Origin of the sequence: Methylocaldum sp. RMAD-M, assembly GCF_017832375.1 — a bacterium.
Classification (GTDB): Bacteria; Pseudomonadota; Gammaproteobacteria; order Methylococcales; family Methylococcaceae; genus Methylocaldum.
Genome location: NZ_JAFIBZ010000001.1, coordinates 229,342 through 284,513 on the forward strand (window position 1 = coordinate 229,342; position 55,172 = coordinate 284,513).

The 55,172-nt window shown below is 55.8% G+C and carries 63 protein-coding genes (2 of these 63 only partly in view); 43 read left to right on the plus strand and 20 right to left on the minus strand.

The genetic code is table 11. From position 1 onward, the window contains the following. The 3 genes in view from JOD69_RS00985 to JOD69_RS00995 are tightly spaced (at most 3 nt apart) and all read right to left on the minus strand, a layout consistent with a single transcriptional unit that may run on beyond the window. Positions 1-24: the start of an efflux RND transporter permease subunit gene (locus JOD69_RS00985; RefSeq protein WP_086135125.1), read on the minus strand. Its footprint begins 3,078 nt before the window's first position; only the first 24 of its 3,102 coding nucleotides appear in the window; the start codon lies at positions 22-24; the stop codon falls past the left edge of the window. A gap of 3 nt (positions 25-27) precedes the next feature. Beyond that, a complete protein-coding gene (locus JOD69_RS00990) occupies positions 28-1,158 on the minus strand; it encodes an efflux RND transporter periplasmic adaptor subunit (RefSeq protein ID WP_077732737.1) in 1,131 nt (376 codons plus the stop codon). After that, a complete protein-coding gene (locus tag JOD69_RS00995) occupies positions 1,155-2,408 on the minus strand; it encodes a TolC family protein (protein ID WP_086135126.1) in 1,254 nt (417 codons plus the stop codon). The genes JOD69_RS00990 and JOD69_RS00995 overlap by 4 nt, the downstream gene beginning before the upstream one ends. A 252-nt stretch (positions 2,409-2,660) precedes the next feature. Between JOD69_RS00995 and JOD69_RS01000 the strand changes: the two genes are divergently transcribed. After that, on the plus strand, positions 2,661-2,840 hold the full coding sequence (locus tag JOD69_RS01000; protein ID WP_139841141.1) for a hypothetical protein: 180 nt from the start codon (positions 2,661-2,663) through the stop codon (positions 2,838-2,840). 329 nt (positions 2,841-3,169) lie between these two features. Here the strand turns inward: JOD69_RS01000 and JOD69_RS01005 are convergent, their stop codons facing one another. Next, the gene (locus JOD69_RS01005; protein ID WP_210023751.1) at positions 3,170-3,862 is read right to left on the minus strand and encodes a ComF family protein; all 693 of its coding nucleotides are present in this window, start codon (positions 3,860-3,862) and stop codon (positions 3,170-3,172) included. A gap of 74 nt (positions 3,863-3,936) precedes the next feature. On the opposite strand from JOD69_RS01005, the gene bioB reads away from it, so the two are divergent. The 10 genes from bioB (at position 3,937) to JOD69_RS01055 (ending at position 13,550) form a co-directional block, all read left to right on the plus strand. Then, positions 3,937-4,953, plus strand: coding sequence for a biotin synthase BioB (gene bioB / locus JOD69_RS01010; RefSeq protein ID WP_210023752.1), 1,017 nt, complete (start codon positions 3,937-3,939; stop codon positions 4,951-4,953). A 35-nt stretch (positions 4,954-4,988) separates the two neighbouring features. Then, a complete protein-coding gene (gene bioF, locus JOD69_RS01015; protein ID WP_210023753.1) occupies positions 4,989-6,224 on the plus strand; it encodes an 8-amino-7-oxononanoate synthase in 1,236 nt (411 codons plus the stop codon). Next, positions 6,221-7,027, plus strand: coding sequence for a pimeloyl-ACP methyl ester esterase BioH (gene bioH, locus JOD69_RS01020; protein ID WP_077732743.1), 807 nt, complete (start codon positions 6,221-6,223; stop codon positions 7,025-7,027). The genes bioF and bioH overlap by 4 nt, the downstream gene beginning before the upstream one ends. Further along, complete coding sequence (gene bioC / locus JOD69_RS01025) at positions 7,017-7,859, plus strand: malonyl-ACP O-methyltransferase BioC (RefSeq protein ID WP_210023754.1); 843 nt, start codon at positions 7,017-7,019, stop codon at positions 7,857-7,859. Before bioH ends, bioC begins: the two co-directional genes overlap by 11 nt. Then, a complete protein-coding gene (gene bioD, locus JOD69_RS01030) occupies positions 7,850-8,557 on the plus strand; it encodes a dethiobiotin synthase (RefSeq protein WP_210023755.1) in 708 nt (235 codons plus the stop codon). The genes bioC and bioD overlap by 10 nt, the downstream gene beginning before the upstream one ends. Before the next feature lie 125 nt (positions 8,558-8,682). Further along, a complete protein-coding gene (locus tag JOD69_RS01035) occupies positions 8,683-9,165 on the plus strand; it encodes a DUF2244 domain-containing protein (protein WP_210023756.1) in 483 nt (160 codons plus the stop codon). Between the two features lie 40 nt (positions 9,166-9,205). Beyond that, entirely contained in the window at positions 9,206-10,327 is a 1,122-nt protein-coding gene (gene coxB / locus JOD69_RS01040) for a cytochrome c oxidase subunit II (protein ID WP_077732746.1), read from the plus strand. A 29-nt stretch (positions 10,328-10,356) separates the two neighbouring features. Next, positions 10,357-11,943 carry a cytochrome c oxidase subunit I gene (gene ctaD, locus JOD69_RS01045; protein WP_086135132.1) on the plus strand — a complete coding sequence of 529 codons (1,587 nt, stop codon included), beginning with the start codon at positions 10,357-10,359 and terminating at the stop codon, positions 11,941-11,943. Positions 11,944-12,098: 155 nt separating this feature from the next. Beyond that, the gene (locus tag JOD69_RS01050; RefSeq protein ID WP_077728531.1) at positions 12,099-12,644 is read left to right on the plus strand and encodes a cytochrome c oxidase assembly protein; all 546 of its coding nucleotides are present in this window, start codon (positions 12,099-12,101) and stop codon (positions 12,642-12,644) included. 39 nt (positions 12,645-12,683) lie between these two features. Then, on the plus strand, positions 12,684-13,550 hold the full coding sequence (locus JOD69_RS01055) for a cytochrome c oxidase subunit 3 (protein ID WP_077728530.1): 867 nt from the start codon (positions 12,684-12,686) through the stop codon (positions 13,548-13,550). Positions 13,551-13,646: 96 nt separating this feature from the next. Here JOD69_RS01055 and hslO read toward each other — a convergent pair whose 3' ends face one another. After that, positions 13,647-14,516: an Hsp33 family molecular chaperone HslO gene (hslO, locus tag JOD69_RS01060; RefSeq protein ID WP_077728529.1), complete on the minus strand. Its 870-nt coding sequence runs from the start codon at positions 14,514-14,516 to the stop codon at positions 13,647-13,649. Between the two features lie 126 nt (positions 14,517-14,642). Here hslO and msrA point away from each other — a divergent pair, with 126 nt between their 5' ends. The 4 genes from msrA to JOD69_RS01080 all read left to right on the plus strand — a co-directional run bounded on the left by msrA (position 14,643) and on the right by JOD69_RS01080 (position 18,475). Then, a complete protein-coding gene (gene msrA / locus JOD69_RS01065; RefSeq protein WP_210023757.1) occupies positions 14,643-15,305 on the plus strand; it encodes a peptide-methionine (S)-S-oxide reductase MsrA in 663 nt (220 codons plus the stop codon). Between the two features lie 54 nt (positions 15,306-15,359). Further along, entirely contained in the window at positions 15,360-16,139 is a 780-nt protein-coding gene (locus JOD69_RS01070) for a M48 family metallopeptidase (RefSeq protein ID WP_156880836.1), read from the plus strand. A 453-nt stretch (positions 16,140-16,592) separates the two neighbouring features. After that, positions 16,593-17,909, plus strand: a complete 1,317-nt coding sequence (locus tag JOD69_RS01075) for an ATP-binding protein (RefSeq protein ID WP_077728526.1) — start codon at positions 16,593-16,595, stop codon at positions 17,907-17,909. Between the two features lie 5 nt (positions 17,910-17,914). After that, positions 17,915-18,475 (plus strand): response regulator transcription factor, encoded by a 561-nt coding sequence (locus tag JOD69_RS01080; protein ID WP_133717601.1) that lies wholly within the window; start codon positions 17,915-17,917, stop codon positions 18,473-18,475. A 247-nt stretch (positions 18,476-18,722) separates the two neighbouring features. Here the strand turns inward: JOD69_RS01080 and tfpZ are convergent, their stop codons facing one another. The 3 genes from tfpZ to JOD69_RS01095 all read right to left on the minus strand — a co-directional run bounded on the left by tfpZ (position 18,723) and on the right by JOD69_RS01095 (position 20,854). Then, complete coding sequence (gene tfpZ, locus JOD69_RS01085; protein ID WP_280858145.1) at positions 18,723-19,541, minus strand: TfpX/TfpZ family type IV pilin accessory protein; 819 nt, start codon at positions 19,539-19,541, stop codon at positions 18,723-18,725. A 140-nt stretch (positions 19,542-19,681) separates the two neighbouring features. After that, complete coding sequence (locus JOD69_RS01090; RefSeq protein ID WP_245245436.1) at positions 19,682-20,200, minus strand: pilin; 519 nt, start codon at positions 20,198-20,200, stop codon at positions 19,682-19,684. Positions 20,201-20,701: 501 nt separating this feature from the next. Beyond that, positions 20,702-20,854: a DUF86 domain-containing protein gene (locus JOD69_RS01095; RefSeq protein ID WP_347257321.1), complete on the minus strand. Its 153-nt coding sequence runs from the start codon at positions 20,852-20,854 to the stop codon at positions 20,702-20,704. Between the two features lie 580 nt (positions 20,855-21,434). On the opposite strand from JOD69_RS01095, the gene JOD69_RS01100 reads away from it, so the two are divergent. The 4 genes from JOD69_RS01100 (at position 21,435) to JOD69_RS24500 (ending at position 22,727) form a co-directional block, all read left to right on the plus strand. Beyond that, the gene (locus tag JOD69_RS01100; RefSeq protein ID WP_133717603.1) at positions 21,435-21,668 is read left to right on the plus strand and encodes an AbrB/MazE/SpoVT family DNA-binding domain-containing protein; all 234 of its coding nucleotides are present in this window, start codon (positions 21,435-21,437) and stop codon (positions 21,666-21,668) included. A gap of 2 nt (positions 21,669-21,670) precedes the next feature. Then, positions 21,671-22,081: a type II toxin-antitoxin system VapC family toxin gene (locus JOD69_RS01105; RefSeq protein WP_210023761.1), complete on the plus strand. Its 411-nt coding sequence runs from the start codon at positions 21,671-21,673 to the stop codon at positions 22,079-22,081. Between the two features lie 131 nt (positions 22,082-22,212). Continuing rightward, complete coding sequence (locus tag JOD69_RS24495; protein ID WP_245245423.1) at positions 22,213-22,479, plus strand: Uma2 family endonuclease; 267 nt, start codon at positions 22,213-22,215, stop codon at positions 22,477-22,479. A 101-nt stretch (positions 22,480-22,580) separates the two neighbouring features. Continuing rightward, a complete protein-coding gene (locus JOD69_RS24500) occupies positions 22,581-22,727 on the plus strand; it encodes a hypothetical protein (protein WP_245245437.1) in 147 nt (48 codons plus the stop codon). 236 nt (positions 22,728-22,963) lie between these two features. On the opposite strand, the gene JOD69_RS01115 is transcribed toward JOD69_RS24500, so the two are convergent. Together JOD69_RS01115 and JOD69_RS01120 are read right to left on the minus strand one after the other, a co-directional pair. Further along, positions 22,964-23,206, minus strand: a complete 243-nt coding sequence (locus tag JOD69_RS01115; RefSeq protein ID WP_348529935.1) for a HepT-like ribonuclease domain-containing protein — start codon at positions 23,204-23,206, stop codon at positions 22,964-22,966. A 101-nt stretch (positions 23,207-23,307) separates the two neighbouring features. Continuing rightward, positions 23,308-23,628 carry a nucleotidyltransferase family protein gene (locus JOD69_RS01120; protein WP_210023762.1) on the minus strand — a complete coding sequence of 107 codons (321 nt, stop codon included), beginning with the start codon at positions 23,626-23,628 and terminating at the stop codon, positions 23,308-23,310. A gap of 454 nt (positions 23,629-24,082) precedes the next feature. Between JOD69_RS01120 and hisB the strand changes: the two genes are divergently transcribed. Genes hisB through JOD69_RS01150 form a run of 6 tightly spaced genes read left to right on the plus strand, consistent with a single transcriptional unit; the run spans position 24,083 to position 27,618 of the window. Beyond that, entirely contained in the window at positions 24,083-24,676 is a 594-nt protein-coding gene (gene hisB, locus JOD69_RS01125; protein ID WP_086135138.1) for an imidazoleglycerol-phosphate dehydratase HisB, read from the plus strand. Between the two features lie 39 nt (positions 24,677-24,715). After that, a complete protein-coding gene (hisH, locus tag JOD69_RS01130; RefSeq protein WP_210023763.1) occupies positions 24,716-25,363 on the plus strand; it encodes an imidazole glycerol phosphate synthase subunit HisH in 648 nt (215 codons plus the stop codon). 41 nt (positions 25,364-25,404) lie between these two features. Beyond that, positions 25,405-26,136 carry a 1-(5-phosphoribosyl)-5-[(5-phosphoribosylamino)methylideneamino]imidazole-4-carboxamide isomerase gene (hisA, locus tag JOD69_RS01135; protein WP_077728516.1) on the plus strand — a complete coding sequence of 244 codons (732 nt, stop codon included), beginning with the start codon at positions 25,405-25,407 and terminating at the stop codon, positions 26,134-26,136. Positions 26,137-26,139: 3 nt separating this feature from the next. Beyond that, entirely contained in the window at positions 26,140-26,904 is a 765-nt protein-coding gene (gene hisF / locus JOD69_RS01140; RefSeq protein ID WP_077728515.1) for an imidazole glycerol phosphate synthase subunit HisF, read from the plus strand. Next, positions 26,901-27,293 (plus strand): phosphoribosyl-AMP cyclohydrolase, encoded by a 393-nt coding sequence (gene hisI / locus JOD69_RS01145; protein WP_210023764.1) that lies wholly within the window; start codon positions 26,901-26,903, stop codon positions 27,291-27,293. Before hisF ends, hisI begins: the two co-directional genes overlap by 4 nt. Position 27,294: 1 nt before the next feature. Further along, entirely contained in the window at positions 27,295-27,618 is a 324-nt protein-coding gene (locus tag JOD69_RS01150; RefSeq protein WP_077728513.1) for a phosphoribosyl-ATP diphosphatase, read from the plus strand. A 192-nt stretch (positions 27,619-27,810) separates the two neighbouring features. Here the strand turns inward: JOD69_RS01150 and JOD69_RS01155 are convergent, their stop codons facing one another. Further along, positions 27,811-28,755: a GIDE domain-containing protein gene (locus JOD69_RS01155; protein WP_156880282.1), complete on the minus strand. Its 945-nt coding sequence runs from the start codon at positions 28,753-28,755 to the stop codon at positions 27,811-27,813. A 10-nt stretch (positions 28,756-28,765) separates the two neighbouring features. Beyond that, positions 28,766-29,338 (minus strand): LemA family protein, encoded by a 573-nt coding sequence (locus JOD69_RS01160; RefSeq protein ID WP_210023765.1) that lies wholly within the window; start codon positions 29,336-29,338, stop codon positions 28,766-28,768. Between the two features lie 93 nt (positions 29,339-29,431). Here JOD69_RS01160 and JOD69_RS01165 point away from each other — a divergent pair, with 93 nt between their 5' ends. Beyond that, complete coding sequence (locus tag JOD69_RS01165; RefSeq protein ID WP_077728510.1) at positions 29,432-29,980, plus strand: gamma carbonic anhydrase family protein; 549 nt, start codon at positions 29,432-29,434, stop codon at positions 29,978-29,980. 2 nt (positions 29,981-29,982) lie between these two features. Here the strand turns inward: JOD69_RS01165 and aroE are convergent, their stop codons facing one another. Both aroE and hemB read right to left on the minus strand, forming a co-directional pair. Further along, positions 29,983-30,816: a shikimate dehydrogenase gene (gene aroE, locus JOD69_RS01170; RefSeq protein ID WP_077728509.1), complete on the minus strand. Its 834-nt coding sequence runs from the start codon at positions 30,814-30,816 to the stop codon at positions 29,983-29,985. Positions 30,817-30,878: 62 nt separating this feature from the next. After that, entirely contained in the window at positions 30,879-31,907 is a 1,029-nt protein-coding gene (gene hemB, locus JOD69_RS01175) for a porphobilinogen synthase (protein ID WP_077728508.1), read from the minus strand. A 99-nt stretch (positions 31,908-32,006) separates the two neighbouring features. Here hemB and JOD69_RS01180 point away from each other — a divergent pair, with 99 nt between their 5' ends. Beyond that, on the plus strand, positions 32,007-32,687 hold the full coding sequence (locus JOD69_RS01180; protein WP_077728507.1) for an ABC transporter substrate-binding protein: 681 nt from the start codon (positions 32,007-32,009) through the stop codon (positions 32,685-32,687). Here the strand turns inward: JOD69_RS01180 and hemF are convergent. Beyond that, positions 32,682-33,590 carry an oxygen-dependent coproporphyrinogen oxidase gene (hemF, locus tag JOD69_RS01185; RefSeq protein WP_086135145.1) on the minus strand — a complete coding sequence of 303 codons (909 nt, stop codon included), beginning with the start codon at positions 33,588-33,590 and terminating at the stop codon, positions 32,682-32,684. The two genes, JOD69_RS01180 and hemF, sit on opposite strands and share 6 nt — an antisense overlap. A 219-nt stretch (positions 33,591-33,809) precedes the next feature. Between hemF and cmoB the strand changes: the two genes are divergently transcribed. Both cmoB and rimO read left to right on the plus strand, forming a co-directional pair. Beyond that, on the plus strand, positions 33,810-34,799 hold the full coding sequence (cmoB, locus tag JOD69_RS01190; protein WP_086135146.1) for a tRNA 5-methoxyuridine(34)/uridine 5-oxyacetic acid(34) synthase CmoB: 990 nt from the start codon (positions 33,810-33,812) through the stop codon (positions 34,797-34,799). Between the two features lie 66 nt (positions 34,800-34,865). Continuing rightward, entirely contained in the window at positions 34,866-36,182 is a 1,317-nt protein-coding gene (gene rimO / locus JOD69_RS01195; RefSeq protein ID WP_077728504.1) for a 30S ribosomal protein S12 methylthiotransferase RimO, read from the plus strand. Positions 36,183-36,237: 55 nt separating this feature from the next. Here rimO and JOD69_RS01200 read toward each other — a convergent pair whose 3' ends face one another. Then, positions 36,238-36,723, minus strand: coding sequence for a peptidylprolyl isomerase (locus JOD69_RS01200; RefSeq protein ID WP_077728503.1), 486 nt, complete (start codon positions 36,721-36,723; stop codon positions 36,238-36,240). A gap of 82 nt (positions 36,724-36,805) precedes the next feature. Next, on the minus strand, positions 36,806-37,003 hold the full coding sequence (locus tag JOD69_RS01205; protein WP_077728502.1) for a hypothetical protein: 198 nt from the start codon (positions 37,001-37,003) through the stop codon (positions 36,806-36,808). A gap of 281 nt (positions 37,004-37,284) precedes the next feature. Here JOD69_RS01205 and pcnB point away from each other — a divergent pair, with 281 nt between their 5' ends. From pcnB to panC, 4 genes are read left to right on the plus strand one after another with little or no spacing between them, the layout of a single operon-like run. Then, positions 37,285-38,586, plus strand: a complete 1,302-nt coding sequence (gene pcnB / locus JOD69_RS01210) for a polynucleotide adenylyltransferase PcnB (RefSeq protein ID WP_346425832.1) — start codon at positions 37,285-37,287, stop codon at positions 38,584-38,586. A gap of 7 nt (positions 38,587-38,593) precedes the next feature. Beyond that, positions 38,594-39,094 carry a 2-amino-4-hydroxy-6-hydroxymethyldihydropteridine diphosphokinase gene (gene folK, locus JOD69_RS01215; protein ID WP_348529936.1) on the plus strand — a complete coding sequence of 167 codons (501 nt, stop codon included), beginning with the start codon at positions 38,594-38,596 and terminating at the stop codon, positions 39,092-39,094. Beyond that, positions 39,087-39,890 carry a 3-methyl-2-oxobutanoate hydroxymethyltransferase gene (panB, locus tag JOD69_RS01220; RefSeq protein WP_077728499.1) on the plus strand — a complete coding sequence of 268 codons (804 nt, stop codon included), beginning with the start codon at positions 39,087-39,089 and terminating at the stop codon, positions 39,888-39,890. The genes folK and panB overlap by 8 nt, the downstream gene beginning before the upstream one ends. Before the next feature lie 32 nt (positions 39,891-39,922). Further along, complete coding sequence (gene panC, locus JOD69_RS01225) at positions 39,923-40,774, plus strand: pantoate--beta-alanine ligase (protein ID WP_210023767.1); 852 nt, start codon at positions 39,923-39,925, stop codon at positions 40,772-40,774. 12 nt (positions 40,775-40,786) lie between these two features. Here panC and JOD69_RS01230 read toward each other — a convergent pair whose 3' ends face one another. After that, positions 40,787-41,722, minus strand: coding sequence for a LysR family transcriptional regulator (locus JOD69_RS01230; protein WP_077728497.1), 936 nt, complete (start codon positions 41,720-41,722; stop codon positions 40,787-40,789). Between the two features lie 355 nt (positions 41,723-42,077). On the opposite strand from JOD69_RS01230, the gene JOD69_RS01235 reads away from it, so the two are divergent. Then, positions 42,078-42,956: a phosphoribulokinase gene (locus tag JOD69_RS01235; protein WP_210023768.1), complete on the plus strand. Its 879-nt coding sequence runs from the start codon at positions 42,078-42,080 to the stop codon at positions 42,954-42,956. 31 nt (positions 42,957-42,987) lie between these two features. On the opposite strand, the gene uvrD is transcribed toward JOD69_RS01235, so the two are convergent. Then, positions 42,988-45,153 (minus strand): DNA helicase II, encoded by a 2,166-nt coding sequence (gene uvrD / locus JOD69_RS01240; RefSeq protein WP_086135149.1) that lies wholly within the window; start codon positions 45,151-45,153, stop codon positions 42,988-42,990. Between the two features lie 81 nt (positions 45,154-45,234). Between uvrD and JOD69_RS01245 the strand changes: the two genes are divergently transcribed. Beyond that, positions 45,235-45,492: a DUF2892 domain-containing protein gene (locus JOD69_RS01245; RefSeq protein WP_077728494.1), complete on the plus strand. Its 258-nt coding sequence runs from the start codon at positions 45,235-45,237 to the stop codon at positions 45,490-45,492. 1,055 nt (positions 45,493-46,547) lie between these two features. On the opposite strand, the gene JOD69_RS01255 is transcribed toward JOD69_RS01245, so the two are convergent. Continuing rightward, positions 46,548-46,844, minus strand: coding sequence for a hypothetical protein (locus JOD69_RS01255; protein WP_133717623.1), 297 nt, complete (start codon positions 46,842-46,844; stop codon positions 46,548-46,550). A 440-nt stretch (positions 46,845-47,284) separates the two neighbouring features. Here JOD69_RS01255 and mraZ point away from each other — a divergent pair, with 440 nt between their 5' ends. The 8 genes in view from mraZ to murD are tightly spaced (at most 15 nt apart) and all read left to right on the plus strand, a layout consistent with a single transcriptional unit that may run on beyond the window. Continuing rightward, positions 47,285-47,743 carry a division/cell wall cluster transcriptional repressor MraZ gene (gene mraZ / locus JOD69_RS01260; protein WP_077728492.1) on the plus strand — a complete coding sequence of 153 codons (459 nt, stop codon included), beginning with the start codon at positions 47,285-47,287 and terminating at the stop codon, positions 47,741-47,743. After that, positions 47,740-48,681: a 16S rRNA (cytosine(1402)-N(4))-methyltransferase RsmH gene (gene rsmH / locus JOD69_RS01265; protein WP_077728491.1), complete on the plus strand. Its 942-nt coding sequence runs from the start codon at positions 47,740-47,742 to the stop codon at positions 48,679-48,681. Before mraZ ends, rsmH begins: the two co-directional genes overlap by 4 nt. Then, the gene (gene ftsL / locus JOD69_RS01270) at positions 48,678-48,935 is read left to right on the plus strand and encodes a cell division protein FtsL (protein WP_077728490.1); all 258 of its coding nucleotides are present in this window, start codon (positions 48,678-48,680) and stop codon (positions 48,933-48,935) included. Before rsmH ends, ftsL begins: the two co-directional genes overlap by 4 nt. 15 nt (positions 48,936-48,950) lie before the next feature. After that, entirely contained in the window at positions 48,951-50,684 is a 1,734-nt protein-coding gene (locus JOD69_RS01275) for a penicillin-binding transpeptidase domain-containing protein (RefSeq protein WP_077728489.1), read from the plus strand. Then, the gene (locus JOD69_RS01280) at positions 50,681-52,195 is read left to right on the plus strand and encodes a UDP-N-acetylmuramoyl-L-alanyl-D-glutamate--2,6-diaminopimelate ligase (RefSeq protein ID WP_086135151.1); all 1,515 of its coding nucleotides are present in this window, start codon (positions 50,681-50,683) and stop codon (positions 52,193-52,195) included. Before JOD69_RS01275 ends, JOD69_RS01280 begins: the two co-directional genes overlap by 4 nt. Continuing rightward, a complete protein-coding gene (gene murF, locus JOD69_RS01285) occupies positions 52,192-53,565 on the plus strand; it encodes a UDP-N-acetylmuramoyl-tripeptide--D-alanyl-D-alanine ligase (protein ID WP_077728487.1) in 1,374 nt (457 codons plus the stop codon). The genes JOD69_RS01280 and murF overlap by 4 nt, the downstream gene beginning before the upstream one ends. Further along, complete coding sequence (mraY, locus tag JOD69_RS01290) at positions 53,556-54,638, plus strand: phospho-N-acetylmuramoyl-pentapeptide-transferase (RefSeq protein ID WP_077728486.1); 1,083 nt, start codon at positions 53,556-53,558, stop codon at positions 54,636-54,638. Before murF ends, mraY begins: the two co-directional genes overlap by 10 nt. Positions 54,639-54,641: 3 nt before the next feature. After that, positions 54,642-55,172 carry the start of a UDP-N-acetylmuramoyl-L-alanine--D-glutamate ligase gene (gene murD / locus JOD69_RS01295; RefSeq protein WP_210023770.1) on the plus strand. The gene runs 855 nt beyond the window's last position, so the window shows 531 of its 1,386 coding nt (coding positions 1-531); the start codon lies at positions 54,642-54,644; its stop codon lies beyond the right edge, outside the window.

Below are 55,172 nucleotides of genomic sequence, written 5' to 3' on the forward strand. Positions count from 1 at the left end.
GGCGCGGATCAAGTTTTCGATCATGGCCTACTCCAGCTCTTTGCGGATACGCTCGTTGTTCAGATGGAACGCGCCATCGACGACTATCCGCTGTCCTTCGGTCAATCCCGCGATGACCCGGCGGAGTCCGCCCAGATCCGGGCCCAAGGATACCGGTGTCAATACGAACTGGTCTTCGGTCGCATGCACGAACACATAGTCCCGGTCGCCGGTTCTCACGACGGCTTTGGCCGGGATATTGAGCGAGGTGATTCGGGGCCGATGAATGACCATGGTCGCCAGCATTTCCGGTTTGATCTTGCGTTCCGGGTTTTCAAGCTCCATGCGCACGGTCACCGTGCGAGTCGATGGATTGACGATATCCGCCACGTAGATCACCTTGCCGGTGATTTTCTGTCCGGGCAGCGCCGGAATCTGCACCTCGGCCCGGCCTCCTATTTCGACCAGATAGGCTTTCTGCTCCGGTGCTTCGGCTACGACCCAGACTTCGGACAGATCGGCGATCGTGAACAAGTCATCGGCGGGCTGGACGATTTGGCCTATGGAAATCTCCCGCTCGATGACCGTTCCCGACAGCGTAGCCGTGACCGGGATCACCGAATCGATCTGGCCGCTGTTCGACAGGCGTTGAATGGCGTTCTCGCTCATGCCCATTACCGCCAGTTGGTCCGCGCTGGCGCGGACTTCCACCTCGACTTCCGTCAATTCGCTTTCCCGCTCGGTGAGCTCCGCACGGCTGATCACGTCGGCTTTCAGCAGCCGGCGCGCCCGGTCGACCGCCAGCCGGTGCAGGTTCATTTGCGTCTTGGCTTTCAAATATGCGGCCTGAGCGATGCTCAGCTCGGTGCTGTTGATGGTCGCCAAGCGCTCACCTTGGCGCACGTTTTGTCCAATGAAGGCCATTACGTTGGTCACCCGGCCGGTGACGCTCGGCCCGACGCGAGCCACTCGGTGCTCGTTCAATGTGACCCGGCCCGGCAAATGAAGGGTTTCGCCGATTTCCGTCGATGTGACAGGTTCGATTTTGAGTCGTTCAAGTAATGATGGGGGCGCCTTGACGGCAATCTCGGCGGTCGTCTCCGCATTTTGGAGCTCCTGCTGTCCGAAGACGGGCCAGACGCCAAGTGCAAGCAACGCAAAAAATATGGGTTTTTTCATAACGGCTGATCCTGATAGTCCTGAGCCCGAAGCCGCTCGATTTCGAGCAGCGCGGCGTTCTTATCGAACAAGGCGTTGATGTAGTCGACGCGTACCGCTTGAAATGTGCGCTGGGCATCCAAATAATCGAGAATGCCTCTTTCGCCGAGGCGGTAGGCGGCTTCGGCGACTTTCAGTGCCGATTCGGCTTCGCGCAGCAGGCCGGATTCGAAGGTCTCGATTTGCTGACTGGCGATGCGGAAGGCGGTAATCGCGGTGTCCAGTTCGTATACGAGGCTCAGTTGCTGCTGATTCGCTAGGGCGTCCGCCCGCGCCCGGTCGGCGGCGGCGCGGGCGATGGGGCCTTGCCGCTGATTCCACAGAGGAAGCGGCACGATGAGGTCGACCCGCCATTGCTCCAGGTGGGGCTCACGATAGACGCCGGCTTTTATGGTGGGTTGGGGATAGCGCAGGGCCTGTTCCAGTTCGAGCTGGGACTTGGCCCGGTCGACTTCCGCGCGCGCCTGAACTAGGGCCGGGTGATTTTGCAAGACGCTATCCCGGAGTTTATCGAGGTCGGGGGGAGGAATTTCGGACGGCAGTTCGCCGGCGATTTCTATCTTGGGAGGCAATGCGCCGCCGATAAAGGCGCGCAGGGCGGTTTTTGCCTGTTCTACGCGCAAGGCGGCGCTTTCCCGGTTTTTGGTGGCCCCCAACAGTTCCGCTTCCGCCTTGACCAGTTCGTAGCGGGAGGATTCACCGACCTCGACGCGCAACCTGATCTTATCGCGTATGGATTCGAGGAGCTCCCGATTGGCTTCCGTCATACGAAGCAGCTCCTGCTGCCGCAGCACGTTATAGAACGCCTGCTTGACCCGGGTCAGCACATTGAGGCTGACAACGCGGTAGGATGCGCTGGCCGCTTCCACACCGGCTTCGCCGGCTTCCCGGCGAGGGCGGCGGACATACGGGAGTTCGATGGGTTGAGCGATATCGACGCCGCCCAGAGCTCCCCTCAAGACCCCCGCATCCCGCGCTACCGATTCTCCGGCTCCCATTTGAATCTCGGGGTTGGGATAAGCCTTGGCGGTGATCAGATCGCCTTCCGCTCCCTGGACTTGGGCGCGGGCAGCGACGAGTTCGGGATTGTTTTTGAGGGTCAGGTCAAGTATTTGGCTCAGAGTCAGTGGCTCGCTGGCCACAGCCGGACCGAGCATGGCCAAGGCCAGCGATCCCCATAGACAAAGCGATTGCCGTCGGTGCAGAAACATTCATGTCCTCAAGCTTCTAAGTTTGGAACAGGCGCGATCACACGGCGGATCGGAGCCGCTGTGCTCGCTTCGGCGGCCGATCAATGCCTGCCGCCGATCAAAACAGAAGATGATGAATCAGAGTCGGCGCGGAGGTGGGACTGTCGGTTTGGAAATCCAGCCCGTCGTTACGTTCTCGCTGGCCGCGAGAATCTTCGCAAGAGGACGCGACAACGGATAACAGTAAAAAGGGAGCAGGTAACGGTCGGGGTCATGATCGTCGTCGTCGTCGGCGCACGTCTGATGTTTGGCGGATGGTACGCGATCTTTATGAGGATCGGACTTATTGCTTTCCTGTGCGACGGATTCTGCGGCAGCGGGTGCCAAATGAGGAAAATCGACAAGGAATTGGAAGCGGGAAATCAGAATGAGCGCGCAGAAAAAGGCGATTAGTACGACTAAGCCGATACGTTCCTTGGGAAAGGATGAATCGATTGTTGTGGATACCCAAGGCTGCATTATTTCTCGAACAAAATGACAGATCGGCCAGTGCAAAAGCGGATGTTATAACTCCGGAATTCTACCCATCGTTCCCATGGTTTACAAACCAAGAGCTTTTAATAATGTGTTCCACAAAACGGTGAAGCCTTGTAAGCACCAAGAATTTGGGGAAGCGTATCGGCTCATGCCAAAACCTCAATCCAAGAGAGCGAAGCGCAGCATGTTTGTGGTGCTTCAAACTAAGGAGATTGTTTTTTAAGGAAAATTATTCAAACCTCAGGTCAAGCCCGCGCACACGCCCAAACATCGACTCTAGCAACACCTGCCCGGCGTAACGCCCCGGCAAGCTCCTTCGCCGTTGCACCGGTGGTGATGACATCATCCAAAATGGCTACGTGCCGATGCTCGATCGGCGTTTCAACCGCGAAGGCGTTGCGCAGGTTCTTGCGGCGCTGTTTGGCGGGAAGTTCTGCTTGGGCGGCGGTCGCGCAGATGCGGCGGCAGCTGTGGAGATCGAGCGGAATGTCCAAGCGGCGCGAAACCGTACGTGCGATCTCGATGGCCTGGTTGAATCCCCGTTGGCGGTACCGGCTAGGATGGAGCGGAACCGGCATGATGGCGCAGGGCGTTTCTTTCAGTGCCGCCAGTTTTTCCGCCATTAGAATGCCCAAGAGCCGCCCGCAAGGATAACGGGCGCCGAATTTCAGCGAATGAATCAGGTGGCGGACGGGCTCCTCGTAACGAAACACGGCGAATGCCGAGTGGAAAACCGGGGGCTTTTTCTGACAGCTTCCGCAGACCTGCGGCACGGGGGACTCGATGGGAATGGCGCAGCGCGGGCATGCCATGGTGTTATAAGGCAAAGATTGCCGGCAGCCCCGGCAAAGATCGATGCCATTGCCGCCCGGATCGCCGCATAACAAACAGGTGGGTGGATACAGCCAATTCTGTATAATGTTTGGCCACTTGTTCACGTTTTTCCGTTTTTGAAGTTGACAGCGTTCAGTCGCCGGTTCCGGCCATAGTTTAAGTCTTTCCCGGAGTAGCCATGAAAATAGCAGAAGAGTTCCAGTTGAATGCAGCGGCCCAAGCGTATTTTTCGGGTAGTCCGCTGCGTCACGACTGGCGATTGGATGAGGTCGAGGCATTGTTTGCTTTGCCGTTCAACGATCTCGTCTATCGGGCGCAAACCGTTCACCGGCAACATTTTAATCCGAACGAGGTTCAGGTCAGCAGTCTCCTGAGCATCAAAACCGGCGCTTGTTCGGAGGACTGCGCCTACTGTCCGCAGAGCGCCCGTTACGACACGGATTTGAAGCGCGAAGATTTGATGCCTTTGGACGAGGTGCTGAACGCGGCGCGCGTGGCCAAAGACCAGGGCGCAACCCGGTTTTGCATGGGGGCGGCCTGGCGCAGTCCGAAAGACCGCGACGTCGAGCGGGTTTGCGAGATGATCGAGGGCGTGAAAGCTTTGGGACTGGAAACCTGCGTCACTCTGGGCATGCTCACGGACGGCCAGACGCAGCGGCTGAAAGAGTCCGGGCTCGACTATTACAACCACAATCTGGACACCTCGGAAGAGTATTACTCCAAGATCATTACAACCCGCACCTATCAGGACCGTCTCGATACGCTGGAGCGCGTACGCGATGCCGGGATCAACGTGTGCTGCGGCGGAATCGTCGGAATGGGGGAGAGCGACCGGGACCGCGCAGGGCTGCTTCTCGAATTGGCGAATCTGCCGAAACATCCCGAGAGCGTGCCCATCAACATGCTGGTTCAGGTGGAGGGCACGCCCTTGGCCGGGGCGTCCAGGCTGGATTCTTTCGTTTTCGTGAGGACGGTCGCCGTGGCGCGCATCCTAATGCCGAAATCGCGGGTGCGTTTGTCCGCCGGACGTACGGATATGAGCGATGAAATCCAAGCGCTGTGTTTCCTCGCCGGCGCCAACTCCATTTTCTACGGCGAAAAGCTTTTGACGACGGAAAATCCGACCGTCGAGAACGATAAGCGGCTTTTCCGGCGCCTCGGGATTCGGATGTCCGGATGCGTCGATCACGCTTGAGCGTTTTTCCGAAAGCTCGGAATTGCTGAAAGTACATGTGGCGTAACTGGCTGCGCGGTCAGCTCGACGAGATCGAAAAGCGGGGGCTCTACCGTCGGCGCCAGGTCGTCGAAGGGCCTCAGGGCGCCGAAGTCACCGTCGACGGACGGCGTGTGGTCAACTTTTGCAGCAACGACTATCTTGGGCTCGCGAACCATCCGGCCGTCGTCGCAGCGTTCCGGCAGGGAGCCGAGCGCTATGGCGTCGGGGCCGGCGCGGCTCACCTGGTCTGTGGTCACGGTCGCGCTCATCATGCATTGGAGGAAGAACTGGCCGAATTTACCGGCAGGGAACGCGCCTTGCTGTTTTCCACCGGCTACATGGCCAATCTCGGTGTGATTTCCGCTTTAGCGGGGCGCGGCGATGAGGTTTTCGAGGATCGCCTCAATCATGCCTCGTTGCTCGACGCTGCGCTGCTTTCGGGCGCCCGGCTCAAGCGTTATCCCCATTCCGATCCTGCGGCGCTGGGGCGCGAGCTGGAGCTCTCCGCCGGAAAGCGATGTCTCATAGCGAGCGACGGAGTATTCAGCATGGATGGCGATCTCGCTCCGCTTCCCGCTTTGGCGGCGTTGGCCCGGCAACGGAGCGCTTTGCTGATGATCGACGATGCCCACGGTCTCGGGGTAACGGGAGACGGCGGGCGCGGCAGCCTGGCTCGGTTCGGTTTGACTCCGGACGATGTGCCGGTGCTCGTCGGCACTCTCGGAAAGGCATTCGGCACCTTCGGCGCATTCGTCGCCGGTAGCGCAGATCTTATCGAGTTTCTGATCCAGCGCGGCCGTACCTATATTTACACGACGGCCATGCCTCAAGCCGTGGCGGAAGCAACCCGGGCCAGCCTGCGCCTGATTCGGGAAGAATCCTGGCGGCGGGACAGAGTGAACGGTCTGGTACATCGCTTCCGCACCGGGGCTGCGCAGATAGGGCTGCGTCTCATGGAATCCGATACCCCGATTCAGCCGATCGTGGTAGGCGACAATCAAAGCGCCGTGCGAGCGAGCGAGGTCTTGCTGTCCGCCGGCTTCCTGGCCGCCGCCATTCGGCCGCCGACCGTTCCGGCGGGTACGGCGCGCTTGCGTTTCACATTTACCGCCGAGCATACCGAGGCTCAGGTGGACCGGCTTTTGGGGGCGCTGGCCGATCTGCCGCTTGAAACATTCGGCAGCAACGGGGGTGAGGATCGTAGTATGACCAACGAGGCCCTCCCGTCTCCCGCAGGTCATTCGGGATGAGAAAGCGAGATCTGTTGTACCGGGAAACTTTCGGTCAAGGGCCGGATCTCGTTATGGTGCATGGCTGGGGAATGCACAGCGGTATTTGGCGGGATTTTGCGGAGATGCTGGCCGCCAAGGCTCGGGTCACTTTGGTCGACCTTCCGGGGCATGGGCGCAGCGAAAGCATCGCCGACTTTTCCATCGATCATCTTGCCGATGCCTTGATGGAGACCGCGCCGGAGCGTGCCCACTGGCTGGGCTGGTCGCTGGGAGCTTTGCCCGTGCTGCACATTGCGGATCAATGCCCGACCCGCGCGAAAAGCATCATCGTCGTGGCCGGAAGTGCGCGTTTCGTGGCCGACTCGAAGAACCGCGGAGCGGAAAACGATTGGCCGGGCGTCGATCCCGCGCTGCTCGCGGAGTTTGCTTCAGCCTTGGAAGAGGATTATGAAGGCACGATCCGGCATTTTCTCGGGCTTCAAATCTTCGGCATGGAGAACGCGAGGCTACTGGTCAAGGAGTTGGCGGCGAAAGTGGCGGAATGCGATCCCCCCGATGGGGCGGCGCTGCACAGCGGGTTGAATTTGCTGCGGCAGGCCGATTTGCGCGAAGTCTTGCGTCGATCAATCGTTCCCAGCTTGATTATTCTGGGGGCGCGGGACCGATTGGTTCCCAAGTCCGCCGGGGCGTCGATGCAAGCGCTGAACCCTCGAAGCGAATTGCATGTGATCGATGGGGCGGCCCATCTGCCGTTTCTCACGCATCCCGCGGAGACCGCCTCGTTCATTACGGATTTCGTCGCAAGACATGATGGCTGTTGAATCTTTGCCAACCAGCGAATGCGGCTCCGACGGCCGTCCCGATAAGCGGTTGATCGGTCGTTCTTTTGGCGCAGCCGCGGAACGTTATGACGGACTCGCTGAATTGCAGCGCAGGGTAGGCGAGAAGCTGCTGTCCCGTTTGGCGGGTATGAGCCTCGCTCCGGAGAGAATCGTGGATGCTGGTTCCGGAACCGGGTATTTGGCGACACGGCTGATTGAGCTGTATCCAAAGGCGGACCTCGTGGCTTTGGATATCGCTGAAGGCATGCTGCGTTTCGCCAAGTCGCGGTATGGCGAGTCGGGGGCCGGACGGTTGGTATGCGGCGATGCCGAGGCAATGCCATTTCGGGACCGTTCGATCGACCTGGTTTTTTCCAATGTGGCGATTCAATGGTGTTCCGGCCTCGACTCCGTATTTCGCGAAATCGGGCGCGTCTTGAGGCCGGCCGGTATCGCTCTTTTCAGCACGTTTGGTGCCGAGACGCTGAAGGAACTTCGGTCCGCATGGGCATCGGTCGACGATTACTCCCACGTCAATCGGTTCGGCGATTCTGCGGCGGTGAGGTCGGCCCTGCGAGAGGCGGGATTCCAGGAAATCGATGTCGCCGCCGAGGTCCATAGGCTGGAGTACGGCTCGGTTTATGACTTGATGCGAGAATTGAAGGGCCTTGGTGCTCATAATGTAACGCTAGACAGACCGCGCCATTTAACCGGCAAGGGCGCGTTGCGGCGCATGATCGCGGCCTATGAACGGCAATCGGGCGGCAGTGGTCTGGATGCCACCTTCGAGGTCGTTTATGGGTGTGCCAGAGGTCCCGCGAAATGTCGTTGAAGGCGCGCGGTATCTTCGTGACGGGTACCGACACCGGCGTCGGCAAGACCATCATAAGCTTGGGGTTGATGCGGCTGTTACAGGACGCCGGACTGAAAGTGGCGGGCATGAAACCGGTGGCGACCGGAGCATTTTGGCAGGATGGACGGTTGGTCAACGAGGATGCCTTGACGCTTCAGGCGAATGCGTCGATTCGGCTGGACTACAATCAGGTCAATCCATTCGTTTTCGAACTCCCGGTTTCGCCCCATATCGCCGCCAAGAAGTCGGGCCGAGAAATCGACTTTCAGCGTATTCTGCAGGTCTACGAGGAATTGGCCGGGTCCGCCGACTACGTGGTGGTGGAAGGTGTCGGCGGCTGGGAGGTGCCTTTGAACGAGCGGCAGCGGGTGGCCGATCTAGTCGGGGTGCTTGGCCTCCCTGTGTTGCTTGTGGTGGGGTTGCGTCTCGGTTGTTTGAATCATGCTTTGCTGACCCAGTGTGCGATCGAAAATGCCGGCGCGAATTGTATAGGCTGGATTGCCAACCAAATCGAACCGGATTTTTTATTGTCTACCGAAAATATCGAGACCTTGGATCATTCGCTCGATTGGCCGTTGCTGGCCGTCGTGCCGTTTAATAGTGAGAAAGAGTTTGTTGCGCGGGATATTTTCCCTACTGTGGTAAAGGATAAAATCTTGCATGCGCTGTATTCATAAGTTACAGTCTCGCGGCTTAAGCTGCGCTAGCTGCAGGCCGGTTTTCTCAGGTGTTTTTGGTTCTGTTTGAGCCCGGACTCGAGTTGGTGTCCGACTCATGAATCGTGCCGAGGTCGGAAGTTCGAATGATCGAGTCAGAACGGGATGCTAGGCCTGGCAGCCAACGATTCGTACTGACGCCGAATGCGTCCCTAAACGGTCGTCAAGCATCGTTTCTGATGCTCGGAATCGCCTTGGTGATGGCGGTTATCGCAGGGAGCTTTGCATCGATGGGTGCGTGGCTCGTGTTGCCATTTTCCGGGGCGGAATGGGTTCTATTGGCCTATTGCTTCAGGCTTGGTCTGAGAAACTGTAGGATTCGCGAAGTCATTACGGTCACGGAGACCTTGGTTCAGTTGGAGCGAGGTTATGGCACACCGGAGCAGATCTACCGATTTCAGCGCGCATGGGTTGCGCTCGATTGGACTGAATCGCCGATAAAAGGGTACCCAAGCCGTTTGTCGTTTCGCTCCCATGGAAAGGAAATTGAAATCGGCCGATTTTTGGCCGAGCCCGAGCGCGCGGCGCTCGCGAGCGAATTGCGAAAGATTTTGTTTGATAGCAAATGATTAGACACAAAGCATTTCTATAGACTGAGGAGAGGGCTCCGTGAATAAGATAAGACGACTGCTTGCTGGGTTGGGGTTAGTGTTATGGGGGGAAGCGCACGCCGACTATGCACTTAACATGACGCCGGGCGTCACCGAGGTCAGCCGCGATATCCACGATTTACACATGTTGATTCTGTGGATTTGCGTAGTGATCGGCGTAGGCGTGTACGGCCTCATGATTTACTCGATCATGCATCACCGGAAATCCAAAGGAGTGGTGCCGGCGCAGTTTCACGAAAATACAAAACTCGAAATCGTTTGGACGGTTATTCCTTTCCTCATTCTTTTGGGCATGGCTATCCCGGCAACCAGCGTGATGGTCAAGGCTTATGACACCAGTGGAGCGGACATGACCGTCAAGGTCACCGGCTATCAGTGGAAGTGGCGCTATGAATATCTCGACGAAGGCATCGATTTCTTCAGTACCTTGGATGCCAAAAGCAATGAAGCCCGCCAATTGGGTGCCAATATCGATCCCGCCTCAATCCCTAATTATCTGCTGAACGTCGATAATCCTTTGGTGGTCCCGGTCAACAAAAAGATACGGTTTCTGTTCACGGGCGCCGACGTGATCCACTCCTGGTGGGTACCTGACCTCGGCTGGAAGAAAGATACCATTCCAGGCTTCGTGACCGACGCTTGGGCGAAGATCGAGAAACCGGGCATTTACCGCGGGCAGTGCGCGGAACTTTGCGGCCGCGATCATGGCTTCATGCCTATTGTCGTAATCGCCAAGACCAACGAGGAATATAAACAATGGGTTGCCGAGCAGAAGACTAAGGCTGAAGTAGTCAAGGCCGAAGCGACCAAGGCTTTCACCATGGATGAGCTGATGGCGAAAGGGAAGGAGGTTTATAACTCCAGTTGCGCGGGTTGCCATCAGGCCAATGGCGAAGGCATCCCGGGAACTTTCCCGGCGATCAAGGACAGTCCGGTTGCGACCGGCTCGATGGATGAACACCTTAACGTCGTACTGAAAGGCAAGGGAGACATGATGCCTGCATTCGACGATTCGCTCAATCCGGTGGAAGTCGCCGCCGTAGTGACTTATCAGCGGAACGCCTTCGGCAATAACAAGGGCGACATGGTTCAGCCGTCCGAAATCAAGTCGCAACATTAATCGATTAACAGTAGATGAGGTGAAGTGCTATGTCATCAGCAGTGGCAACTCATGATGAGCATCATGACCATGGCCCCGCCAAAGGGATCATGAGATGGGTGTTCACTACCAACCATAAGGACATCGGAACCCTATACATGACCACCGCCCTGATCATGTTCCTGGTCGGAGGCGCTATGGCACTGGTCATTCGTGCCGAGCTGTTCGCACCCGGCATGCAGTTCGTGGATCCGATGTTCTTTAACCAAATGACCACATTGCACGCCCTGGTCATGGTGTTTGGCGCGGTCATGCCGGCTTTTGCAGGCTTGGCAAACTGGATGATCCCGATCATGATCGGTTCGCCGGATATGGCTTTGCCCCGGTTGAATAACTGGAGTTTCTGGCTTCTGCCTTTCGCCTTGCTGCTCCTCGCGAGCACGCTGTTCATGGAGGGCGGTGCGCCGGCAGCCGGGTGGACGCTCTATCCGCCTCTGGTTCTCCAAGGCGGCGCGCATCTGCCGTTTGCCATCTTTTCGGTCCACTTGCTGGGTATCTCGTCGATCATGGCGGCGATCAACATCATCGTCACCGTGTTCAATATGCGCGCGCCCGGCATGACGCTGATGAAGATGCCATTGTTCGTGTGGACCTGGGTCATCACCGCATTCCTCTTGATCGCCGTCATGCCGGTGTTCGCAGGCGCGGTGACCATGCTCCTGACCGACAAGTTCTTCGGCACGAGCTTCTTTAATGCAGCCGGTGGCGGCGACCCAGTGCTTTATCAGCACTTGTTCTGGTTCTTCGGGCATCCCGAGGTTTACATCATGATTCTGCCCTCGTTCGGGGTGATTTCCATGATTATCCCGACGTTTGCGCGCAAGCCGCTGTTCGGTTACAGCTCGATGGTTTATGCCACGGCTTCGATCGGGCTCCTGTCTTTCGTCGTCTGGGCGCATCACCAGTATACCGTCGGCATGCCGCTTGCCGGGGAGCTGTATTTCACCTACGCCACGATGTTGATCGCCGTGCCCACCGGGGTGAAGGTGTTCAACTGGGTCTCCACGATGTGGAAAGGCGCGATGACCTTCGAAACGCCGATGCTATTCGCCATCGCTTTCGTGGTCCTGTTCACGATGGGAGGCTTCACTGGGCTGATGATGGCTATTTCGCCTGCCGACCTCCAGTACCATGACACTTACTTCATCGTCGCCCACTTCCACTATGTGTTGGTGCCCGGTGCGGTATTCGCGCTCTTCGCGGCGACCTATTACTGGCTGCCCAAGTGGACCGGCCACATGTATGACGAGCGTTTGGGCAAGCTACATTTCTGGCTGTCGACCATCTCGGTCAATCTGTTGTTCTTCCCGCAGCACTTTTTGGGACTGGCCGGCATGCCGCGCCGGATTCCGGATTACGCGACCCAGTTTGCGGAATTCAATGCTTGGTCGAGTGTCGGTGCCTTCGTTTTCGGTTTCTCGCAACTGATTTTCGTTTACGTGATCATCAAGGCCATCCGCGGCGGCGAGAAAGCGACCGACGAAGTTTGGGAAGGCGCGCACGAGCACGGTCTGGAATGGACTTTGCCGTCTCCGCCGCCCTACCACACTTGGACGACGGCACCCGAGATCAAATAGGAAACGAAGCGGTCCCCGCCTCTAGGGCGGGGACTGTGGTTTAACGCTATGGATATTCGAAAAAAGAACGTACTGTTGGCGGTCGTCATCGCGATTATCGCGCTGATGCTCTACATCGGTGCGATCCTTAAATTAATTACTACGTCATCCGGTCAGTGAACGATTCAGAAAGCAGAAAAGTCAATAAGCGATTGATTTGGTCAATCGTCTTAGTGGCTGTCGGAATGTTCGGTTTCGGCTTCGCCATGGTTCCGCTGTACAACGTGTTCTGCGAGGTTACGGGACTGAATGGAAAAGTGAAAACGGAGGCGGTCGCGGACGCCGCTTATGTAGTCGATCAATCGCGGGAACTGACGATCGAATTCATCACCTCGGTCAATGAGAACATGCCGCTCGCTTTCCGTGCGGAAAAAAACAAGATGAAGATACATCCGGGGCAGTATTACACGGTCAAGTTCTATGCCGAAAATACGACCGATAACAAAATGGTCGGGCGTGCCATTCCCAGCGTAGCTCCCGGCGTGGCCACGGAATACCTGAACAAGACCGAGTGCTTTTGTTTTTCCGAGCAAGAATTCGAACCGCACAAATTGCGCGAAATGCCGGTTCGATTCGTGATTGATCCGTCCATTCCGGAAAACGTGAAGGATATGACCCTTTCCTACACGTTCTTCGATATCACCGACAAGAACCAGAACTGACGAGAGAAAGATCAACAATTTCAAAAGCAGGGGAATGTAATGGCTACGAAAGACGCGTACTATCTACCGCACAAAGCGAACTGGCCCATCGTGGGATCGATCGGCCTGACGACTTTGCTCGTGGGATTTGCTAATTACCTTAACGGATCGAGCATCGGTGGAACCTTAATGGTGCTGGGAGCGGGCATCGTGATCTTCATGATGGCCGGATGGTTTGGCTCGGTGATAAAGGAAAGCGTCGCCGGGTTGTATAACCAGCAGGTGGACGGTTCGTTTCGAATGGGGATGATTTGGTTCATTACCTCGGAAGTATTCTTCTTTGCCGCGTTCTTCGGCGCGCTCTTTTACGCACGTATCTACTCGGTGCCGTGGTTGGGCGGAGAAGGTAATTTCTCTGCCGGAGCGACTGGAGACTTGTGGCAGGGATTTCAGGCGATGTGGCCGACCAACGGACCGGGACAGGTGGGCGGCGAGTTCGAACCCATGGGCGCATGGGGTGTTCCGGCTCTGAATACTCTGATCCTGTTGAGCAGTGGCGGAACCGTTACCTGGGCGCACTGGGGATTGCTGGCGAATAATCGCGGACAATTGATCAAAGGTCTGATCGCTACGGTTGCCCTAGGTTTTCTGTTCGTGATCCTGCAGGGGGTCGAGTACCACGAGGCCTACACCGAAATGGGGCTGACCTTGGGCTCTGGAATCTACGGCTCGACGTTCTTCATGCTGACCGGGTTCCACGGTTTGCACGTGACCATCGGTGCCATCATTCTTACGGTCGTCTTGCTCCGGAGCATACGCGGACACTTCAACCCGGAACACCATTTCGCGTTTGAAGCGGCCGCCTGGTATTGGCACTTTGTCGACGTGGTGTGGTTGGGCCTCTTCATTTTCGTCTACTGGCTGTAACCCGCCACTGCTTTTTACCAAAAGGGGCGCTACTCTCCTTGGGTAGCGCTCCTTTTGTCTATCCGCCCGGAAATTCGAATAAAGATGTCAGGCCGATCATTGTCGAGTCGAGGAAGACGGGAGTCTTATTTCATTGGTAAATAAGCCGCCGATATCGACGCGATCGAAATGATAACGGCGGTTGCAGAATTCGCAGCCAACCTCGACTGAATCCTCTTGCTCCAAAATCGATTCCACCTCGTGATTCCCCAAGGTGAGCAGGACGGATTCGATGCGCTCCCGCGAGCATCCACAGCGGAAGGAGATCGGTTCCGAGTCGAAAAGCCGTACCGATTCTTCATTAAAGAGGCGATACAACAGTTCTTGACTGGGTAAATTCAGCAACTCCCCCTCGGTAACCGTATCCGCCAAGTATTCGACGCGCGTCCAATCGTCGCGATCGCGTTGTTTGGCAGGCAGTTCCTGGATGAGCAACCCTGCTGCGCGCTGTTCGTCGGCCGCTAACCAAAGTCGGGTCGCCAGTTGTTCCGAGCGTGAAAAATACGTTTCGATAGCGCCGGCCAGATCGTCTCCCTCGAGAGCGACGATACCCTGGTACGGTTCGGAATCCTCGTTCTGGACCGTCAACACCAAGTGCCCCGGACCGTAGATGTCGGACAGCGTTTCTCCCGTCACTTCGCCGCGCCAGTGTGCGAGTCCGCGAATAGTTCTCTGGTGCGTTGCCTGCGCCACTAAAGTATTCAGCGGTCCGTGGCCTTGAGCCTGAAGAATCAAAGACCCCTTGAACTTGATGGTGGCGGATAGCAATAGCACGGCAGCAAGTGCTTGTCCCAACTGGCTCGATACGGCAGGAGGGTAAGGATGGCGTTCGAGCACGGCTTGCCAACTCGCGTCGAGCCGTACGAGTTCGCCTCGTATCCCGAGATCTTCAAACAAGAACCTTTGGAAACTGTCGAATTCACTCATCGTCTAACCAAAAAGTTTTAAGGAATGTCACTTTGCCTTTTAATAGGCAGAAACTGCTAGTCTACAAGGTTCTGCTAGCGATATTCATGCGGCTTCTGATTGACAGATCACCGAAGAGTAAATTCCATGTTTACGAAAAAGCTTTCGCTGCCTGATGACGATTCCGCTCTTCCCGGCCGAGTGGAAAAGATGCCGGTTCCGGAGTTGCATTTTGTAAATGGACATCGGATGGAGCCGCCATATCCGGAAGGATCGGAAATTGCGGTTTTCGGTCTTGGCTGCTTTTGGGGTGCGGAGCGGAAATTCTGGCAGACGCCCGGCGTTTACGTAACGGCAGTCGGCTACGCTAGCGGAGCTACGCCTAATCCCACTTACGAAGAAGTATGTAGCGGGATGACCGGTCACGCCGAGGTCGTACGCGTAGTCTACGATCCTAATAAGATCCATTACCAAGATTTGCTGAAACTATTTTGGGAGTCTCACAACCCTACACAAGGCATGCGCCAGGGCAACGACATCGGGACGCAATACCGCTCGGTCATTTTCACCTATACGCCACGCCAGAAAGAACTGGCTATCGTTGCCCGCGATGCTTATCAAGCAGCCTTGAGCCAAAAAGGATATGGGCGAATCACCACCGAAATCCGCGAGGCTCCCGAATTTTTCTATGCGGAACCCTATCACCAGCAATATCTGGCCAAGAATCCCGGCGGATACTGCGGTTTAGGCGGTACCGGAATAAATTGCCCTACTGAATTTGGCGCGAGCGTACACACCGACACCGATTGATAGCACTTAACTCCTTTGGCTATTATCGGGCGTCTCACAATATTAAGAGTTTCCATGAAAAGAATTCTGTTGATTGCATTTTTCACATTGGGCCTTTCAGCTTGTGCGACCTCACCTTTGGGGCGCACCCAGTTCATGATAATGCCAGAGGACCAAATGGCGGCCATGGGGGCACAGGCCTTTGTCAACATGAAACAAAAATTGCCCATCGATCAAAGTCCGCAAACGAATCAATACGTTGTGTGTGTAGCCGGGCCGATTGTTAAGGAGGTAGGGGGGGAATGGGAAGTCACGGTGTTTCAAGACGAATCGCCCAACGCATTTGCACTGCCCGGCGGGAAAATCGGTGTACATACCGGCATACTTCGGGTCGCCCGGAATCAGGATCAGCTCGCGACAGTCATTGCGCATGAGGTCGCGCACGTGCTTTCTCGGCATTCGAATGAGCGAGCTTCCCAGCAGGTGGCCGTGCAACAAGGGCTGAATGTCATCCAAGCGATAACCAATCCGACTACTCAGACGGGCCAAGTGATGATGGGGGTATTGGGCTTAGGCGCCCAATACGGTGTTCTTATGCCGTATAGTCGTCTACAGGAAAGCGAGGCCGATTTGCTCGGATTGGAACTGATGGCCAAAGCAGGCTTCAACCCGCAACAAAGCATCGATCTCTGGATCAATATGGAACAAGCGGGCGGTGGGCAGCCGATAGAGTTTCTTTCGACTCATCCGTCTCATGCTACTCGCATGCAAGAGCTTAAACAAAACATGCCCAAAGCCCTGGAAATGTATCGAAACGCACAGGCAATGGGTAAAAACCCTCGTTGCGGTGGTTGATCCGGCATCCCGGGCGATGCGCGTTCGCGCAAAAAGAAAAGTGCAGGGAGAAAGATCCCTGCACGTCAAGAGGAGGATTGTGAGCACTAAACGTGCGTCTGGTCTCAGCTAGGAGCAGCTCCTAACGAGTGATTAACATTCTAGCAGTGAAACTTGTACGCGAAATGTGACAAATTGTCGCGCAATCCAAGGATTCGCGTGTTGAAAGGAAACAATCCATCGGAAAATAAAAAAGGCAGAAGAGCTAGTCTTCTGCCTTAATGAGGAGGCTATAGCGCACAGCTACAGATAGCATCTGATCATCGGCCTGCTACCGTCTTGCCGGTTCCTTAGGCATCAGAAACCACGATCTAATACTAGCAGTCACATTAGTAATCAAAAATGTGACAAATTGTCGCATTCGCCCAACAAAGTCGGCCATTTACAATCCGCTCCATGAACTCAAACCCGCTCATGAACATTCCCACTCCGGCGGACACGGAAACCGACGCTCGTCAAAACCTTCGCTGGCTGTTCGTTTTGCGCAATCTCATGATTACGGGGCAAGCGCTTATCGTTCTGATCAGTGTCTACGGATTGGAGATACCGCTTAGCGAAGTGCCTCTTACAGCCATCATGACGGCGCTAGGCGCCTTCAACTGGTGGACGTGGTTGAGGCTCAGCAATCCCCGCCCGGTCGCCGAAATGGAGTTGTTCATGCAACTTTCATTCGACGTCCTGGCGATTACCGCGATTCTCTATTTCACCGGGGGCGCCACCAATCCCATGGCCTGGTTTTTCCTGCTTCCGCTGATTATCGCGGCTACCGTGCTGCCCCAGTTTTATACCTGGTATATGGTGATCTTCACTTCCGGGTGTTACACCATACTCATCGGCTTTTACCAGCCGCTTCCCGACATTCAAGCCGTAACTTTGCACGGCGACGCCCCGCCCGCCGTTCAGGCCCTGATGGAGGACCACAGCATTGAACTGCACGCGTTCGGCATGTGGTTCGGGTTCGTATTCAGCGCCGTTCTCGTGGCTTACTTCGTCGTAGAGATGGCGAAAACACTGAGAGAGCGTGAACGCCGCTTGGCTGAAGCTCGCGAGCAGGCTTTACGGAACGAGCGGGTTGTTGCGCTGGGGACGCTGGCGGCCGGTGCGGCGCACGAGATGGGCACCCCGCTGGGAACCATGGCGATCCTGATTCATGAAATAGAGAGCGAATGTGAAGGCGCCAAGCAAGACGATTTGTTGGAAAAAATGAAAATCCTGCGGGAGCAGGTGGTCCGCTGCAAAAAGGCCCTTTCGGTCATGTCGGCGTCGGCCGGTGCAATCAGAGCCGAATCGGGCCACGTAATGCCGCTGACGAACTATCTGGAGGAAACGGTGGATAGCTGGCGGAAACAGCGTCTCAACGCCGAGTTGGAATACGAAAAGGTTGGGCCTTTGCCTCCGCCGTGCATTTTGGCCGAGGATACCCTTACCCACGCTTTAGTTAATATTCTCAACAATGCCGCCGATGTTTCGCCGCGTGGGATAAAGCTGCGCGCCCGCTGGAGCTTCGAGCGCGCGACTTTGGAGATCCTCGACCAGGGACCTGGCATTGCCCCTACGCTATCCCAGCGTCTGGGAAAGGCGCCGATCACGACTAAAGAACATGGGTTGGGGGTCGGGCTATTCTTGGCATTTGCCACTATCGAGCGCTTGGGCGGTCGAATAGAGATGTTACCTCGTGTCGAAGGCGGCACTTGCACGCGCATCGAACTTCCATTGCTGCGTCCGAATTAAGATCTATGAACAGTGCAAAATCCTCATCCGATACCCCTCGTCCCAGTCTGTTATTAGTCGATGACGACCCTACGTTCTGTGGAGTTTTGAAGCAAGCCCTCGAGAAGCGCGGATTCGAGGTGCACGCCGCTCAAGACCTTGAGACCGGTACCGCGCTGGCGGAACAAATCGAGCCCGAGTATGCGGTGATCGATTTGCGGATCGGCCACGATTCCGGGCTGATTTTGGTCAAGCGGCTCCACAATCTCGACGCCAACACCCGTATCGTCGTCTTAACCGGGTACGCCAGCATCGCCACGGCCGTCGAAGCCATAAAACTGGGCGCGATCCAATATCTCACCAAGCCCGCCGATGCCGACGAGATCGTCGCGGCCCTCCACAAGGATCAAGGCGACGTCTCCGTCGAAATCAAGGAAAAGCCGCTCTCCGTCCGGCGCCTGGAATGGGAGCATCTGCAAAAAGTCTTGATCGAGCACGGCGGCAATATCTCCGCTGCCGCAAGGGCGCTGGGCATGCACCGCAGGACTTTGCAGCGGAAGCTGGATAAGAGGCCGGTGAGGGAGTGAAGCTCGGGTTCTCAGTGGAAGGGAACAGTTCGCAGGCCCGTTCTTTCTTGCTGATATTCTGCTCGGCTCTGGGCCTTTAGCAGGGAACTGACGTTTAATATGGTTATCACTTCACTGGTCGCTGGGTAACGCTGACGTTACGGGCTCGCGGAGCTTGCTTGAGCCAGCTCAGGTGGACGAGTAATCAAATCACTCATCCCAGCCTCCTTAACCTGCTGGTGTGGTAGTGGCAACGGGCGTAAGCCCGTTACCTCGAGTCGGTCGCAGTTTGCAGCCAGGGATCAATATCGACGATATCGAGAATCGCACCCGTCGCGCTGTCGAGCAACACTGTCTGGTCATTTTGCGTCGCTTGGAGCGGCAGAAACTTCAACTTGGCCTGGTCGAGTTTGTGGCCTTCCAGGTAGGTCAAAAGCTTGCTGCGGGTTGCCGCATCGCGCTGCAACAATGAGTCGAGTGGCAAGGCTTTCCGGACCGCTTCAGCGGCCATTTCGCTATAGGGCACGTAATATTGCGGGAGTTGTGGGAGGTCGATGCCTCCGGAGACTGCGGAAAATAGGATTTTGGTGCGCTCAGCGCCGTCGCTAGGGCTTTGCACAGCGACGATTTCAGGTCCGGTCAGGGGCAACGATCTGAATTCCTCGCGTTTTACTTTTTTCAATTCAGTTGTCGGGATCGCGGCTGCTGTAACTAGATCGAAGCGGTCGATCGCGAAAACCATGTAAACTGGACGGGCCCAGAACATGCTGTACAGCCCATAGCCTAAGGCCAGCATTTGCAACAGGACGATTACCGCCATGTCGAAGCGCAGGCTGGGTTTTTCCATGTTCCAGACGATCAGCGTCAGGAGAGGGCCCAGGATGATGTCGACTCCCACGAGGATGGCGATGAGGCTCTGTCCGCCCATCGCCCAGACATAGGTGGGCGGATACCAGCTCAGGGCCAGCAACGCGCTGAGAGTCGCGATAACCATAGCACTGATACCTAAATGAATGGCGGAGGCTTTCCAGCGGGATATATTCGGCAACGGTCGGCTCAGACATAATGAAAATAGTAAGGGCACCATATGTATGCGAAGTAAGGATAGCCAATACAATTAAATCGACACTTACAAAGAAAAAGCCCCTCTAATAGAGAGGGGCTTGAGTTCGATTGGCACGCTTCGTCTATAATTGAACCTTGTGTATGTGCCAAAGCTAGGCCGGTTTAGACCGCGCCGCGACAGCTAGCTGGAGCATACCTGGCCGGAACCGTACCGGCGGTGCCAACAGCGAAAGTTGAGCCAGCGGATTTGCAGTGCCAATCCATATCGCCCGCCGCCCCCGGGGCAAGCGCAACTGCATTTATCGTTGGAACCAAAACGATAGTGTTTGTGCCAGCAAGTTGTGGGATAGCGTTTGCACCAGTACCGTAAGTAATAGCGACTTCCCCATTCGCTGCTGTAATTGCGATCGACGTCACGTTCTTGGAGGGAGTAAAGCAATATGTGGTCGTGGCGACGCATGCCGGAGCTATAGCTTGGGTTAAATTGGCGAGACTGCCGTCCGTCTGCCACATCTCTGTCACAACTGATTTGGCGCCTTCTGCCAGACTCAAACCTTCTGTGACTTTAGAGCGCACTGTGTAATCTTGATAAGCCGGCAGTGCGACTGCCGCCAAAATGCCAACGATGGCCACGACGATCATTAACTCGATCAAGGTGAAACCTTGTTGTGCTTTTTTCATAACGTTCATGACAATGAACTCCTTATGTTTATGGGTGGAAACAAGCTGTAAAGCTGCGAGTTCAAAATAAGCAGCTTGCGTGCCATCGACGAAAGCCCGCCCTGGGCGCTGGTTCGTTCGGTTGGGCAGGATTTTTCCTGGCGAGGGTTGTCTTCGGATGGTCGGAAAGTGACGCAAATGGTCACTCCTTCTTTTCTGGCTCTGTTCGTGGCTCCGCGTCCGCGATGGGTGGGCCGGCAGCCCGCGTAGGGCGCAATAGGGTACTCCCGTATTGCGCCGCATGAATGAGGCTTCCTATGCGGCGCAATACGCTAAGGCTATTGCGCCCTACATGTTTGCTCCGTAGTGCGAACAAGCCTGGTTTGGTAATTTTGCTGAACGCTAGACCGCTCACTGTACCGGAAACCGCTCGACGTATCGGTCCCCCATCCCATAGATTACGTGCGACTTGCTGAAGCAACGATGATGGAGTGCTTAACTTTGGCCTGCGAAGAATTATCCTCACTTCTTCTCCAACTGCCGACTCAAGTCCAGCAATTGTTGCTCGAACTTTGGCAGAGACTCACGGATGGTGTTCCATACGACTTCCACGTTGATCTCGAAATAGCCGTGGACGATTCTGTTTCGCATACCTCGCATCGGTTTCCAGGGTATTTCGGGGTGCTAGGCAGCAAAATCCGGATACTCGTTGACTAATTTGGTGGCTGCCTCGCCGATGACCAAAAGATTCAGCCCGCGTAGAGCGCAATAGTTTCAGTGTATTGCGCCGTATGGGAAGTCTTATTCATGCGGCGCAATACGGGAGTACCCAATTGCGCGCTACATGTTCTGGAACACTGTTAAGAAGGTGTTGTCCGACTTTATGGGGAAGGTCAAAGATATTCAGCACGAACTGTAACAGTCCGAGTTGGGCGCTTTAATGTTCGCGCAAGAAGAATCACTGATTAGTCAGCTTCTAGTCCATAGTTCTACGCTTTCGATAGAATCAGCATTCTCAAAAAATTGCAAATCTTCAGTTCTAAAGAGGGCATGCGAGCTCTCATGACCTGATGAGCAACGTTATCATCCTGTCCAGGTGATAGGTATGTACTTAACGCTGACCACTGAAGCTGGACGGCACAAAAATTCATCAATGGACAAAACCCATCCAATCCTGTCCGTGAGAGTTGCCCCCTTAGGATCAATTTGCTAGCCTATGCCTAGCATAGGCCAATTATCCGATAGGAGGGCTGTCATGTATATTGAACGCCATGTCCGTTTGTTCAAGAACGGTCGCAATCAAGCGCTGCGGATTCCCCGCGAATTCGAGCTTCCGGGTAATGAAGCCATCATCCGCAAGGAAGGGGATCGACTGATTGTCGAACCTGTCCAGCGTCGCTCGTTGCTGGCGCTTCTCGCCACCTGGGAGCCGCTGGACGAGGAATTTCCGGAAATCGAGGATTTTCCCCCGGAGCCCGTGGATCTTTGAGCATGGCCGATCATTGCTATCTGCTCGATACCAATATCCTGTCCAGCATTGTTAAGCACCCGGCCGGCGCGGTGGTGAATCGCATCTCAGCGGTAGGGGAAATCGCCGTCTGCACCAGCATTGTCGTCGCTTGCGAACTACGCTATGGCGCTGCTAAGAAAGGCTCGCCAACCTTGTCGCACAAGATTGAACAGCTGCTTGCGGCGCTTGACGTACTCCCGCTGGAAGATGGAGTTGATCGGAGCTATGCCGACTTGCGAGCGACATTGGAGAAAGCCGGCACACCGATTGGAGCGAATGATTGCCTGATTGCGGCACATGCGCTATCGCTGGGTCTCGTACTGGTAACCGACAACATGAATGAGTTCCGCAGAGTACCCGGCCTCAAAGTGGAAAACTGGCTGACCCCATGACCGTCCGCCTTACCTGGATATGGGGGCGAGATAAAGGCGATTGCACTGCGGCTTTGGCGTCCGCATGTTTGCCCTGGGATGCGGTAATATCAGCCTGAGATTTTGAATGTTCCCAACGAAGGAGGCCGCCCATGGGGCTTGCACTTCGCGATTCCGAACGTCATACCTACGGCGATTATCTATCCTGGCCGGAAGGTGTCCGCTATGAACTGATCGACGGCAGGGCCTATCTCATGGCGCCCGCCCCGAATCTGGAGCATCAGGATATAGCCGGGGAGATTTACCGGCAATTGAGCAATGCCCTGGAAGGCAAGCCTTGTCGCGCCTTCATTGCTCTGGTCGCTGTCCGTTTGTCCAAGGCTGGCGAATCGGACGAAGCTATCGATACCGTGGTGTAGCCAGACGTTATGGTTGTGTGTGATGAATCCAAGCTGGACCGACGCGGAGTGAGAGGCGCGCCGGTGTGCGGGAATATTGGCTGGTGCATCCAACGGACCGGATGGTTACCGTATATCGGCTGCTAAATGGCGAATATGGTAAGCCGGACGTTCAGGAGCTTTCGCGCGAAACCCGCGTTGGCGTGTGGCCGGATGTTGCGGTGGCTTGGGATGACCTGGTTCGCCGCTTGCCGCGACCGGAATTTTGACGAGAACAATAAAGCCCCGGTGCGCTCCATGCACACGGGGTTATCGCCCGCTTGGTTGGCTATCAAGACAGATCGTGGTGGTTATCACGCGGGGTGCGGCAGGCTTTCGTAATTTTGCGGAACGCCGGACCAATCAGGGTGCCGGGAACCGTTCGGCAAGTCGATCCTCACTCCAAGGTAATGCGTCGTCAACCAAAGCGCCGATGGCGGGGTGTTTGTCCTAGGTTCGGGAAACATTATCCAGGCTTTTTCTTCAACTGCCGATTCAAGTCCAGCAGTTGTTGCTCAAGCTTTGGCAGAGACTCACGAATGGTATCCCATGCGACTTCCAGATCGATCTCGAAATAGCCGTGGGCCATTCTGTTTCGCATACCTCGCATCGGTTTCCAGGGTATTTCGGAATGCTTGGCAGCGAGGTCCGGATATTCGTTGACCAATTTAGTGGCCGCCGCGCCAATGACCAGAATATTCAGTATCACCGCCTGCTGCGTCTTACGGATCAGCGAAAAAGTTCTCCTTTGTCATTCCGTTGGTGTATTCGCGTGCCAGCCGGATGGCTTCAAGCATATGACCCAGGTAATCAGCCGCACGAAGTCGGTGTTTGTCGTCGCTCACAGCGGGGCGCCTCCTGGAGAACCTTGCTCCGGATTTCCGCAGGGAGGTCTCCGGGCGAAAGCAGGTCGACCGGCACGCCGAGTAACTCTTCAAGCGCGATCTGCAGTCCACCGAGATCAAGCAGCGTCGTTCCGGGAAGGGGATCGATCAGGATGTCGAGATCGCTCCGATCGGTATCCTCGCCGTACAGAACAGAGCCGAATACGCGGGCATTTCGGGCACGGCTTCGGTCGACCAACCGACGGATATCTTCACGATGCGCTTGCAGAGCCTCGGAGGGTTTCATGTGAATAGGCTAGACGCTTGTAATTTGTGGAGCGTTTAACCCGTAGCGCAGGCGTTGTTCATCCAACTGACGCCCTTTGACTGGGCTTAAGAGGTCATCTATATATTATGTATATTTTGCCACCTTTGAGCTCCTTGATCCGAATTCTCTGTGAGCGAAAAACAAAAACCCCGGATGCGCTCCATGCACCCGGGGTTATCGCCTGCTTGGTTGGCTATCAAGTCACGTCCTGGTGGTTATCCCTAGAGGATAGCTGTCCTTACCTCCTTGTCGGCGACTGAATGAGTGTGGCAGAAAATTCGTTTCAGACTAAGTCGGAAAATGCTGAAAATTGTGTAAGCTTTGGCTTACATGCGGAGCGGGGCGTCCATTGTCGTGAATCGGGCTTAGCAAGACCGCGTGGCCGTTATATCATTAAGGGCCGATTTATTATTCAGAAGATCTCTTGCCGTTCATGATTAGCCGTATCGCCGATGTTGACCGCAATACACTGGAAACCCAAGTGCGGGTTTGTCTGAACCTGGATGGAGTCGGCACGGGTGTTTTCGAAACCGGTGTTCCTTTCCTCGACCATATGTTGGATCAGGTGGCACGGCACGGATTGATCGACCTTGAGGTACGTGCGAAAGGCGATCTGCACATTGATGCCCACCACACGGTGGAAGACATCGGCATTACGCTGGGCCAGGCGGTGGAAAAAGCTTTGGGGAGCAAAAAGGGGATACGGCGTTACGGTCATGCCTATATTCCCCTGGACGAAGCTTTGTCGCGCGTCGTGATTGATTTTTCCGGGCGGCCAGGTTTATCTTACGACGTAACTTTTACGCGTGCCCGGATAGGCGAATTCGATGTCGATTTGTTTCTCGAGTTTTTTCGGGGATTCGTCAATCACGCAAAAGTCACCTTACATATCGATAATCTGAAGGGACAAAATGCCCACCATATTGCCGAAACCGTGTTCAAGGCTTTCGGTCGTGCCATGAGAATGGCCATAGAACCGGATACCAGGATGCAGGATGTCGTCCCTTCGACTAAAGGAATGATTTAGAAAACTTATACGGGACTCTCGTTCGATTCGCTTTTATCCATGTCTTCCGTTGCAGTCATCGATTATGGGATGGGAAATCTGCATTCCATAGCCAAGGCGCTTCAACACGCCCACTCCAAAACCGCCGTGATCGTCACGGACAATCCCGAAACAATTCTCAAAGCCGACCGGGTCGTATTCCCAGGGGTCGGGGCGATCCGCGATTGCATGAATGCATTGGCTGATCGGGACCTCGTAACCATCATCGAACGGGCGGCGGCCTCGAAACCGCTCTTAGGTATTTGCCTGGGGATGCAGGCCCTGCTCGAGGAAAGCGAGGAAAACGGCGGAACAGCTTGCCTGGGTTTGATTCCCGGCCGGGTCGTACGCTTCGCCGATGGAGTGGCAGACGCTGCCGGTCAGCCCTTGAAAATTCCACATATGGGATGGAACCGCGTCAGCCAGCAGGAGGCCGATCATCCGTTATGGCGAGGCATCGCTTCCGACAGTTGGTTTTATTTCGTTCACAGCTACTTCGCGCGACCGACTGATTCCCGAAACGTTGCGGCGACCACCGACTATTCGGAACCCTTCGCTTCGGCGCTGGCGCGCGAAAACATCTTTGCCGTTCAGTTTCATCCTGAAAAGAGCCAGGAAGCCGGATTGCGATTGCTGGCTAATTTTCTAAACTGGGACCCGGGGCGATAAGGCACCGATCATTCACTCTATCCGTTACTGAGGATTTTTTTATGCTTTTGATACCTGCTATCGATCTGAAAGATGGCAAGTGTGTCCGTTTGCGGCAGGGCCGCATGGAAGACGATACGGTTTTTTCCGACGACCCGGTGGCGATGGCGGGGAAATGGGTGTCGGAAGGGGCGAAGCGCCTTCATTTGGTGGATTTGGACGGTGCCTTTGCGGGGATTCCGCGCAATGCGGAGGTTATCCACGCCATACGCGAAGCTTATCCGGATGTACAAATCCAGGTGGGCGGTGGAATCCGGGATGAAGAGACGATTCAGGGTTACCTGAACGCCGGCGTCGATTACGTCATCATTGGTACCAAGGCAGTCAGTGCGCCTCATTTCGTGCGGGAGGTCGCGGCGGAGTTTCCGAACCATATTATCGTCGGTCTGGACGCGAAGGACGGCAAAGTAGCGATAGACGGCTGGTCGAAGTTGTCGCATCACGATGTGATCGATTTGGCTCAAAAATTCGAGGACGATGGCGTTGAAGCCATCGTTTACACCGACATCAGCCGGGACGGCATGATGGAGGGCGTCAATGTCGAGGCAACCGCAAGGCTGGCTCGCTCCATACGCATTCCGGTGATTGCGTCGGGCGGCATCCGGAGTATTCAGGATATTCACGCCCTGGGCAGTGTGGTTGGCGACGGCGTCATGGGCGCCATAACCGGCCGCGCTATTTATGAGGGCACCCTTAACTTTGCCGAAGCCCGTAAAGTAGCGGAAGAATACTGATCCATGCTTGCCAAGCGCATTATCCCCTGCCTGGACGTCGACAATGGACGCGTGGTCAAGGGCGTCCGCTTCGTCGATATCAAAGATGCGGGAGATCCCGTCGAGATTGCTAGGCGTTACGACCGGGAGGGCGCGGACGAACTGACTTTTCTCGACATTACCGCCAGTTCGGACAATCGCGACACGATGGTGCACGTGGTGGAGCAAGTGGCGGGCGAAGTGTTTATCCCCCTTACGGTAGGAGGCGGCATCCGAACGCTCGAAGATATCCGCCGCATGCTGAATGCCGGCGCCGATAAGGTCAGTATCAATACCGCCGCAGTCGCCCGGCCGGAGTTCGTGCGCGAAGCGGCGGAGCGTTTCGGCTCTCAGTGTATCGTCGTCGCTCTCGATGCCAAGCAGGTGTCCGAAGACCCAAAGCGGTGGGAGATCTTTACTCACGGCGGGCGCAAGCCGACCGGCCTTGATGCCATCGAGTGGGCGCGTCGCATGGTGGCTTACGGAGCCGGCGAAATCCTCTTGACCAGCATGGATCGGGACGGCACCAAACAAGGGTTCGATCTGGAACTGACTCGCGCAATCAGCGAGGCCGTATCCGTTCCGGTGATCGCCTCGGGCGGTGTCGGCAATTTGCAGCATTTGGCCGACGGGATCTTGCAGGGCAAAGCCGATGCGGTGCTGGCAGCCAGCATTTTCCATTTCGCCGAATACACCATTCGGCAGGCCAAGGAATACTTGGCGGCTCAAGGCATCGAGGTGCGGCTGTGACGGAACTGGCGTGGCTCGACGAAATCCGCTGGACGTCCGAAGGGCTGGTTCCCGTCATTACGCAGGAGGCGGCCACGGGGCAGGTCCTCATGTTCGCCTGGATGAACCGGGAAGCTTTGTGGCTTACCGCCGAGGAAGGCTACGCGGTCTACTGGTCGCGCTCGCGGAATCGGCTTTGGCGGAAGGGCGAGGAATCCGGGAATCGGCAGAAAGTTCTGGAAATTCGCCTGGATTGCGACGAGGATGTGATTTTGCTCGCGGTCGAACAGGCCGGCGGAATCGCCTGTCATACCGGACGGCATCACTGCTTTTTTCGGGTGCTGCGGGATGGCTGCTGGGAGACGGTGGAACCTGTCCTGAAATCTCCGGAAACGATGTATAAGCGCTGATATGGACGTGTTGAAGGAGTTGGCTAGGGTGCTCGAGGAACGGAAATCTCAGGATCCGCAAAAATCCTATGTGGCGAGTCTTTATGCCAAAGGGCTCGACGCTATCTTGAAAAAGATCGGCGAGGAGGCCACCGAAACCGTAATGGCCGCCAAGGACGGAAACCTCGACAAGATTGTCTACGAAGTTGCGGATTTGTGGTTTCACAGCCTGGTATTGCTCGCTCATCAAGGGTTGAGTCCGGATCAGGTATTGGCCGAATTGCAGAGGCGGTTCGGTCTCTCGGGGCTCGAAGAAAAAGCAGGACGCGACGACAAGTCCGGTTAGAGCGTTTTTCACCGAAGTTCAGTGGTAAGGATAGGGAAATTCGTAGGTCGTTGAGGAGCTTTGTCGGCAAGGGATTGCCGACCTACGAAATCTAAAGCGTTTTTCATCGCGGTATAGCGGCGGGCATTGGAAAACCGCCCCGTACCCAGTCGAAGTAGGTCGGCAATCCCTTGCCGACGCTCCACCGGACGTTCATGGAATCGAGCCGAAACGCAGATGCAACGCCCAGGTCGTTGAGCTGCCCGCGATCAGGAAGCCAAGCACCGCGATCCAGGCCTTGCGGCGATATCGGTTGGTCAATGTGCCCTGTGGAACGACCGATAGCAGATAAGGACGGCCATAACCGGGCTTTTTCATCAGGTGGAACTCGGTTTGCTTCGTTCTTTTGCGCCAGGATGCCATGACTTCACGCTCGGCGTGCTGCCGCGCGATTTCCCACTCCTCCGCATCGATCTCGCCGTCGCCGTTCTTGTCGAAGCGCTTGAGAAGCTCGGAACGGTTTCTCTTCCAGCGGATTAACAGATCGCCTACCTCGTTATGGAAACTGGTGCCTTCGGAACTTCCGAGAGACACGAACTGGCCGATCGCATAAAGCGGATCGTTTGCCTCGATGCGGTATTCCGTGTAGCGATACGGTCCGGACGAGAACAGTGAATCCCAAAATCCGGTTTGCAGCGGTGCGTATCCTGGTCGCGCGAGCTGCCCGCGCCATTTGAGTCGAATGGACGGCATGACCTCCGCGCCTTCGGGATCGACAATGCACCGTCCGGTGTCGTCTTCCAGGTGGAAGATGGCCTCGCTAACGCCGCTCTCAATGGTTTGCCATCGTGTCGTGCGGTGGCCGTCTTCATAGTCGGTCACTTGCTTTTCAACTTTGTAACTGTACCAAACGCAGCGTGCGCCGCTAAGCGGGGCATGGATCGGCTCGCCATCCATCAATTGGGCTCGACCGTCGAGTTCGACGTAACCCTGGGCTGCCGACCGGACCTTGGCTGTGGGCGTGTCGGCGATCAGGCGAGCGCGATGCAGCCAGCGGAATGCGAGAAAGAAGAAGGCTACCCCGGTCAGGGCGACAAGCCCTGTCGCCAGCCAGAAGTGCTGTGGAGAGGATTCGAGGATGAGGTCGCGAAATAGCACGGCTTTCGCCTCAGCCGAACAGCGCCTTTAGATCCACATCGCGTTTTTCTTCTTCCGTGAATTCCAGCAATTCGAAGGGTCTGAAGTTGAATAACCGGGCAATGATCACATCCGGAAATTCTTCCAGCCGGACATTGTTGTTATTGACGCTCTCGTTGTAGAACTCGCGCCGGTCGGCAATCGCGTTTTCCAGTCCGGTTATCCGGGACTCCAGTGCCCGGAAGGAAACGTCCGCCTTCAGTTCGGGGTAACTCTCCGCTACCGCGAAGAGCTGCATCAATCCTTGCCGCAGCTGGCTTTCCGCCGCCCCGAGGGCATGCAGATTGGCGGACTCTCGGGCCGCAGAGATCCCGGCACGGGCCTGCATTACTTTTTCCAGCGTGTCCCGCTCGTGTTGCATGTACTGCTTGCAGGTTTCGACGAGTTTTGGCAATTCGTCGTGACGCTGTTTGAGCAGCACGTCGATGTTGGACCACGCTTTTGCGGTATCATGCTTCAAATTGACCAGCCGGTTGTAGATCAAGATGGCGTACACGATCACGAACAAGATCGTGCCGACCAGAATGAAATCGCCTACGCTCATAATCTCTCCTCGCGTTCTTGAAGTTGAATCAGGGCTTGGAGAAGTATAGACGGCGGGCCCGGCGCATCATTTGATCAATCGGAGTGTCGTAAGGTGACGATTCAGATTTATAACGGTGTCGAGCCGAAATTGGGAACAGGAACTTACATTGCCGACAGTGCGCTGGTGATCGGTGACGTGACATTGGGCAACGACGTCTCCATTTGGCCGATGGTGGTCGCGAGAGGCGATGTGCACCGAATCGAGATTGGCGACGAAACCAATATTCAGGACGGCTGCGTGCTGCACGTCACCCAACGAAGCCGCTACAACGAAGAGGGCAATGCCTTGATCGTCGGGCGGGGTGTCACCGTGGGGCACCGGGCGGTACTGCATGGGTGCACCATCGGTGATCTATGTCTGATCGGCATCGGTGCGGTGATCATGGACGGTGCCGTCGTGGAGGACCGGGTAATGATCGGTGCGGGGGCTTTGGTGCCGCCCGGCAAGCGTTTGGAAGGCGGTTTTCTTTACGTGGGATCGCCGGCGAAACAGGCACGCCCGCTCAAGGAGGCCGAGCTGGAATATTTAAGTTTTTCCAAGGACGGTTACGTGCGTTTGAAGAATCAATATCTGAGTGATGCCAGATTGCTTGGCGCTTAGCACTAGCGACCACGCTCCCGATTGAGAATGTCGATCACGGGATGCGTTTCCGGCCGTATGCCCCGCCAGATAAAAAACGCCTCGGCCGCTTGTTCGACCAACATGCCGATGCCGTCAACGCTGACATCGGCCCCCACATCTTTTCCCCATCGGACGAACGGTGTGGGCTCCGTCCCATAGGCGAGATCGTAGCAACATCCGCCGGCTCGGAGAATATTCTTCGGCAGATCCGGCAGTTCGCCAATCAGGCTGGCGGCGGTGGCGTTCAGAACGAGATCGAAGGATTCCGTGCCCAAGTCTGAAAAGCCGCATCCGGCGATCGGGCCGAGATCCCCAAGCTCCTCTGCCAGCCGGACCGCTTTGTCGGGTGTGCGGTTGGCGATCACCAGGCAAGACGGACCTCGCTCCAACAGTGGACCAATAATGCCGCGGCTTGCGCCGCCCGCGCCCAAAAGAAGGACTCGGCGGTTTTCCAAGGAAAGTCCGAGATTGACCGTAAGGTCTCGCATCAAGCCGACGCCGTCGGTGTTGTCCCCGTAAATCGTTCCATCCGGACGTAAGGCCAAGGTATTGACGGCTTTGCTGCGTTCCGCGCGCTCACTTTTGGAATCGGCAATTTTCCAGGCGAGTTCCTTGAGGGGAACGGTGCAATTCAAGCCTTTCCCGCCACCGGCGAAAAAGTCTCGCACGCGGATTTCGAACGTTTCCGGCAGAACGTCTTGCGCGGTATAGGTCAGGCGCTCTCCGGTCTGTTCTGCAAAAAGCGCGTGAATACGGGGCGATTTGCTGTGGCCGATGGGGTGACCGAAGACGGCATAACGATCTGCTGGCAGCATGACTAGGTGAATCCGGCGGAAATCTTGATGAAGACAGTTTTAGGTTTCAGCCTTTGCGCAGTTTAGGTGCTCTGTCTCATGGCGTCTTCGCGAAGCCATTCGGCAACGGTCCTGGCGTAATAGGTCAGAATGGCGTCCGATCCGGCGCGCTTGAGCGCCAGCAAAGATTCGAGCACGGTCTTGCGCTCGTCGAGCCAGCCGTTTTGTGACGCGCCTTTGAGCATGGCGTATTCCCCGCTGACTTGATAGGCGAACGTAGGGACGCCGAAGCGGTCTTTGACGCGGCGGATGATGTCCAGATAAGGCAATCCCGGTTTGACCATGACCATGTCCGCGCCTTCCGCCAAATCGAGCTCGACTTCCCGCAGGGCCTCATCGGAATTGGCGGGATCCATCTGGTAAGTGTATTTGTCGCCGCTCCCCAGGTTGGCCGCCGAGCCCACGGCATCTCGGAAAGGTCCGTAGAAGGCGGAGGCGTACTTGGCGGAATAGGCGAGAATACGCGTGTGTACGAATCCTTTCTTTTCCAATGCGTCCCGGATTGCGCCGATGCGCCCGTCCATCATGTCCGAAGGCGCCACGATGTCGGCGCCGGCTTCCGCATGGGACAGCGCCTGTTTCACGAGTACTTCGACGGTTTCGTCGTTGACCACGTAGCCGTTTTGATCTACGAGCCCGTCTTGGCCGTGAGTCGTGAAAGGGTCTAGAGCGACATCGGTGATGACACCCAGTTCCGGCAGCTGTCGTTTCAGTAGGCGTACCGCTCGTTGCACCAAACCCTCAGCATTGTAAGCCTCGCGTGCGTCATCCGTTTTTTTGTCGGGTGACGTTACGGGAAAGAGTGCGATGGCGGGAATGCCAAGCCGAAAAGCCTTTTCGCTTTCGCGTAACAGCAAGTCGATGCTTAGTCGCTCGACGCCGGGCATAGAAGCGACCGGTTCCCGCCGATTTTCGCCTTCCAAGATGAAAAGAGGGTAAATCAAATCATTGGTGGAAAGCTGTGTTTCCCGCACTAAGCGCCGGCTGAATTCATTCCGTCTCATTCGGCGCAAGCGAACATTGGGGTAAGAAATGCTATTATTTAACGACATGGTGGCCGGTTTATTGCGTGGGACACAGAGGAACTCGGTAGTTTAGTGCATGCCGCCGAGTTATGATAAGAATATTAAAAAGTCAGCAGGAGTTTTTAAATGAAATTTACTAAGTCTTCCTTCGGCCTGGCAAGTTGGGCCGTTGCATTGTCGTTGCTGTTAAGCTTCTGGGGAGCGGCAGCGTGGGCGGAGGAAGGATTACTCCCTCCACAGCAGGTTATCCAGCACAGTGCCGACGAGCTGCAAACCACGCTGCAAAAGCCGGAATACAAGGGCGATTTCAGGAAAGCTACTCAGTTCGTTGATGGCATCATCGAACCGCATGTGGATTTCGATCGTGTGTCGATGTTGATTTTAGGAAAGTATTGGAAGACGGCGACGCCCGAGCAAAAAGAACGTTTTAAAAAGGAATTCCGGATGCTGCTTGTGCGTACGTATACCACCGCCTTTACCGAATACGCCAACTGGAAAATCCGTTATCTGCCGCTGCAGATGAAGCCGGAGGACAAGAAGGTTATGGTCCGTACCGAAATTCTCCAGGCGGGCGCTCAACCCGTGGCGGTCAACTATCGAATGGTGTTCACCAAAAACGATTGGAAAGTGTACGACGTATTGATCGAGGGCATCAGTTTGCTACAGAACTATCGTGCCAGCTTTACCGATGAGGTTGCCCGTACCGGCTCCCTCGATCAATTGATTTCACACCTGGCAGAGCGCAACGCTACCGCCATGAAAGAGCCGCTCGGGGCAGCGGGCGGCGGCGATAAAAGAGGCTCATAGCCAGTCTCTAGGTTTCAGGTAATTCTTGTACAGATTATCTTCGGCGCTACCTTCCTGCGGCTTCCAGTTATAGCGCCAATGCGCGATCGGCGGCAGAGACATTAGAATGGATTCTGTCCTGCCGCCCGATTGCAATCCAAACAAAGTTCCTCGGTCATAAACCAGGTTGAATTCGACGTATCGTCCGCGGCGATAGAGCTGAAATTCGCGCTCCCGTTCGCCGTAGGGCATATCCTTCCGTTTTTGGACGATCGGAACATAAGCCTTGATGTAATGATCTCCGACGCTGCGCAAAAAATCGAAGCAGCGATCGAACCCCCATTCATTGAGATCGTCGAAAAATAATCCTCCGATGCCCCGGGTTTCATTGCGGTGTTTGAGAAAAAAGTATTCATCGCACCAGCGCTTGAACTTGGGGTAAATATCTTCGCCAAAGGGAAGACAGGCATCCCGGGCTACAGTGTGCCAATAAATCGCATCTTCTTCGAAGGGATAATAGGGTGTGAGATCGAAGCCGCCGCCAAACCACCATACCGGCGTTTCGTTTTCCTTCTCCGCGAGGAAAAAACGGATATTGGCATGAGAGGTCGGGACATATGGATTCAGAGGGTGAATGACCAGGGATACGCCTACGGCTTGAAATGTCCGGCCTGCGAGTTCTGGCCGATGCGCAGTGGCGGAGGGTGGCAGATTTCTGCCGAACACGTGGGAGAAATTGACGCCGCCTTGCTCGAACGTTTTTCCGCCGGTCAATACGCGGGTTCTTCCTCCGCCGCCGCCATTGTATTGCCAAAGGTCCTCCAAAAATCGTGCGTCTGGTTCCTCGTTTTCCAGGGCGAGACAGATTTTGTCTTGGAGGTCTTGAAGATAAGCTTTAACTTGTAAGATATCGGGTGTGTTCATTCGGCGATCTTCCCGTAAAAGTCGAGTGTGGATGGGAGTCTCCGGGATGTTGTTCGGCTCGAGCGCTTTGCGGCTTTCTTCTTCTAAATGGACGACGAGATTGTAGCACGGTGGAATAGGGATGTTGTTGCCTCGAAAACATTATGAGTCCCGAAGGGGAAACGGAAACCAACAAGGTAAGCGGCGCCCCAAAGAATGGCGGCAACCCATTGAACGAGAATGTCCAATTGTAATTTGAGCCTGAAGGTTTATTCGGATCTGTTTTCGGTGCTTGGCCGGCCGTACTTGCGTACTTGGCTGGACGGGTTGCCGACTCGGTTGGACGCGGTTTTTAGCTCCGCGCGGCATGGCGATTGGCCGGCTTGGCAGGCCGCACTCGATGGCCTGCCAAAAATCGATGCGTCCGTGGTCGATTTGAATGCCGATAGCATCCTTGTCGATGGGGGATGCAACGAAGAACAGCGGGACCGCATCGAGAGTCTGCTGCTCAGGTTTCATCCGTGGCGCAAGGGTCCATATGCCATTCATGGCATTCATATCGATACGGAATGGCGCTCCGATCTTAAATGGCGCAGGCTGAAAGATCATATTCAGCCGCTTGAAGGCCGAACCGTGTTGGATGTCGGCTGTGGAAATGGTTACCACGCCTGGCGCATGATTGGATGCGGGGCCGAGTTGGTGATCGGAGTTGATCCGACACTCTTAAGTGTCGCGCAATTTCTGGCGATCAAGCATTTTGCCGGCGATTTTCCGGTTCATGTGCTTCCCTTGGGTATAGAGGATGTTCCGCTCAATCTTCGTGCCTTCGACACCGTTTTTTCGATGGGGGTGCTTTACCATCGCCGTTCGCCTTTCGATCATCTTTTGGAGCTCAAGGGCTGTCTCAGATCCGGCGGTGAATTGGTCTTGGAGACTTTGGTCGTCGACGGTGGGCTGGGTCAGGTTTTGGTGCCCGAGGATCGCTATGCGCAGATGCGCAATGTGTGGTTCATTCCGTCCTGCGCTACCTTGTTATCGTGGCTAAGGCGATGCGGTTACCGAAACGGCCGGGTCGTCGATGTGACGAGGACCACAGCCGACGAGCAACGCTCCACGGACTGGATGCGCTTTCAGTCTCTGTCCGATTTCCTGGACCCGGCCAACCCGGAACTGACGATCGAGGGCTTGCCCGCGCCGGTGCGCGCGGTGTTCATCGCCGAGAGCCCTTAGAATCGGAAACCACCGCTGGCGTAAAATTATCCCTCTATCCTTTGTTCCTCCCTCGCATATTTCTTCATGAAAACACCCTGTATCGGTTTTGTCAGCCTTGGCTGTCCCAAGGCGTTGGTAGATAGTGAACGCATTCTGACCAAGTTGCGTGCCGAAGGTTACAGCCTCGTTCCGACATATAAGGACGCTGATCTTGTCGTTGTGAATACCTGCGGATTCATCGATGCCGCGGTCGAGGAGTCCCTGGACGCCATAGGCGAGGCTTTGAAAGAGAACGGTAAGGTCATCGTTACGGGATGTCTGGGCGTTCGCGAGAGCGAGATTCGATCCCGCCATCCTCAAGTGCTGAAGGTTACCGGCGCCCATGCCTATGAAGAGGTTGTCGAGGCGGTGCATGAGCATTTGCCGCCTCTTCACGATCCTTTTGTCGATCTGGTGCCGCCGGAAGGAGTCAAACTAACGCCTCGCCATTATGCTTACCTGAAGATCTCCGAGGGCTGCAATCATCGCTGCACGTTTTGCATTATTCCGAGCTTGCGCGGTGATCTGGTCAGCCGCCCCATCGGCGACGTGATGGCGGAAGCGGAGCGCCTAGTTTCGGCTGGAGTGAAGGAACTGCTCGTCGTATCGCAAGATACCAGCGCCTACGGCATCGATTTGAAGTATCGAACCGGCTTCTGGGGCGGGCGTCCGCTCAAGACCCGCTTCTATGATTTGGCCAAGGCTCTGGGGGAGTTCGGGGTTTGGGTGCGGATGCATTATGTTTATCCCTATCCCCATGTGGATGAAGTTATCCCGCTCATGGCGGAGGGAAAAATCCTGCCCTATCTGGACATTCCGTTCCAGCACGCCAGCGCCCGAATTCTGAAGCTGATGAAGCGTCCGGCAGCCGCAGAGGATGTCTTGGCCCGGATCGCCGAGTGGCGGAACATCTGCCCGGAAATCACGCTTCGCAGTACGTTCATCGTCGGCTTTCCGGGGGAAACCGAGGCGGATTTTGAGCAGCTGTTGGCGTTTCTTCAAGAAGCCCAGCTCGACCGGGTCGGGTGCTTTACCTATTCGCCCGTCAAGGGCGCGGTTGCCAACGAGTTATCCGATGTTGTGCCGGAAGCCGTGAAAGAAGAACGCCTCGCGCGGTTTATGGAGGTTCAGGCTCAAATCAGCGCTGATAGGCTGCAGTCGAAGATCGGGTTGCAGGAAATCGTTTTGGTCGACGAGGTTGTGGAGGAGGGAGCGGTCGCTCGCAGCCGGGCCGATGCTCCTGAAATCGATGGCCAAGTATTTATCGATGGCGCGACCCATTTGAAGGTCGGCGACTGGGTCGAGGTGGTTCTTGAGGATGCCGACGACCACGATTCGTGGGCGCGTCTCGCAAACCGTTAGATTTGTAGGCGGCTATCCGGCGAAGAAAGATAGCCGCCTCGTTCTGCGAATCGAATCAGCCGTGGTGATGTCCGCCCGGACCATGTACGTGGCCGTGATCCAGCTCATCGGGCGTAGCATCGCGAACGTCCGTGATTTCAACCTCGAAATTCAAAGTAAGGCCGGCCATCGGATGATTGCCGTCCAGGACTACCTCGTCATCGTCTACGCCGATTACCGTAAGCAGCTGAAGACCTTCCGGAGACTGCGCTTGAAATTGCATGCCAGGCAGTATCTCTTGTCCCTCTTCAAAGGCCGTTTTCGGTACCGACTGAATAAGGTCGTCGTCTCGCAAGCCATACGCTTCTTCCGGCGGAATGCTGACCTTGAGCTTGTCGCCCACGGCGCGACCGGTTAACGCATTCTCCAGTCCGGGAATGATGTTGCCCATGCCGTGAATATAGGCCAATGGACCTTGATCCTTGGAACTGTCGAGGATGTCGCCGTCATCGCTGGTGAGGGTGTAGTGGATATGGACCACTTTGCGGGGTGATACTTGCATGAGATACCCTTGCTGTCGCGGTGGTTGAAATTCCCATCATAACGAGTTTTCACTATGATAGACAGCGTTTTTCCGATTTAGATCAAGCGACAAAGCGATAAGGAGATTTTTTGGGTTTCCCGGCGGGTTTGCTTTGTTCCTTGTAGATGAGATACACGAAAATCCCCATCAATGCTGTCAAAATCCCGCATTTCACCCGCAGCAGAAAATCCAGTTTCGCGATCCAGTGCGGATGAGAGAGGATGAACTCGTTCATCTGGCTGAACCAGTTCTCAAACATAAGCACGACTCCTCGAAATACTCTGGATGAGTGAACTTTCTTCTTAGAACCGATCTTACTCGTTTGAATCCGTAATTTTTCAAAAATCGGTGTTGACGATCTGAGCCGATCGACGCTGTTGTCATACGGAAGCAGATCGAGGGTCCGGCACGTTGAGTGTGCCCGCCGCCTAAGGTAACATTCCGGCTTCTTTTAGGTCTAACGAACAAGATACTCCTCTGCCAATCTTCAACTTCGTCAAAAGGTTGTTCAAATTGCCGCAGCCCAAGCCGGAGGCAGCGGTGAGCGTTAGGATTTATCCGCGATCTGAACACATGATTTCCCGATCGATGATCAGCGATAACGCGCTAAAGGTGCTTTATCGCCTGAAGAAATCCGGGTATCAGGCTTATTTGGTCGGCGGTTGCGTACGCGACTTGCTTTTGGGGCGCGAGCCGAAAGATTTCGACGTGGTAACCAGCGCGCATCCCGAAGAGATCAGGGCGATTTTCCGCAATTGCCGTTTGATCGGTCGGCGTTTTCGCCTCGCTCATGTGCATTTCGGCGAGGAAATTATCGAAGTGGCAACCTTTCGAGGGCTCGCAGGCGAGGAGAGTCACGGGGGGCGCATCATCGAGAATGGCCGCATCCTTAGGGATAACGTCTATGGAACCATCGAAGAGGACGCCTTCCGCCGCGATTTCACGGTTAATGCGTTGTATTACAACATCAATGATTTTTCCGTGGTGGATTACGTCGGCGGCATGGAGGATCACAAGGCCGGTATGCTGAGACTAATCGGCGACCCGGAGCAACGTTATCGGGAGGACCCGGTACGGATGCTGCGGGCGTTACGCTTCTCCGTCAAACTCGGCTTTACCATTCATCCGAGCTGCGCCGATCCGATCAAACGGTTTTCGAGTCTGCTACAAGAAATTCCGCCGGCTCGTCTTTATGAAGAGGTTCTTAAGCTGTTCTTGTCCGGTTATGCGGTACAGACTTTCGAACAGCTCAGGCACTACGGTTTGTTCGCGGCACTGTTTCCCGAGACGGAGCGGTGTTTGGCCAAGGAGCAGCAGGGGTTTCCGCTGACATTCTTGGCCAAAGCCTTGGAACGGACCGATCAGCGAGTGCAAGAGGGAAAACCGGTAGCGCCATATTTTCTGTTCGCGGCCTTGTTGTGGGAACCGGTTCGGGCGGGCGCGCAAGCCCGAATCAAGGCCGGAGAAAGCGATATTTTGGCCTATCAGGAAGCTGCGGGTGAGGTGATTGCACGGCAAGTTCGTCATACCGCTTTGCCCCGGACGGTCAGTCTACCGGCTCGGGAGGTTTGGGCCTTGCAGCCGCGTTTTGAACGGATTGTCGGCTCACGGCCGTTTCGTTTGTTGACCCATCCCCGCTTTCGTGCCGCTTATGATTTCCTGTTGCTCCGGGCCGAGACCGGAGAGGCCGAGCCGTCGCTCGCCGAGTGGTGGACTCGATTCCAGCAGGCCGACGAAGCCGAGCGGAAAGCCATGACGAGTCCCGGCCGGCGCCGCTCCGGCAGATCCCGGTCGCGTAAACGCAAATCGCGCTCTGAATCTTCTGCCAATGTTTCCGTCTGATCATGTTGTGCCATTCGATAAAACGGCGGCCTATATCGGTCTGGGCGCCAATTTGGGCGATCCCATCGAAACCATCAAGTCGGCGCGCTCGGCTATTAGTAAGATAGAGGGTATCCGGGAGTTGGCTTTTTCGAGCCTTTATTGCAGTGCGCCCATGGGACCGGGCGATCAGCCCGATTACATCAATGCCGTAATGTCGGTCGAAACGACATTGGGGCCGCTGGAGTTGTTGCGCAAACTTCAGGCCATAGAGACGGCTCACGGGCGGGTGCGCAAGGGCGAACGCTGGGGACCTCGGACGCTGGACCTGGATTTGTTGCTGTACGGGTGCGAAATCATAGCGAGCGAAGTGCTGACCGTCCCTCATCCGGGAATCGCGGACCGCGAGTTCGTGCTGTATCCGCTCGAGGAGATCGCGCCGGAGCTCGAGATTCCCGGCAAGGGGCGATTGGCTGATCTGGTTCGGAAGTGTCCGCAACGAGGATTGAGGGTAATCGAGCATGTATGATGCGGCCAAGGCTTTGACTATTCCGGATCTCGCGGCGATGAAACGGCGCGATGAAAAAATCGTGGCTCTTACCGCTTACGATGCCAGCTTCGCCAAACTCATGGACGATGCCGGCGTGGATCTGGTTTTGGTCGGCGATTCGTTGGGAATGGTCGTGCAAGGCGAGCCGACGACGTTGCCGGTGACCTTGGACGATATGGTCTACCATACCCGGTGCGTGGCGCGCGGAATTCGCCGCGCCGTATTGGCGGCGGACATGCCGTTCGCCAGTTATTCCGGTCCGGCGCAGGCGATCGATAGCGCCGCTAGGTTGATACGTGGCGGGGCACATATGGTCAAGATCGAAGGCGGGCGGAAGCGGGTCGAGATCGTTCGTGCCTTGGTAGAGCAGAATATTCCCGTTTGCGGTCACTTGGGGCTGCTGCCTCAATCGGTTCATCAGGTCGGCGGTTATCTCGTGCAGGGAAAAGAAGAAAAAGCCGCACAGGCAATCCTCGAGGATGCCTTGATTCTTCAGGAAGCGGGTATTAGTGTGTTGGTGCTCGAATGTGTGCCGGCGACCTTGGCCGGCGAGATTACGGCGGCTCTCGATATCCCGACGATCGGCATAGGTGCGGGTCCGGGCTGTGGGGGCCAGATTCTCGTACTGTACGATATGCTCGGCATCACGCCGGGCAAGCGCCCCAAGTTTTCCAGAAATTTTCTTCAAGGCGCCGAGGATATTCCGTCGGCTATCCGCAATTACGCAGACGATGTGAGATCCGGCCGGTTCCCGGCGTTGGACCACAGTTTTTAGCGGTTCTTTCGGCGGATAATCCAAGGCTCGTCATGCTCATTATCGAATCCATAAGCGATTTGCGCCAAGCCGTGCGGGAATGGCGTTCGAAAGATCTTTCCGTGGCTTTCGTGCCGACCATGGGAAACCTGCATGCCGGGCACGTGCATCTTGTCCGCGAGGCGAAGCAACTCGCCGATAAGGTTGTGGTGAGCGTTTTCGTCAATCCGACTCAATTCTCTCCCGGCGAAGATTTCGATGCCTACCCGCGAACGCCCGCGGAAGATTCGGAAAAGCTTCGCAGCGCGGCAGTCGATCTCCTGTTCATGCCTTCGGTGGCCGAGCTGTATCCCACGGGTTCGGGGCTTACAACTTTCGTCGAGGTGCAGGGTTTGTCCGATGAACTCTGCGGTCGGTTCCGGCCGGGACATTTCCGAGGCGTCGCCACTATCGTCAGCAAGCTCTTCAACCTGGTGCAGCCCGATATCGCGCTGTTCGGCGAAAAGGATTATCAGCAGCTGTTGATAATCCGCCGTATGGTGGCGGATCTCGATTTTCCCGTGCGCATTCGCGCCGTCCCGACCGTCAGAGAGCCGAGCGGATTGGCGATGAGTTCTAGAAATGCGTATCTCACGAGCGAGCAGAAGGAACAGGCGGCTATCTTGTATCGCTGCCTTTGCCTCGCGGCGGAGGCAATTTGCAGGGGCGATAGCGATTTCGACCGTATCGAACGGCAGCAGATCGAAACCTTGCAAGCCGCCGGATTTCGTCCGGATTATTTCAGCGTCCGGCGCGAATCCGATCTGGTACCGGCAGGACAGGACGATTCCCATCTCGTCATACTGGCAGCGGCCTGGCTGGGCAAAACTCGCTTGATCGATAACGTTCGGCTGACGCGCTCCTAATGAATGGGAGCGCTAATTCTTTCCGTTCAAGGCGGTCGTGATGATGTCGCTATTGACGAATCGGCCGGCTTCGGTTCGGACGAATTCCTCGAACTCCCGTGCCACTGCGGACAGGCGTTTGCCGGCCCGATGCACGATGTACCATTGGCGCATGATGGGAAACGATTCCGCATCTAAAACGACCACCCGGCCGTCTTCCAGTTCGCGTTCTACGGTATGTATTGAAACAATGCCAAGCCCGAGTCCTTCTTCCACGCCCTGTTTGATGGCGCCGTTGGTGTTCATTTCCATGCTGGCGGAAATTTGCACGCCCTTTTCCGACAAGAAGCGCTCGACCGCATTGCGGGTGCCGGATCCCTGCTCCCGCATGAGGAAGGTTTCATGATTCAGTTCGCTCAACGGAATGCTCTTTTGGCCCGCCAACGGATGATTGGCGGGGGCGATGACGACCAAGGGGTTGTCCATAAATGCTTCTGCCGTCAAGTCCTGATCCTCCGGCGGCTGCCCCATCAGTACGATGTCGGCCTCATTGTCGTCGAGTTGCTGGAGCAGCCCTTTGCGGTTGGTGACTTTAAAGCTGACCTTAACTTTCGGATAACGCCGGCAAAAATCGGCCAAAAGGCGGATAGCGAAATAATGAACGGTACTGGCAACCGACACGGCCAAACGCCCGCCTTCCGTGCCTTTCAGTTCCTCGATCAGTTGTTCGGCTTCTTCCAATTGCAACGAGATGGTGCGGCTCAGCCGATATAGTTCTTCCCCGGCCCGGGTCAGGTAAATTTTTTTGCCCAACCTCTCGAATAACGGCAAACCGATGACATCCTCGAATTGTTTGATTTGCATCGAAACGGCAGGTTGCGTCAGATAAAGCTCCTCCGCCGCGCGGGTGAAGCTCAGGCGGCGTGCCACCCTCTCAAAGACTTTTAACTGCCGAAGTGTAATGTTCATGCTTTCGCGCCAACAGGCAATCTATAAAGAATTATTTATCTTGAAAGTATGGACTCATTGATTCTTCTTATGCAATATCCTCAGGCCGGTGTTCAGTCGCGATCTTAAATTCAGCAAGGGTAGCGCAGAGCTTCGACGTGGCGGCAGTCTGCCACCGTCGTTCCGTGCACTATGGTTGAATTAGGCGTTTTCAGGGGGCGGCGGTGATGAGGTGGTTGGTCGATATCGCTTTTTGCCCGTACTGCGTCGTCGCCGCTTGCATCGGGTTGGATGCAGTCTGCCGTGAATTTAGGGTGGCCTCGTGGTCCATACATGCGCCCGTGCGGTTAGAATAACGAAATAGGAGGAGGCTCTCATGTCCAAGAAACATCCCGTCATCGCTGTCACCGGTTCGTCGGGTGCAGGTACGACTACCGTAAAACAGGCGTTCGAGCATTTGTTCTTTCGGCTGAACATTGAGCCGGCGGTGGTGGAGGGTGACAGTTTTCACCGTTACGACCGTGCCGAAATGCGTAGCCATATCGCCAATGCTCAAGCGGAGGGCCGGCATTTCAGTCACTTCGCCGTCGAGGCGAACTTGCTCGAGGATTTAGAAAGCTTGTTCCGGCAGTACAGCGAAACTGGCACCGGCAAGCGTCGCTATTACATCCACAACGAGGAAGAAGGCCAGCGTCTGGGGGGGTACAAACCGGGTACCTTCACGCCGTGGGGCGATATTCCCGGGGGAACCGACTTATTGTTTTATGAGGGATTGCACGGCGCTGTGAAGAACGAGGTCGTGAATATTCCGCAATATGCGGACCTCTTGGTGGGTGTGGTCCCCATCGTCAATCTGGAATGGATTCAGAAAATCCACAGGGATACTGCGGAACGCGGCTACAAGCCGGAGGACGTGACCGATACGATTCTGCGACGCATGTACGATTACGTGAAGGTCATCACTCCGCAGTTCTCCCAGACGGATATCAATTTTCAGCGAGTGCCTCTGGTCGATACCTCGAACCCATTCATCGCACGTGACATTCCGTCGCCGGACGAAAGCCTCGTGATTATCCGCTTCAAGAATCCACGCAAGTTCAACGTAGATTTCCAAAATCTTTTGTCGATGATCAAGGACTCGTTCATGTCCCGCTACAACTCGATCGTCGTGCCCGGCGGCAAGATGGGGCTGGCCATGGAAATCATTTTCCGCCCCATTCTCGAGCGGATGATGGAAGAGAAGAAAAATGCTTGACCGAGGCCGAACATGCGACAAGGCGGCTTTTTCAAGGCCGCTGTAAATTCGCGTATGCGAGCATCAGCCACTTGACTCCGGATTCGGCAAAATTCACCTGAACCCTGGCTTGATTGCCTTCCCCCTCGTACTGAAGGATAACGCCTTCCCCGAATTTTGCGTGGCGAACACGCTGTCCCAGCTTAAAAATACCGTTATTGTCGGTGGTGCTGGTTGACGGCTGTGAGGAAATCATGGGTCGGCCGATGCTTCCGCGCATGCGGACTTCCTGAAGATGTTCGGACGGAATCTCCCGTAGGAAACGCGAGGGGCGGGGATAGGTTTCCTTGCCGTACAACCTCCGGGCTTCGGCATAGGTGAGGTAAAGTTTGCGCTTCGCGCGGGTGATGCCGACGTAGCAAAGGCGGCGCTCTTCTTCCAGGCGTCCCGGTTCTTCCAGCGATTGCAGGCTGGGAAACAATCCTTCCTCGAGTCCAGCGATGAACACCAATTCGAACTCCAGTCCCTTGGCCGCATGCAGGGTCATGAGCTGAACGCAGTCCTCGAACTCGTCGCTTTGATTCTCCCCGGCCTCCAGCGCGGCGTGGGACAGAAACTGGTCGAGCTTTGAAAGCTCCGTATCCAGTTGCGGCTCGTATTCGAACTGGCGGGCGGCGTTGACCAATTCGTCCAAGTTTTCGATTCGCGCTTCGGCCTGTTCGCCCTTTTCCTTTTCATAATGGGCTCGGAGACCCGAGGTGGGAATAACATGCTGCACCTGTTCCCAAAGAGAAAGCTCGGCCGTGTCTCGGGTCATGGTCTCAATCAGTTGCAGAAAGCCGGCTAAGGGATTCCTGGCGCGGGTGGGCAACGCGGCGTCGCGGCCGAGCATTTCCGCCGCCTGCCAAAGAGAGCAGCGCTCCGAGCGGGCTAAATCACGGATCAAGTCGAGTGTCTTGGCGCCGATGCCGCGCACGGGCGTATTGACGACTCGTTCGAAGGAGGGGTCGTCATGGCGGTTGGCGATCAGGCGGAGATAAGCGAGAGCGTCCTTGATTTCCGCCCGTTCGAAGAAGCGAAGTCCGCCGTAGACCCGATAGGGAATTCCCATGGCCAGCAATTTCTCTTCAAACTGGCGGGATTGAGCGTTGGAGCGGTAAAGGATTGCCGCATCTCGGCGGGCGTTACCTTCTTGCCCCCACTGCTTTATCCGCTCGGCCACGAAATAAGCCTCTTCCTGCTCGTTGAAGGCGGCATATACCGAAATCGGCTCGCCGATGCCGCCGTCGGTCCATAGGGTTTTTCCGAGTCGGCCTTCGTTATTCGCGATGAGGGCGTTCGCGGCATTTAATATGTTGCTGGTGGAACGGTAGTTCTGCTCCAGCCGAATCAGACGGTGACTTGGATAATCCTTCTGAAATTTATGGAGATTCTCGACTTTCGCACCGCGCCAGCTGTAGATGGACTGATCGTCATCGCCAACGACGAACAGATTCTCGCGCTCGCGGGTGAGAAGCCGCAGCCAGGCGTACTGAATTCGGTTGGTGTCCTGGAATTCGTCTACTAGTACGTGATGGAAACGGCGCTGGTAATGATCCAGCACTTCGGGTGTATCCCGCAGGAATTCGTGGGCGCGCAACAGCAATTCGGCAAAATCGACCAGGCCCGACCGCTCGCAGAGTTCCTCGTAAGCCAGATAGATGCGCTGCATCTGTTTTTGGAATGGATCGTACGACTCCGGCAGGTGACGGGCTCGGCGTCCTTCTTCTTTGTGGGCATTGATGAACCATTGTACTTGGCGTGGCGGCCAACGGGCCTCGTCCAGGTCGAGACTCTTGAGCAGACGACGGATGAGCCGATGCTGGTCGTCCGAGTCGAGGATCTGGAAGGCATCTGGCAATCCCGCTTCCTTGGCATGACGGCGCAACAGGCGGTGCGCGAGTCCGTGGAAGGTGCCGACCCATAAGTTTTGAGCGGATATGTTCAGCAGACTTTCGATACGTCCGCGCATTTCGCTCGCCGCTTTGTTGGTGAACGTGACTGCCAGGATGCCGTGGGGCGACGTGCCTTCCACCTGCATCAACCAGGCGATGCGATGTACGAGTACGCGGGTCTTGCCGCTTCCGGCGCCGGCCAATACCAGAAGGGCCGGAGTGGGCGAAGTTACCGCCTCTCGCTGAGCCGGATTCAGGGGATCGATAATCGGGGTAATGTCCATGGTGCTATTTTAATGGAATCAGCTTGCGCGATTGATATGAAGCTTGCACAATCGCACTCTCTTTGAGAGAGGAGGTTAGCGATGAGTTTCGATATAAAAAAAATGACTAAACGCGAGCTCAACGTCGGGCTTAAAGACCAGAAAATCCGTTACGGTGTCGGCGCCGCACTGGCGCTAGTCTCGGTATTTCTGGCCAATATCCCGCTGTTGATCGTAGGCGGTATTCTATTGGCTTCTGCTCGTCTTCGCTGGTGCCCCGTCTATTCCGGGCTCGGTAAGAACACGGTAGATCCGACTGAAGAGCAAGCTAGTTCCACCAGTTCTCAGACGGATCATTAAACCGGCTTTCATCGACTGGACCTCGTCGGTCCCAGTGCTACACGGCGCAGGGAAGCGCCGAAATACTCGCCTTCTGCCTTGTCGCGCGCAGCGCCAAGTTGTCTTTGAATAGTCATGTTCGGTAACTCGCCGGCGCTTGAGTCCGCTGCCGAGTCCGTCTCCTCCCGTCTCCAACGATAGACAATTCGGGAAAGAATTCATCGTAATCAGTCTAAGTTTCGAGCTGAACTTCACGTAAGAATTTTACGTGGAGATTTAATGACGAACGATGAATTTATTGGGGTTGCATGTTGCGTATCCTTAAAGGCTTTATCGCTGTTTTTTTTCTATTTGGGGTTCTGAGTCTCCTTCCGGGATCTATAGTGCGAGATTCCGTCTTTGTTGTCCGGCTTCTGTTTGAAAACCCTCCGACCACTCTGCCGGTTCCCGTCGCCGGTGTTAAACCACGAAATCTGCAAGATACATGGGGAGCGATAAGAAGCGGCGGCCGAACGCATGAGGGGATTGACATCTTCGCTCCCAAAGGAACCTCTGTCCATTCGACTACGCACGGGATTGTTATGAGAGTCGGACAGAATCGATTAGGCGGGAATGTCGTCTCGGTGTTGGGGCCCGGCCGTCAGGTTCACTATTACGCTCATTTCGAACGTGTGGCACCGATCCGGGTAGGGGATATCGTATGGCCAGGCGATCTTTTGGGTTACGTAGGGAATACGGGTAACGCTCGCACTACGCCGAGCCACCTTCACTATGGCCTCTATCTTCCAGGGGGTAGAGCTATCAATCCATTTCCTCTGCTCGCCGGAAATTAGCCTTCGGTGTCGTTTCGCGTGTGCCGCGTTGTCGTTCAGGGGCAAGCGATTCTTAATATAAAGAAGCTTGGTCAACGTTTGCATCTATCGATCATTATAGTTTCTTGTGAGGAATCAATATTTATATAATTTTGATTATTGTAAACGTAAAGTGGCGTAATATGATGGAACCGCTGGCGATCATTAGTCGGTTGATACCTGCGGGAGGTTTAAATGATTGTGATGACTTGGGTTGAGCTTCTGTTAACTGGCTTGCTTGTGGCTTCCGTAGCCTTTTCGATTGGTTTCTGTATCAACAACTACGCAAACGTTAATAAAGAGGGGAGCATCGGATTTATGAAGAAGGCGACGAAATGAGTTTGCTTTCTCCGGGGCTTTTGCAGCCCTGGGGCGATGTTTTCCGATTCGTGCATGATCGATTTTTGTAATTTTCCGGGGGATGGTGGTCGTTAGGCCTATTCCTCGGAAAAGCTTCTCCACTCCGGAATGATCTTTTTCGTCATTGTCTGATCTAGTCGCCGCCAGCGACGCCGATTTCATTCAACTTCATCTGCAAATTTTTCGATGGATAGAGGCATTGCCTCTATCCACGACAGAACTCTATTCCCTTCATGGCGCGTATCCCAACCGATCAACGAGTTTGGCGTGACGGGTTTCGAGCAATATCGACCTTCGGGTTGGATCGCCGATCAAGCCCGTTTTTGCCGCGCTCGCGCAGTGAAAACTGACAATCCGCTGATTCACGGTTTCTCGTCGAGTTCATCGAGCACCGAAGGCTCTCTCGGTGTATGTAACAAATTGTTGATTATTAAAAAGAACCTTCCAGTCGAGGCGCCTTCGTCGAGGTTGGTTTCGACTATGCCATTGCCCCGAAAAAATATTCAAGGATCTTGCTTGACTTGGTTGCAGATGATTTCTATATTCCATTCAGGTGGTAATAAGTGGAAAAAAATGGAGCCCAATGGAAGTAGGGGGATTTCTTGTTTCGAGGCGTTAACTCCATCAATCTCGACGAAAAAGGTCGTCTGGCCATGCCTACGCGTTATCGAGCGGAGTTGCATGAGAATTGTGACGGCCAATTGGTGGTTACGGTCGGTCTGGACAAATGCCTCATGCTCTACCCGCTTCCCGAGTTTGAAGAGATTGAGCGCAAGCTGGTGAAGCTTCCTTCTCTAAATAAACAGGCAAAGCGTTTGCAGCGCCTGTTGATCGGCCATGCCACCGAGTGTGAGATGGATGGCCAGGGACGGTTCCTGGTTCCCGAGCCTTTGAGGAAGTTCGCCGGATTGGAAAAGCGTGTGGCGCTGATCGGTCAAGGTAATAAATTCGAGATTTGGGACGAGGATTCCTGGAATGCCTCTCGTGACGAGTGGATCGAAGAGGAGCGCCTGGAGAGCCTGGAGGACTTGTCGCCCGAGTTGGGATCTTTGGCGCTGTGAGTCAGGAAGATCGGGCGCACCGGCCGGTCATGCTGCGTGAGGTGCTGGATGGTTTGGCACTGAAGGCTGACGGCTTGTATGTCGACTGCACGTTCGGGCGTGGCGGACATAGTGGAGCAATCCTCGAGAGCTTGGGGCCGGAAGGAAGACTGCTGGCTTTGGACAAAGATCCCGAAGCCGTAGCCTCCGAAGAGGCCCAGCGGCTTATGACGGATCCGCGGTTTGCCCTCGAATACGGCAGTTTTGCGAGTCTGCGCGAATTTGTACAGCTCCGCGGATGGTCAAGTCATGTCGCCGGAGTGTTGATGGATTTAGGCGTGTCTTCGCCTCAGTTGGATGAGGCGGGCCGGGGATTCAGTTTTATGCGCGACGGTACTTTGGATATGCGCATGGATACCGGCCGAGGCATGACGGCGGCCGAATGGCTCGCGGGTGCGTCCGAGAGCGAGCTGGTCAGCGTGCTTCGGGATTACGGCGAGGAGCGTTATGCCCGGCGCATCGCCGGGGCGATCATCGAGAGGCGCTCGAAAAGCCCGATCGTATCCACGGGTGAATTGGTCGAGCTCATCGAAAAGGCCGTTCCCACGCGAGAAAGAGGCAAACATCCGGCGACGCGGAGTTTCCAGGCGATCCGCATCTTCATAAACAGAGAGCTGGAGGAGCTTGAGCAGGGACTGCGGCAAGCCATGGATGTACTAAAGCCCGGCGGGCGGTTGGTGGTCATAGCTTTTCATTCATTGGAGGACCGGATCGTGAAGCGATTTATGCGTGATGAGGAGCGCGGAGGGGCGGTGCTCTCGCATTTTTCCTTGCACCCTACCGAGCCTGGAAGGCTCAAGCGCATCGGTAAAGCTCGCATGCCGGAGCCGGAGGAAGTTCGAAGCAATCCGCGTGCTCGAAGTGCGGTCCTGCGCGTGGCGGAGCGCATCCAATCATGAGATTTCTGCTGATGTTGCTTGTGGTGGCCGTGGCCTCTGCCTTGGGTGTTGTGTACACCAAGTATCGCTCGAGGATGTTGTTCGCCGAGGTTCAGCAGCTCGAGCAGGAGCTGGACGCCTATGACGAGGAATGGGGACAGTTGCAGCTCGAGCAAAATACGTGGGCCGAGCATAGCCGTATCGAGAGGCTGGCGCACGGCCGCTTGGGCATGATGTTGCCTGCTAGAGAATCAATCATTTATATCAAACCTTAGACGTCGCGCCGAAATATGTTGATTATCCAACCCAGGCCGGTAAATGAGGCAGACTACAGCGGTCGCTGGTATTTTCTGTTGATCGTTATGCTGGTCGCCATGACGGGTTTGATCGGACGCGCCGTTTACCTACAGGTGTTGGATCGACAATTCTTAAAACGTCAAGGCGATCTGCGTCACGTCGGGATATTACCGGTGCCGGCGCACCGGGGGCGGATTTTTGATCGTAACGGAGAGTTGCTGGCCATTAGCACGCCGGTCAAATCCATCTGGGTCAATCCGAAGGAGTTCCGCGAGGCACAGATTCCGGCGGACAAGCGCAAAGCCTTGGCGGATCTTCTAGGCCTATCGTCCGGCGCGCTCGAGAAACACGTCGGAAGCGACGAGCATCGCAGTTTCGCTTATCTGAAGCGAAGGATAAGCCCAGAATTGGCCGACCAGGTGATTGCGCTGGGCATCGCGGGTGTTTATTCGGAGCGCGAATATCGTCGGTACTATCCCACCGGAGAAGTGGCTGCTCACCTGGTCGGCTTTACCAATATCGATGACAAGGGCCAAGAGGCGATGGAATTGGCCTACGACGATTGGCTGAAGGGCGTGGAGGGCGCCAAGCGGATAATCCGTGACGGCAAGCGGCGCGTCATCGAAGACTTGGAAAGCATCAGGCCGCCGGTACCCGGCAAGGATCTTGCTCTGAGCATCGATCAGCGCCTGCAATATTTAGCGTATCGAGAACTCAAGAAAGCCGTACTTCAGCATCAAGCGCGCTCCGGCTCTTTGGCGTTGCTGGATACTCAGACGGGTGAAGTGTTGGCGATCGTCAATCAGCCTTCCTACAACCCCAACAGCCGTACTCAGGTCAAGGGCAGTGCGTCGCGCAACCGGGCGATCACCGATATTTACGAGCCGGGTTCGACGATGAAACCGTTTGTTGTGGCCTTGGGCCTGGAGCTCGGACTGTACCGCCCCGATACCGTGATCGATACGGCGCCGGGTACGATGCGCGTGGGACACAACATCGTCAAGGATATCCACAACTATGGCGTTCTCGATGTTGCGCATGTCCTTCAAAAGTCGAGCAACGTGGGCGTCACGAAGATCGCGCTCAACTTGCCTTCGAAAAAGTTCTGGGCGTTCTATAACAATCTAGGTTTCGGCCAACCTTTGGAGACCGGTTTTCCCGGTGAGGCCAATGGTCGCCTTGCGGACTATCAAGGCTGGAGTCCGTTCGAACAGGCGACCTTGTCCTTTGGTTATGGCGTATCCGCCTCGACGTTACAGCTCGCGAGAGCTTACCTGTCCTTGGCCAATGACGGGGTGATGCCCATGGTAAGTCTGGTCAAGCGAAACAACTCACCCGAATTGCATCGGATCATGTCGGCCCAGACCGCTGGCGGCGTGCGCGCAATGCTGGAGCAAGTCGTGACCCGTGAAGGGACCGCGCTGAAGGCTGCCATTCCAGGCTTTCGCGTGGCCGGCAAGACCGGGACGGTCAAGAAAAGCGGGGTGGGCGGCTACTCATCTTCGCGTTATTTGTCGGTTTTCGCGGGAATGGCGCCCGCAAGCAAGCCACGCCTAGTCATGGTGGTCATGATCGATGAGCCGTCAGCAGGCGAGTATTACGGCGGAGCGGTGGCCGCGCCTGTTTTCTCGCGTGTCATGGAGGGGGCTTTGCGATTGTTGAACATCGCCCCGGATCAGGGAGATATCATGCCAATCCTCGCCGCGCAGCAGGATGAGCCCGCATGACGACCGTCGAAACACAGATTCGGGCGCACAGGCTGGATGCCTTATTGTCCGGCTTTGTCGATGCTCCCGTTTCGCGTTCGGTTGAGGTCGGCGGACTCAGTCATGACAGTCGGCGCACTCGTCCAGGCGATCTTTTCGTGGCGCTGGCGGGACACCGTTCGCATGGCATGCACCATGCCGAACAGGCGATTCGGCAAGGTTGTTCGGCCATCATTTATGATCCCGCGGATGACGGCGATGTTTTGGCAAGGGGTATTGCCGGAATGCCCTGCATGCCGGTCGAGTCGCTCGACCAAAAAATCGGCTTTATCGCGGATCGTTTTTTCGGCGAGCCGTCCGCGTTCTTGGACATTGTCGGCATTACCGGCACCAACGGCAAAACCTCGTGTAGCCACTTCCTCGCCGATGCACTTTCGGCTAAAGCGCCGGCTGCCGTAATCGGAACTCTGGGCTGGGGGGTGCCCGGCTCACTCGAGATTACTCACCACACCACGCCGGACGCCATCGAAGTTCACGATCTTTTGGCTCGCCTGCACGGCCAAGACGTCAAGTTCATAGCCATGGAAGCCTCGTCCCACGGCCAGGTTCAGGGTCGACTCAACGGCGTCCGTTTCAAGGGGGCGCTATACACGAATTTCAGCCGTGATCATCTGGATTACCACGGTACGATGGATGCCTATCTGGAAGCAAAGTTACGTCTTCTGGCTTGGCCGGGGCTCGAATTCGCGGTTTTCAACGCCGATGATCCGATCGCCGACGCCATTTTGAGCCGGGCACCATCTCATCTAAAATTGGTCGCTTTTAGTTCGCGCGAGCGAAAAATCGAATCTGGAGCCGTGGTCTCCGTAAGCGTCGTACATCAAGATTCGCAAGGAATCGCTTTTCAGGCACGGTATCGTCAGCAGCTTGCCGATGTGTTCGCACCGGTCTACGGCGATTTCAACGTGGAAAATCTGGCTGCTTCCTTGGCCGTTTTGCTTGGTTTGGATTGCGAATTGCCCGAAGCAGCGGAACTGCTCAAGAATGTTCGCCCCGTGCCCGGACGCATGGAACGATTTTCCGAGCGAGGGCGGACCGCTGTCGTGGATTACGCCCATACCCCCGATGCCCTTGCCAGTGTTTTGAGGAGCTTGCGTCGGCATTGCGAAGGAAAGTTGTGGGTGGTTTTCGGGTGTGGCGGCGACCGCGACCGCGGCAAGCGGCCGCTGATGGGTGCCGTCGCAGAAGATCTGGCCGACGGCGTCGTATTGACCGATGACAATCCCCGCTCCGAGAATGGTGACCAGATCATCCGGGATATTCGGTCCGGTTGTCGTCTCGGTAATACCGTCACGATCCGCGATCGCCGTGAAGCCATCGCCTGGGCACTCGAACGGGCGGCTGTCGGCGACATCGTTCTGGTAGCTGGAAAAGGACACGAAGACACCCAAGAAATTCAAGGCCAGAAATATCCTTTCAGTGATCGCGAAGTGGTAATGGAAATCCTTTCCGCACTGGAGTTGCCGAGATGAAGATGCGTCTTTCCGAATTCAGCACGATTGTCGGCGGTGAGCGGCATGGCGACGATGTGGCATTCGAGAATCTAAGTATCGATACCCGCTCTTTGAAGCCCGGTGATCTCTATCTGGCTATTCGCGGAGCCCGGTTCGACGGCAACGAGTTCGTCGCCCAAGCGAAATCGGCGGGTGCCTGTGGAGCAGTGGTCGAGCGCTGGACCGATTGCGAATTGCCACAAGTGAGGGTCGAAGACGGACGAATAGCGCTCGGACAGTTTTCGGCGGCTTGCCGCGATCGTTGGACCGGTCGTTTAGTCGGCATCACCGGCAGCAACGGAAAAACGACCGTCAAAGAGATGATTGCGGCCATCCTGGGAGTTGCCGCACCGGTGCTCAAGACGCAGGGCAACCTCAATAATGATATCGGTGTTCCTTTGATGTTGTTGCGGCTGGCGGACGAATACCGTTTTGCAGCAATAGAAATGGGTGCGAATCATCCGGGCGAGATTGCTTACGTCGCCGGATTGGCGAAACCGGACGTCGCCGTAATTTCCAATGCCGGAGCGGCGCATCTGGAAGGTTTCGGCTCGCTCGAGGGCGTGGCGTCAGCAAAAGGAGAATTGATTGCTTCACTCGGGCCGGACGGTACCGCCGTGCTCAATGCGGACGATCGTTTTTTCGGACGCTGGCGCGAAATGGCCGGCTCCCGGGAGGTCATCAGTTTCGGCTTCGGCCCCGATGCTGTGGTACGCGCCGATGCGGATTCCATACGAACGGGCATAAGCGACGGTAAGTTCCGCTCGTCCTTCGATCTTCTATATCAAGGAGGCCGTTATCCTCTGGCTTTGTCCTTGGCTGGAAATCATAACGTGACGAATGCGCTAGCGGCGGCAGCGGTGGCTTACGCACTGGGTTTCGATATCGAACAGATACGGACAGGGCTTTCCCGCGTTGTTCCGGTGCCGGGGCGCGTCGAGCCGGCAAACGGCATTCGAGGATCCTTGTTGATTAACGATGCCTACAACGCCAATCCCAATTCCTTTCGGGCCGCTCTAAATGTGCTACGGCAGCTTTCGGGCGAGCACTGGGTTGCCTTGGGCGCATTCGGCGAACTGGGTGAGGCGAGCGCGGAGTTGCACGCCGAGATCGGCCGCCAAGCGAAAGCGATGGGCGTGGCTCGGTTATTTGCCGTGGGCCCGAATGCGGACCGGGCGGCGGAGTCTTTCGGCGAAGGTGCTCTGTATTGCCAAGAGCAGGACCAGTTGATTGAACAAATACGACAGCAGATTAACGAGAACGTTGTGTTATTGATTAAAGGTTCACGCAGTCAACATATGGAGCGGGTAGTAGAGGCATTGCGGGAGCGGAGCGATCTATGCTGCTGATACTGGCAGAGGCTCTCCAAAAGTACTTCGACGTTTTTCGCGTCTTTCAGTATCTGACGTTACGAGCCATTTTGGGCGTGTTAACCGCCCTGATCATTTCATTCATTGTCGGACCGGTGATGATCCGACACCTCAGTAAATATAAAGTCGGACAGAGTATCCGGAGCGACGGGCCGCAGAGCCATTTTTCCAAAGCCGGAACCCCGACCATGGGCGGGGCGCTCATTCTGGTGTCGATAGCGATCAGCACCCTGCTTTGGGCCGATCTCAGCAATCGCTATGTGTGGGTCATTTTGCTGGTCACGCTGGCATTCGGCCTGGTGGGTTTCGTCGACGATTACAAAAAGCTGGTACTGCGCAATAGCGACGGCTTGGCCGCACGACACAAGTACTTTTGGCAGTCCGTGGTCGGTATGGCGGCAGCGGTGTTTCTTTATGGCACTGCCACGGTCTCGACCGAGACTCAGTTCATTGTGCCGTTCTTCAAGCAGGTTGTGCTGAACTTGGGTTTCGCCTATCCAATTCTGGCCTATTTCGTGATCGTAGGTTCGAGTAATGCGGTGAACCTGACCGATGGCCTCGACGGTCTCGCCATCATGCCGACGGTGCTCGTGGGCGGTGCTCTCGGCATCTTTGCCTACGTCTCGGGCAACGTGAACTTTGCCGAATACCTAGGCATTCCGTTTATACCCAAGGCGGGCGAGTTGGTGGTATTTTGCGGCGCCTTGGTGGGGGCCGGGCTCGGATTTCTTTGGTTCAACGCTTATCCGGCTCAGGTCTTCATGGGCGATGTTGGTGCCCTGGCGCTGGGCGCCGCTCTCGGAACACTCGCTGTTTTGGTCCGGCAAGAGATCGTGCTGATGATCATGGGCGGCGTGTTCGTCATGGAGACCTTATCGGTGATGCTTCAGGTCATTTCATTCAAGCTCACCGGTCGCCGTATTTTTCGCATGGCACCTATTCATCATCATTTCGAGTTAAAGGGATGGCCGGAACCGCGCGTGATCGTACGCTTTTGGATCATCACCGTGATTCTGGTCTTGATTGGACTCGCGACCTTGAAGTTGAGGTGAAAGATGGCGGCAAACGCAGAGGTTTATCTTGATGCCGTAAATCCATTGGACAAACTCGGATTGGACCGCCGCTCCGCGCGTGTTCTGATTTTCGGGTTGGGCAAGACCGGTCTTTCGGTAGCGCGTTTTCTGGCAGGCCAAGGTATCGAATTTGCGGTGACCGATACTCGGGAATGGCCCCCGTGTCTGGCAGAATTGCGCGAGACTTGCCCCGACGCCGGAGTCTTTCTGGGCGGCCTTCACAGTGCGGCATTCTCGGCCGCTACCCATTTGATCGTCAGCCCGGGCGTGCCGTTGGACCAGCCGAAAATCAAGGAGGCTCAACGGCGGAAGATACCGGTATTCGGCGATCTCGATCTTTTCGCATGCATGGCGAAAGCGCCCATTCTGGCGATCACGGGAGCGAACGGCAAAAGTACCGTAACGACACTAGTCGGCCTGATGGCGGAAGCCGACGGCAGGAATGTGCGAGTGGGGGGGAATCTCGGTACACCGATGCTGGAGCTTCTGGACGACCGAGCGGAGCTTTACGTT

Bases quoted from the DNA above. Each gene is read 5' to 3' on its own strand.
- aroE (WP_077728509.1), bottom strand. From the start codon at position 30,816: ATGCTGCCAGCAGATCGTTATGCCGTCTTCGGTCACCCCATCGGCCAC.
- JOD69_RS01205 (WP_077728502.1), bottom strand. From the start codon at position 37,003: ATGTTTGAGAACTGGTTCAGCCAGATGAACGAGTTCATCCTCTCTCAT.
- JOD69_RS01000 (WP_139841141.1), top strand. From the start codon at position 2,661: ATGATCGTCGTCGTCGTCGGCGCACGTCTGATGTTTGGCGGATGGTAC.
- JOD69_RS01275 (WP_077728489.1), top strand. From the start codon at position 48,951: ATGTTGATTATCCAACCCAGGCCGGTAAATGAGGCAGACTACAGCGGT.
- JOD69_RS01245 (WP_077728494.1), top strand. From the start codon at position 45,235: ATGAGTTTCGATATAAAAAAAATGACTAAACGCGAGCTCAACGTCGGG.
- JOD69_RS01120 (WP_210023762.1), bottom strand. From the start codon at position 23,628: ATGAAACCCTCCGAGGCTCTGCAAGCGCATCGTGAAGATATCCGTCGG.
- JOD69_RS24495 (WP_245245423.1), top strand. From the start codon at position 22,213: ATGGGGCTTGCACTTCGCGATTCCGAACGTCATACCTACGGCGATTAT.
- JOD69_RS01075 (WP_077728526.1), top strand. From the start codon at position 16,593: ATGAACATTCCCACTCCGGCGGACACGGAAACCGACGCTCGTCAAAAC.
- ftsL (WP_077728490.1), top strand. From the start codon at position 48,678: ATGAGATTTCTGCTGATGTTGCTTGTGGTGGCCGTGGCCTCTGCCTTG.
- tfpZ (WP_280858145.1), bottom strand. From the start codon at position 19,541: ATGGTGCCCTTACTATTTTCATTATGTCTGAGCCGACCGTTGCCGAAT.
- hisB (WP_086135138.1), top strand. From the start codon at position 24,083: ATGATTAGCCGTATCGCCGATGTTGACCGCAATACACTGGAAACCCAA.
- JOD69_RS24500 (WP_245245437.1), top strand. From the start codon at position 22,581: ATGGTTACCGTATATCGGCTGCTAAATGGCGAATATGGTAAGCCGGAC.
- JOD69_RS01230 (WP_077728497.1), bottom strand. From the start codon at position 41,722: ATGAACATTACACTTCGGCAGTTAAAAGTCTTTGAGAGGGTGGCACGC.
- JOD69_RS01180 (WP_077728507.1), top strand. From the start codon at position 32,007: ATGAAATTTACTAAGTCTTCCTTCGGCCTGGCAAGTTGGGCCGTTGCA.
- JOD69_RS01055 (WP_077728530.1), top strand. From the start codon at position 12,684: ATGGCTACGAAAGACGCGTACTATCTACCGCACAAAGCGAACTGGCCC.
- bioC (WP_210023754.1), top strand. From the start codon at position 7,017: ATGGCTGTTGAATCTTTGCCAACCAGCGAATGCGGCTCCGACGGCCGT.
- cmoB (WP_086135146.1), top strand. From the start codon at position 33,810: ATGTCCAATTGTAATTTGAGCCTGAAGGTTTATTCGGATCTGTTTTCG.
- panC (WP_210023767.1), top strand. From the start codon at position 39,923: ATGCTCATTATCGAATCCATAAGCGATTTGCGCCAAGCCGTGCGGGAA.
- bioH (WP_077732743.1), top strand. From the start codon at position 6,221: ATGAGAAAGCGAGATCTGTTGTACCGGGAAACTTTCGGTCAAGGGCCG.
- JOD69_RS01070 (WP_156880836.1), top strand. From the start codon at position 15,360: ATGAAAAGAATTCTGTTGATTGCATTTTTCACATTGGGCCTTTCAGCT.
- JOD69_RS01090 (WP_245245436.1), bottom strand. From the start codon at position 20,200: ATGAAAAAAGCACAACAAGGTTTCACCTTGATCGAGTTAATGATCGTC.
- hisA (WP_077728516.1), top strand. From the start codon at position 25,405: ATGCTTTTGATACCTGCTATCGATCTGAAAGATGGCAAGTGTGTCCGT.
- JOD69_RS00995 (WP_086135126.1), bottom strand. From the start codon at position 2,408: ATGTTTCTGCACCGACGGCAATCGCTTTGTCTATGGGGATCGCTGGCC.
- ctaD (WP_086135132.1), top strand. From the start codon at position 10,357: ATGTCATCAGCAGTGGCAACTCATGATGAGCATCATGACCATGGCCCC.
- hisH (WP_210023763.1), top strand. From the start codon at position 24,716: ATGTCTTCCGTTGCAGTCATCGATTATGGGATGGGAAATCTGCATTCC.
- mraY (WP_077728486.1), top strand. From the start codon at position 53,556: ATGCTGCTGATACTGGCAGAGGCTCTCCAAAAGTACTTCGACGTTTTT.
- uvrD (WP_086135149.1), bottom strand. From the start codon at position 45,153: ATGGACATTACCCCGATTATCGATCCCCTGAATCCGGCTCAGCGAGAG.
- JOD69_RS01150 (WP_077728513.1), top strand. From the start codon at position 27,295: ATGGACGTGTTGAAGGAGTTGGCTAGGGTGCTCGAGGAACGGAAATCT.
- JOD69_RS01160 (WP_210023765.1), bottom strand. From the start codon at position 29,338: ATGAGCGTAGGCGATTTCATTCTGGTCGGCACGATCTTGTTCGTGATC.
- JOD69_RS00990 (WP_077732737.1), bottom strand. From the start codon at position 1,158: ATGAAAAAACCCATATTTTTTGCGTTGCTTGCACTTGGCGTCTGGCCC.
- hemF (WP_086135145.1), bottom strand. From the start codon at position 33,590: ATGAACACACCCGATATCTTACAAGTTAAAGCTTATCTTCAAGACCTC.
- JOD69_RS01105 (WP_210023761.1), top strand. From the start codon at position 21,671: ATGGCCGATCATTGCTATCTGCTCGATACCAATATCCTGTCCAGCATT.
- hslO (WP_077728529.1), bottom strand. From the start codon at position 14,516: ATGAGTGAATTCGACAGTTTCCAAAGGTTCTTGTTTGAAGATCTCGGG.
- murF (WP_077728487.1), top strand. From the start codon at position 52,192: ATGAAGATGCGTCTTTCCGAATTCAGCACGATTGTCGGCGGTGAGCGG.
- JOD69_RS01100 (WP_133717603.1), top strand. From the start codon at position 21,435: ATGTATATTGAACGCCATGTCCGTTTGTTCAAGAACGGTCGCAATCAA.
- JOD69_RS01035 (WP_210023756.1), top strand. From the start codon at position 8,683: ATGATCGAGTCAGAACGGGATGCTAGGCCTGGCAGCCAACGATTCGTA.
- JOD69_RS01235 (WP_210023768.1), top strand. From the start codon at position 42,078: ATGTCCAAGAAACATCCCGTCATCGCTGTCACCGGTTCGTCGGGTGCA.
- bioF (WP_210023753.1), top strand. From the start codon at position 4,989: ATGTGGCGTAACTGGCTGCGCGGTCAGCTCGACGAGATCGAAAAGCGG.
- panB (WP_077728499.1), top strand. From the start codon at position 39,087: ATGTATGATGCGGCCAAGGCTTTGACTATTCCGGATCTCGCGGCGATG.
- bioB (WP_210023752.1), top strand. From the start codon at position 3,937: ATGAAAATAGCAGAAGAGTTCCAGTTGAATGCAGCGGCCCAAGCGTAT.
- hisF (WP_077728515.1), top strand. From the start codon at position 26,140: ATGCTTGCCAAGCGCATTATCCCCTGCCTGGACGTCGACAATGGACGC.
- JOD69_RS01280 (WP_086135151.1), top strand. From the start codon at position 50,681: ATGACGACCGTCGAAACACAGATTCGGGCGCACAGGCTGGATGCCTTA.
- hemB (WP_077728508.1), bottom strand. From the start codon at position 31,907: ATGTCGTTAAATAATAGCATTTCTTACCCCAATGTTCGCTTGCGCCGA.
- JOD69_RS01255 (WP_133717623.1), bottom strand. From the start codon at position 46,844: ATGAAATCGGCGTCGCTGGCGGCGACTAGATCAGACAATGACGAAAAA.
- msrA (WP_210023757.1), top strand. From the start codon at position 14,643: ATGTTTACGAAAAAGCTTTCGCTGCCTGATGACGATTCCGCTCTTCCC.
- rimO (WP_077728504.1), top strand. From the start codon at position 34,866: ATGAAAACACCCTGTATCGGTTTTGTCAGCCTTGGCTGTCCCAAGGCG.
- JOD69_RS01080 (WP_133717601.1), top strand. From the start codon at position 17,915: ATGAACAGTGCAAAATCCTCATCCGATACCCCTCGTCCCAGTCTGTTA.
- bioD (WP_210023755.1), top strand. From the start codon at position 7,850: ATGTCGTTGAAGGCGCGCGGTATCTTCGTGACGGGTACCGACACCGGC.
- JOD69_RS01200 (WP_077728503.1), bottom strand. From the start codon at position 36,723: ATGCAAGTATCACCCCGCAAAGTGGTCCATATCCACTACACCCTCACC.